This is a genomic window from Actinoplanes sp. NPDC051851 (genome assembly GCF_040681165.1).
Classification (GTDB): Bacteria; Actinomycetota; Actinomycetes; order Mycobacteriales; family Micromonosporaceae; genus Actinoplanes.
This window is the reverse complement of sequence record NZ_JBFAYF010000050.1, coordinates 1-57,671: the sequence shown is the minus strand read 5'-3', so window position 1 is coordinate 57,671 and position 57,671 is coordinate 1. Positions and strand designations below refer to the sequence as shown.

The 57,671-nt window shown below is 73.2% G+C and carries 33 protein-coding genes (1 of these 33 running past the window's edge); 14 read left to right on the top strand and 19 right to left on the bottom strand.

Annotated features, from left to right (window positions below; translation table 11 throughout):
* Nucleotides 1-309 carry the 5' portion of a DUF4937 domain-containing protein gene (locus AB0M08_RS35505; RefSeq protein WP_364503235.1) on the bottom strand. It extends 276 nt beyond the left edge of the window, so only the first 309 of its 585 coding nucleotides appear in the window; it begins with the start codon at nucleotides 307-309; the stop codon falls past the left edge of the window.
* 143 nt (nucleotides 310-452) lie between these two features.
* On the bottom strand, nucleotides 453-1,415 hold the full coding sequence (locus tag AB0M08_RS35500) for a helix-turn-helix domain-containing protein (protein ID WP_364503232.1): 963 nt from the start codon (nucleotides 1,413-1,415) through the stop codon (nucleotides 453-455).
* A 53-nt stretch (nucleotides 1,416-1,468) separates the two neighbouring features.
* Between AB0M08_RS35500 and AB0M08_RS35495 the strand changes: the two genes are divergently transcribed.
* The 3 genes from AB0M08_RS35495 (at nucleotide 1,469) to AB0M08_RS35485 (ending at nucleotide 4,309) form a co-directional block, all read left to right on the top strand.
* Entirely contained in the window at nucleotides 1,469-2,716 is a 1,248-nt protein-coding gene (locus tag AB0M08_RS35495) for an amino acid permease (protein WP_364503229.1), read from the top strand.
* 260 nt (nucleotides 2,717-2,976) lie between these two features.
* Nucleotides 2,977-3,396 (top strand): hypothetical protein, encoded by a 420-nt coding sequence (locus AB0M08_RS35490; RefSeq protein WP_364503226.1) that lies wholly within the window; start codon nucleotides 2,977-2,979, stop codon nucleotides 3,394-3,396.
* Nucleotides 3,397-3,400: 4 nt separating this feature from the next.
* Entirely contained in the window at nucleotides 3,401-4,309 is a 909-nt protein-coding gene (locus AB0M08_RS35485) for an alpha/beta hydrolase (protein WP_364503223.1), read from the top strand.
* A gap of 154 nt (nucleotides 4,310-4,463) precedes the next feature.
* Here AB0M08_RS35485 and AB0M08_RS35480 read toward each other — a convergent pair whose 3' ends face one another.
* Complete coding sequence (locus AB0M08_RS35480) at nucleotides 4,464-4,889, bottom strand: SRPBCC domain-containing protein (RefSeq protein WP_364503220.1); 426 nt, start codon at nucleotides 4,887-4,889, stop codon at nucleotides 4,464-4,466.
* 61 nt (nucleotides 4,890-4,950) lie between these two features.
* On the opposite strand from AB0M08_RS35480, the gene AB0M08_RS35475 reads away from it, so the two are divergent.
* Nucleotides 4,951-5,544: a TetR/AcrR family transcriptional regulator gene (locus tag AB0M08_RS35475; protein ID WP_364503217.1), complete on the top strand. Its 594-nt coding sequence runs from the start codon at nucleotides 4,951-4,953 to the stop codon at nucleotides 5,542-5,544.
* Nucleotides 5,545-5,666: 122 nt separating this feature from the next.
* Here the strand turns inward: AB0M08_RS35475 and AB0M08_RS35470 are convergent, their stop codons facing one another.
* Both AB0M08_RS35470 and AB0M08_RS35465 read right to left on the bottom strand, forming a co-directional pair.
* Nucleotides 5,667-9,047, bottom strand: coding sequence for a PAS domain S-box protein (locus AB0M08_RS35470; protein WP_364503214.1), 3,381 nt, complete (start codon nucleotides 9,045-9,047; stop codon nucleotides 5,667-5,669).
* A 92-nt stretch (nucleotides 9,048-9,139) separates the two neighbouring features.
* A complete protein-coding gene (locus tag AB0M08_RS35465; RefSeq protein WP_364503211.1) occupies nucleotides 9,140-9,961 on the bottom strand; it encodes a class I SAM-dependent methyltransferase in 822 nt (273 codons plus the stop codon).
* 91 nt (nucleotides 9,962-10,052) lie between these two features.
* Between AB0M08_RS35465 and AB0M08_RS35460 the strand changes: the two genes are divergently transcribed.
* Nucleotides 10,053-12,884: an AAA family ATPase gene (locus tag AB0M08_RS35460; RefSeq protein WP_364503208.1), complete on the top strand. Its 2,832-nt coding sequence runs from the start codon at nucleotides 10,053-10,055 to the stop codon at nucleotides 12,882-12,884.
* A 314-nt stretch (nucleotides 12,885-13,198) separates the two neighbouring features.
* On the opposite strand, the gene AB0M08_RS35455 is transcribed toward AB0M08_RS35460, so the two are convergent.
* Nucleotides 13,199-14,062, bottom strand: coding sequence for a helix-turn-helix transcriptional regulator (locus tag AB0M08_RS35455; protein ID WP_364503205.1), 864 nt, complete (start codon nucleotides 14,060-14,062; stop codon nucleotides 13,199-13,201).
* A gap of 103 nt (nucleotides 14,063-14,165) precedes the next feature.
* On the opposite strand from AB0M08_RS35455, the gene AB0M08_RS35450 reads away from it, so the two are divergent.
* Nucleotides 14,166-15,161 (top strand): aldo/keto reductase, encoded by a 996-nt coding sequence (locus tag AB0M08_RS35450; protein ID WP_364503202.1) that lies wholly within the window; start codon nucleotides 14,166-14,168, stop codon nucleotides 15,159-15,161.
* Nucleotides 15,162-15,167: 6 nt separating this feature from the next.
* Here AB0M08_RS35450 and AB0M08_RS35445 read toward each other — a convergent pair whose 3' ends face one another.
* The 3 genes from AB0M08_RS35445 to AB0M08_RS35435 all read right to left on the bottom strand — a co-directional run bounded on the left by AB0M08_RS35445 (nucleotide 15,168) and on the right by AB0M08_RS35435 (nucleotide 18,236).
* Nucleotides 15,168-15,527: a hypothetical protein gene (locus AB0M08_RS35445; protein ID WP_364503199.1), complete on the bottom strand. Its 360-nt coding sequence runs from the start codon at nucleotides 15,525-15,527 to the stop codon at nucleotides 15,168-15,170.
* A 19-nt stretch (nucleotides 15,528-15,546) separates the two neighbouring features.
* Nucleotides 15,547-16,845 carry a hypothetical protein gene (locus AB0M08_RS35440; protein ID WP_364503196.1) on the bottom strand — a complete coding sequence of 433 codons (1,299 nt, stop codon included), beginning with the start codon at nucleotides 16,843-16,845 and terminating at the stop codon, nucleotides 15,547-15,549.
* Nucleotides 16,846-16,934: 89 nt separating this feature from the next.
* Nucleotides 16,935-18,236, bottom strand: coding sequence for an AI-2E family transporter (locus AB0M08_RS35435; protein WP_364503193.1), 1,302 nt, complete (start codon nucleotides 18,234-18,236; stop codon nucleotides 16,935-16,937).
* 96 nt (nucleotides 18,237-18,332) lie between these two features.
* On the opposite strand from AB0M08_RS35435, the gene AB0M08_RS35430 reads away from it, so the two are divergent.
* From AB0M08_RS35430 to AB0M08_RS35420, 3 genes are all read left to right on the top strand, one after another.
* The gene (locus AB0M08_RS35430) at nucleotides 18,333-18,908 is read left to right on the top strand and encodes a helix-turn-helix domain-containing protein (RefSeq protein WP_364503190.1); all 576 of its coding nucleotides are present in this window, start codon (nucleotides 18,333-18,335) and stop codon (nucleotides 18,906-18,908) included.
* Nucleotides 18,908-20,122 carry an MFS transporter gene (locus AB0M08_RS35425; RefSeq protein ID WP_364503187.1) on the top strand — a complete coding sequence of 405 codons (1,215 nt, stop codon included), beginning with the start codon at nucleotides 18,908-18,910 and terminating at the stop codon, nucleotides 20,120-20,122. The genes AB0M08_RS35430 and AB0M08_RS35425 overlap by 1 nt, the downstream gene beginning before the upstream one ends.
* Before the next feature lie 232 nt (nucleotides 20,123-20,354).
* Nucleotides 20,355-21,122, top strand: coding sequence for a BTAD domain-containing putative transcriptional regulator (locus tag AB0M08_RS35420; RefSeq protein ID WP_364503184.1), 768 nt, complete (start codon nucleotides 20,355-20,357; stop codon nucleotides 21,120-21,122).
* A 180-nt stretch (nucleotides 21,123-21,302) separates the two neighbouring features.
* Here AB0M08_RS35420 and AB0M08_RS35415 read toward each other — a convergent pair whose 3' ends face one another.
* The 4 genes from AB0M08_RS35415 to AB0M08_RS35400 all read right to left on the bottom strand — a co-directional run bounded on the left by AB0M08_RS35415 (nucleotide 21,303) and on the right by AB0M08_RS35400 (nucleotide 44,258).
* Nucleotides 21,303-39,389 carry a hypothetical protein gene (locus AB0M08_RS35415; protein WP_364503181.1) on the bottom strand — a complete coding sequence of 6,029 codons (18,087 nt, stop codon included), beginning with the start codon at nucleotides 39,387-39,389 and terminating at the stop codon, nucleotides 21,303-21,305.
* Nucleotides 39,389-43,339: a type VII secretion protein EccCa gene (gene eccCa / locus AB0M08_RS35410; RefSeq protein WP_364503178.1), complete on the bottom strand. Its 3,951-nt coding sequence runs from the start codon at nucleotides 43,337-43,339 to the stop codon at nucleotides 39,389-39,391. Before eccCa ends, AB0M08_RS35415 begins: the two co-directional genes overlap by 1 nt.
* 174 nt (nucleotides 43,340-43,513) lie before the next feature.
* Nucleotides 43,514-43,975 (bottom strand): WXG100 family type VII secretion target, encoded by a 462-nt coding sequence (locus tag AB0M08_RS35405; protein WP_364503175.1) that lies wholly within the window; start codon nucleotides 43,973-43,975, stop codon nucleotides 43,514-43,516.
* Nucleotides 43,965-44,258: a WXG100 family type VII secretion target gene (locus tag AB0M08_RS35400; protein ID WP_364503172.1), complete on the bottom strand. Its 294-nt coding sequence runs from the start codon at nucleotides 44,256-44,258 to the stop codon at nucleotides 43,965-43,967. The genes AB0M08_RS35405 and AB0M08_RS35400 overlap by 11 nt, the downstream gene beginning before the upstream one ends.
* Before the next feature lie 110 nt (nucleotides 44,259-44,368).
* Between AB0M08_RS35400 and AB0M08_RS35395 the strand changes: the two genes are divergently transcribed.
* Nucleotides 44,369-44,983 carry a hypothetical protein gene (locus AB0M08_RS35395; protein WP_364503169.1) on the top strand — a complete coding sequence of 205 codons (615 nt, stop codon included), beginning with the start codon at nucleotides 44,369-44,371 and terminating at the stop codon, nucleotides 44,981-44,983.
* Here AB0M08_RS35395 and AB0M08_RS35390 read toward each other — a convergent pair.
* Genes AB0M08_RS35390 through AB0M08_RS35375 form a run of 4 tightly spaced genes read right to left on the bottom strand, consistent with a single transcriptional unit; the run spans nucleotide 44,980 to nucleotide 49,677 of the window.
* Nucleotides 44,980-47,547, bottom strand: a complete 2,568-nt coding sequence (locus tag AB0M08_RS35390) for a right-handed parallel beta-helix repeat-containing protein (RefSeq protein ID WP_364503166.1) — start codon at nucleotides 47,545-47,547, stop codon at nucleotides 44,980-44,982. The two genes, AB0M08_RS35395 and AB0M08_RS35390, sit on opposite strands and share 4 nt — an antisense overlap.
* Entirely contained in the window at nucleotides 47,547-47,891 is a 345-nt protein-coding gene (locus AB0M08_RS35385) for a WXG100 family type VII secretion target (protein ID WP_364503163.1), read from the bottom strand. The genes AB0M08_RS35390 and AB0M08_RS35385 overlap by 1 nt, the downstream gene beginning before the upstream one ends.
* A gap of 28 nt (nucleotides 47,892-47,919) precedes the next feature.
* Entirely contained in the window at nucleotides 47,920-49,326 is a 1,407-nt protein-coding gene (locus tag AB0M08_RS35380; protein WP_364503160.1) for an EsaB/YukD family protein, read from the bottom strand.
* Nucleotides 49,327-49,359: 33 nt separating this feature from the next.
* A complete protein-coding gene (locus tag AB0M08_RS35375) occupies nucleotides 49,360-49,677 on the bottom strand; it encodes a hypothetical protein (protein WP_364503157.1) in 318 nt (105 codons plus the stop codon).
* Between the two features lie 221 nt (nucleotides 49,678-49,898).
* Here AB0M08_RS35375 and AB0M08_RS35370 point away from each other — a divergent pair, with 221 nt between their 5' ends.
* Nucleotides 49,899-50,777, top strand: coding sequence for an RICIN domain-containing protein (locus AB0M08_RS35370; RefSeq protein ID WP_364503155.1), 879 nt, complete (start codon nucleotides 49,899-49,901; stop codon nucleotides 50,775-50,777).
* A gap of 241 nt (nucleotides 50,778-51,018) precedes the next feature.
* On the opposite strand, the gene AB0M08_RS35365 is transcribed toward AB0M08_RS35370, so the two are convergent.
* Entirely contained in the window at nucleotides 51,019-53,817 is a 2,799-nt protein-coding gene (locus AB0M08_RS35365) for a hypothetical protein (RefSeq protein ID WP_364503153.1), read from the bottom strand.
* A gap of 128 nt (nucleotides 53,818-53,945) precedes the next feature.
* On the opposite strand from AB0M08_RS35365, the gene AB0M08_RS35360 reads away from it, so the two are divergent.
* Nucleotides 53,946-54,701 (top strand): AfsR/SARP family transcriptional regulator, encoded by a 756-nt coding sequence (locus AB0M08_RS35360; RefSeq protein WP_364503151.1) that lies wholly within the window; start codon nucleotides 53,946-53,948, stop codon nucleotides 54,699-54,701.
* Between the two features lie 133 nt (nucleotides 54,702-54,834).
* Here AB0M08_RS35360 and AB0M08_RS35355 read toward each other — a convergent pair whose 3' ends face one another.
* Entirely contained in the window at nucleotides 54,835-55,260 is a 426-nt protein-coding gene (locus tag AB0M08_RS35355; protein ID WP_364503148.1) for a MarR family winged helix-turn-helix transcriptional regulator, read from the bottom strand.
* Nucleotides 55,261-55,337: 77 nt separating this feature from the next.
* Between AB0M08_RS35355 and AB0M08_RS35350 the strand changes: the two genes are divergently transcribed.
* A complete protein-coding gene (locus tag AB0M08_RS35350) occupies nucleotides 55,338-55,820 on the top strand; it encodes a hypothetical protein (protein WP_364503145.1) in 483 nt (160 codons plus the stop codon).
* A complete protein-coding gene (locus AB0M08_RS35345; RefSeq protein ID WP_364503142.1) occupies nucleotides 55,817-57,370 on the top strand; it encodes a multicopper oxidase family protein in 1,554 nt (517 codons plus the stop codon). The genes AB0M08_RS35350 and AB0M08_RS35345 overlap by 4 nt, the downstream gene beginning before the upstream one ends.
* Nucleotides 57,371-57,671 lie beyond the last annotated feature (301 nt).

Genomic DNA, 57,671 nt, shown 5'->3' with positions numbered 1-57,671 from the left:
GTGACAGTGCGCCAGCCGGATCAGCTCCCCGTCGCCACGGCCGAGGTCGAGGACGCTGTCGAAGAGACGTACGTCGATAGCGCCGAAGGTGCCGCTCTGTGCCTTGGCGAGGTGATCGTGGGCGCCCTCCATGAACGCCCGGTACGCGCCCTCGTCAGCCCAGAACCCGAAGACGTGCGCCCGCTGCCGCCCCCACCCGCCGCACTGCCCGAGAAACCCGGGCAGTCCGCGGAGCGCGGCCCACTCCAGCTGGCCCCGGCCGAACGCCGCCCGGTCGACGACATCGCAGGTCACCCATTTGATGAGCATCCACCGACGGTAAGCCCTCCCACCCGCAACGGCTCGCCGCGCGCGACTCCCACCCTCTCGATCTCGGCAACTTTGGTCGATACACGGGCATGGTTCGCCAAGATCGAGGCGGTGCCGAGCGGCGAGCGGTGTCAGTGGGGGTGTCAGTGGGCGGACCACGTGGCACGGTAGTCGCTCGGGGAGATGTGCAGGTGCTTTGCGAAGGCGGCGCGCAGGCCCGCGGCCGTGCCGAAGCCGCAGGAACCCGCGACCGCCTCGATGGTCAGCTCCGTCGTCTCCAGGAGTGCCTGTGCGTGGCGAAGCCGTTCGGCGGTCAGCCAGGCTCCGGGCGTACGGCCGAAGACGCTCAGGAAGCGGCGCGTCAGCTGGCGCTCGCTCAGGTGGGCTCGCGCCGCCATGTCGCGCAGGCGGATCGGCTCGCCGAGGCGGCGCAGCGCCCACTGGGTGACCTCGGCGAGCGGCGGGCTGCCGGCCGGTGAGACCGGGGCGATCATGAACTGGGCCTGGTCGGCGGGGCGATGGGGTGGGGTGACCATGCGGCGGGCCAGGGCGTTCGCGATCATCGTGCCGTGGTCGCGGCGGACCAGTTCAAGGCAGAGGTCGATGCCGGCGGCGGTGCCCGCGGAGGTGAAGATCCCCGCGTCCTCGGCGTAGAGCACGGCCGGGTCGAGGCGGACGAGCGGATGGCGGCGGGCCAGCTCGCCGGCGTGCATCCAGTGTGTCGTGGCGCGCCGGCCGTCGAGCAGACCGGCCTGGGCCAGCACGAACGCGCCCGAGCAGATCGCCGCGATCCGGGCCCCGCGCCCGTGTGCCTCGCGGACCGCGTCGACCAGGTCGGCGGGCTGCGCGGTGTGCACGTCGGCGCAGGCCGGGATCACCACCGTGTCCGCCGTGACCAGATCGTCCAGCCCGGAAGCGCCGGACGAGACGAACCCCCCGCCGATCGCGGTGGCCGGTGACGTGGCGCAGATCCGCAGGTCGTACCACGGGTCGACCAGGTCGGGGCGCGCGATCCCGAACACCTCGCACGGTACCGCGATCTCGAAGATCGGGGCGCCGGGCGTGACGGCGAGGGCCACCCGGTGGATGTCTGTTCTGTTGCGCATGACGACGATGATGACACTGGCCGGTACGCCGCCGATCCTCTGGGATGACAGGGGTGACGATCGGAATCGGGCAGGGTGTGGCCCTCTACGTGTGTGCGATCCTCGGCGCCGGGGTGCTGGTCTTCCCCGGTCAGGCCGCGTCCCTGGCGGGGCCGGCGTCGCTGGTCGCGTGGGGCTTCAGCGCCCTGATCGGACTGCCGCTGGCGTTCACGTTCGCGGCGCTGGCCTCCCGGTTCCCGGACGCGGGCGGCGTGGCGACCTTCGCGTCCCGGGCGTTCGGCCCGGCCGCGGGCGGGGTCACCGGGTGGTGGTACTTCATCGCCGGTTCGGTCGGGCAGACCATCGTGCCGTTGACCGCCGGGTACTACGTCACGGCCGCGCTCGACGTGGACCAGCGATGGGCGCCGGCCGTCGCCGCGGGCGTGCTCGCCGTCGCGGTCGCCGCGAACCTGGCGGGGCTGCGGTTCGGTGCCCGGGTGCAGATCGGCCTGGCAATCGGCGTGGCCGTCATCCTGATCGCGGTGATCCTGGTGGCGCTGCCGCAGATCAGGGCGGCCGCGTTCACGCCGTTCGCCCCGCACGGCGTCGCCGGGATCGGCCGGGCGGTCGTGGTGCTCTTCTTCGCCTTCGCCGGGTGGGAGGCGATCGCGCATCTCTCGGCCGAGTTCCGGGACGTACGCCGTACGCTGCCGATCGCCACCCTGCTCACCGTCCTGATCGTCACCGTGCTCTACCTCGGCGTGGCGTTCGCCGTGGTCGGGACCGGTGCGTACGGCGATCGCACCCTCGACCGCGTCTCCCTCGGCGTCATCATCGAGCGTGGCCCGGGCTTCTCGGCGGTCGGCGCGGTCGCGGTCGCCGCCGTGGTCATCTGTCTCGGCACCACGAACGCCTTCGTCGCCTCGGTCTCCCGGCTCGGTTTCGCGCTGGGCCGCGACGGCTGGGCACCGGACGTGCTGACCCGCCGCAACCGCCACGACACACCGTCCGCCGCGGTCCTCGCCGTCGGCGCGATCGGCGGGGCGGGCCTGGTCGGTGCCGCCCTGTTCGGCTGGGGCACCGACGACATCGTGTTCATCCCGTCGGTACTGGTCCTCGCCACCTACCTGCTCGGCACCACGGCCGCGGTCCGCCTGTTCACCGGCGTCCACCGCGCCGTCGCGGCCGTCGCCCTCACGCTCCTGCTGCTGACGGTCCCGTTCGCCGGCCGGCACCTGCTGATCCCGGCCGTGATCGCGCTGACCGTCGCCCCCATCCACCGTCTACACCACCGCACCATCTCCCGTACGCCATCGCCGTGAACCGCCGATCAGCACATGAAGCAATCTCGGTTTCCGTACGCATTAAGGAATCCGATTCATATTCGGCACTTCTCCTCAAAAGGCTGGATGAGTCAGCCTCGATCCCGCTGGACCCGCCGACTTCTATCGACGAGGCGTCGAGAAGCAGGCCCGCAATCGTGCGCCAGCACGATAAACAGGGCAGCGAGTCGACCGGCGAGGAGGTTCCGGGCACCCCGGCCTGATATCGCTGCTCTCCGCGACAACCGGGCAGCGCGATCGTGCGTACGGGAAGAAGGGTCGATATTGAGCGTGCGCCCGGCAGCCTCGGCTCGACCGCCGACCTCTTCAGACTTCCGAGCTTCTTCCAGTACGGGATCGGCTCGGCGGGTTTCGGCGTCTGGCGTGAGGTGGCGGCGCACACCATGACCACGCGCTGGGTCCTCGACCGGCAGTACTCGGGATTCCCGCTGCTCCACCACTGGCGGCAACTGCCGCAGACGTGGCTGGCCACCGGGCCGGGCGACGCGGCGTACGAATTCCTCGACCGGGCGCTCCGGGAGGGCTCGGTCTTCATGTGGTCACGGGGAATGGTCCACTTCGACGCGCACGTCCGCAACCTGCTCACCGACGGTCACCGCGTCTACTTCGCCGACTGCGGCCTGGCCGCCCACACCGGTTTCGCCCGTGTACTCTCCTGACCCGATGAGAGCCGCCACACTGGACGAGGTCACCGCCGATGGTGCCGTCGTCCGGCTCAACGACGTCGACCTGTTCGTCCGCCGCCTCGGGGATCGCGATCTGCCGCCGCTCGTGGTGATCCACGGCGGGCCGAGCTGGGATCACAGCTACCTGTTGCCGGTCATCGCCGACCTGACCGATACGGCCCATGTCGTCCTGTTCGACCTGCGCGGGTGCGGGCGCAGTCACCGTACGCCGCCGCTCGGGGACCTCCCGGAGAGCCTGTTACGACCGCGATTGCTGGCCGACGACGTCGCGGCGCTCATCCGGGCGCTGGGTACCGGGCCCGCCGACGTGCTCGGCTTCTCCTACGGCGGCCGGATCGCGATGCGCCTGGTGCAGCAGCACCCCGACGTCACAGGCCGCCTGATCCTGGCGTCGACCACGGCGTACACCGAATTCGGCAGTGAATTGACGGGGTCCGCGGACTACCGCCGGCGCCGCGACATGTGCACCGAGATCGACGTCGGCGACCCGCTGCTGACCGGCCGGACGGCGCCGGACGGCGCGCTGAGCAGGGCGATGGCCGAGGCGGAGGCGCCCTTGCAGGTGTGGCGCCTCGACCGGCTGGACGCGTGGCGCGAGATCCTGGACCGGGTCCGCTTCAGCAGCGACTACGACCGGCCCTACGCCAGCGGGTCGCTGCCGCCGGGAGGACCCGAGAACGCCCATGAAGTGCTCCTGGACTGGGGCGGACCGGTCTTGATCCTGCACGGCGCGAAGGAGATGAGCTTCCCCATCGGTACGGCCAGACGCCTGCACGCCGCGCTGCCGGCCAGCACCCTCGCCGAGATCCCCGACGCGGCCCACATGGCCCATTTCGACAATCCGATCCCGTGGCTGACCGCCATCCGCCGTTTCCTGACGCCGTAATCGCCACGAAGGAGAGCGGGACGGGCGCAGACGATTTCAGCATCCGGCACACGTCACCATGCCGCCTCGCGCGGTCGCACTCGGGCCCCGGCGCCGGCGCCGGCCGGGACGATCGCGCCGGCGACCGTCGAGGCACGGCTCTCGGACCAACCCGTCAGCGACGGCTCGCGAGCACCGGCGGAAGACCTTCGACGAGCATCTTCCGCCGTACGGATCCCAGCAGCCTCGCCATCACGAACCCGCCGGGACCGGTGAACCCGGTGTGCCGCCAGGTGAACCGGGTGCCGCCGGGGATCTCCTCGAGCAGGTAGGTCACGTCGGTCACCGCGCCGCTCTCCCAGGTGTAGTGCATCGCCCTCGGCGCGTCCACCGAGACCACTTCGCAGTCGACGACACCGGACCATCCGACCGTCGGCTTGCCCACGAACCGGAACCTCGTCCCCGGCACGGCGGCGAACCCCTCGGGCCGCCCGCCCCGCCCGGTGGCGGTCCACCGGGCGACCTGTTCCGGATCGGTCAGCACATGCCAGACCTCCTCCACGGGGTACGGATACTCCCGGACCACGGTGTATTCGCTCATGGCGGCGAATCTACCTAACGGCCGGTAGGCCAGTCAACCGGCCGTTAGGTAGGCTGCTCGCATGGCCACCCCGACCCGCCCCCGCCGCGACGGAGCGGAGACCCGCCTCCTCGCCCGCCGCACCGCCCTGCGCCTCTTCGCCGAGCAGGGCTACGAGGCGACGTCACTGCGCCAGATCGCCGACGAGCTCGGCATCAACAAGGCGTCGCTCTACTACCACTTTGCCAACAAGGAGGCGATCCTGCTCTCCCTGCTCGACGAGCGGGGAGAGGAGGCCGGCCACCTGCTGACCTGGCTCCGCGACCAGCCCCGCACCCCGGCCCTGCTCACCGAGGCGGTGCTGCGCTGGGTCGACTCCTTCACCCCCGACAAGCTCCAGGGCATCCGCTTCATGTCCGCCAACCCGGTGATCGTCCGCACCCTGGTCGCCAGGCCCGGCACCGACCGCGTCGGCCCCACCCTGACCGACGTCGTCGCCGAGCTGACCACCCTGCTCCCGGACCCGTCCCCGCCGAACGTCCTGCTGCTGCGGATGGCCCTGCTCAGCGTCAACGCCGCCGTCCAGGCCGCCGACCCGGCCCTCACTCCGGACGAGGTCATCATCGCCGCCGCCCGACAGTCCGCCCGCGCCGTCCTGGGCGACCTGACGAGATGACCCGAGCACCGACCCCACCGATCGAAGAACGCGAATCGCCGGCCGACCGGAGTGAGCCGGCGTGTACGAGCGGAACCGCTGCGGCTTTACGCACCTGCGGCCGTACGGGAGAGGCGGCGAGCTCAACCGGCGGTCTGCAGGGTGAGGATGAACCGGGATCCGCCGGTGGGGTTGGGCTCGTAGTGGATGTCGCCGTGGTTGGCGCGGGCCAGGCCCCGGACGATGTAGAGCCCCAGCCCGGTCCCCTTCGCCGACGCGGCGTCGCGCTGTGCCCGGGTCAACCGGTCGAAGAGGCGGCCGCGGAACTCCTCCGGGACGCCGGGGCCGCTGTCCTCCACCGTGATGCAGGCGGTATGCGGGTCGGGCCCGGTGGCGAGGTGGATGGCCGTCGCGCCGCCGCCGTACTTGCCCGCGTTGGAGAGGAGGTTGACCAGGATCTGCTGGAGGTGGCCGGCGTGGAAGAGCACCTCGACGTCCTCGCCGGTGACCGGGACCTCCTCCCGTTCGACGGCCGACAGGGCGTGCCCGATCTCCTCGCGCGCCCGCAGGTGGGCGGGTTCGGCGGTCAGCGCGCCGGACTCGATGGTGACCATGGCCAGGACCTCGCGGACGATCTCGTCGAGGCGGCCGGCCTGACGGGCGATCGCCGTGATGGCGCGGCCGCGCCGTTCGTCGGTGAGGTGCGGCCAGTCGTCGGTGAGGATCTCGGCGTTGCCCTGGATGGCGGTGAGCGGGTTGCCGATCTCGTGGCCGAGCATCCCGATGATGTCGAGTTTCAGCTGGTTGGCGGCCTCCAGCTCGGTGTTGCGCTCGGCCAGGGCGCGTTCCGCGGTGCGCGCGGCGGTGACGTCTGTGTTGATCTCCAGGACCTGGGTGGTGGCGCCCTCGTCGATGCTGTCGGGGTGGTGCAGGACCTGGCGGCTGAGGACCGTGAGGGCGTCGCCGTGGGCGCTGCGGTGGTCGAGCTGGCCCTCCCAGCGCCCGTCGCGTTCCAGGGCGGCCCGCTGCTGGGCGACGGTGCCGCCGCCCGGGAAGCCGGTGCCGAAGAGCTGGTGGGTGATCTGGTGCTGGACGGCGGCGAGCGGCCAGCCGTAGAGCGTGGTCGCGCCGGAGTTCCACCAGCGGATGGTGCCGTCCAGGTCGCGGACGATCACCGCGGCCGGGATCAGCTCCAGCAGGCGGGCCTGGCGGCGCAGCTCGGCGTCGGCGGTGCGGCGGGCGGTGATGTCCTCGACCTGGTTGACCGCGTAGCGGGCGGTGCCCTCCGGGTCGCGGATCACCGCGGTACGGATCGCCACCCAGACGGTGTGGCCGTCCCGGTGGCGGTACCGGCGCTCGGTGGCGACCGTGTCGGCCTCCCCGGTGACCAGGCGCTCGATGTGCGCGGCGGTGGACGCGACGTCGCCGGGGTGCTGCAGGTCGGCGTAGTTCATCCGGGTCAGCTCGTCGGCGGTGTACCCGGTGATCGCGGTCATCGCCGGGTTGGCGTGCAGGTAGTCGCCCCGGGTCCCGGGTTCCATGCTGGAGAGGGTGAGCCCGAGCGGCGAGTTGTCGAAGGTGAGCCGGAACCGGTTCTCGCTGGCGGCCAGTTCGGAGAGCGCCTGGGTACGCTCGGCCAGCAGCGCCGCCGCGTGGGCGGTGTCGTCGGCGTGCCGCAGCGCGGAGCTGAGGCTCTCGGCGAGCAGGGCCAGCTGCTGCTCGTCGGCCTCGTCGAAGGCGCCGGGGCGGTGCGCGGAGACCTTGAGTACGCCGGTGACACCCCGTTCGGCGTGCAGCGGGGCGACCACCATCGACCCGATGCCGAGCCGGCACGCGGTCTCCCCGTCGACGCGCGGGTCGTCGGCGGTGTCCCGGCAGTGTCCGGCGGTGTCGGCCAGCAGGGCGTACCCGGAGAGTGATCCGGTCGCCGGGATCCGGATGCCCTCGAACGGGGTGAGCGTGCCGGCCGTCGCGGTGTAGATCAGCTCGGCACCGTCGACCAGCTCGACCACCGCGCCGTCGGCGGCCGGGAAGAGGTCGACCGCGCGGTGGGCGACGACGCGCAGGGTGGCGTTCCGGTCCGCGGCCGCGGCGATCACCTCGCGCTGCACGGTCAGCGTGGCCCGCAGCCGGGTGAGCTCGCGGGCCGCGGCGTCGGCGGCGGCCCGCTCGGCGGTGATGTCCTGGAGCTGGACCAGGAACCACGGCCGGTCCGCGGGACCCGGGATCGTCGCCGCGATGATCCGGACCCAGACGCTCGCGCCGTCCGGCCGGATCATCCGCTTGCGGTAGTCGACGGTGCCGCCGGTGTCCCAGAGTCGCCGCTGGGCGTCCCGGGTGACGGGCAGGTCGTCGGGGTGGGTGATGTCGGCCGGTCCGAGACCGATCAGCGCGGTGACGGTCCGGCCGGTCAGTGCGGCGACGGCCTGGTTGGCCTCGTGGATGCGGCCGTTCTCGTCGGTGAGGAGCAGGCCGATCGGGCTGCCCGCGAAGGCGGTGCGGAACTGCTGCTCGCTGCGGGCGAGGGCGGCCTGGGCGGCGCGCTCGGCGGTGATGTCGAGCAGCTGGATGACGACCGAGACCGGGCCCTCGTCGTCGGCGATCGCCGAGGTGCGGGAGACCGCGGCGAGCAGCCGCCCGTCCCGGCGGATCAGCGTCGACTCGCGCATCCCGCGGGACTGGACGCCGGTGGCCAGCAGGTCCAGGCTCTCCTCCAGCTCGCCGGGCGGCCGGGTGGTCAGGTCGGCCAGGGTCAGCGTGAGCGCCTCCACCGAGGTGTAGCCGAGCAGCTGGCAGAAGGCCGGGTTGGCGAGCACCACCCGGCCCCGGTCGGTGCCGCGGAGCCCGACCACCACCTTCGCGATCGGGCTGTTGTCGAAGACCTCGGCGAACCGGCGCTCGCTGCGGGCCAGGGTGGCGCGTTCCCGCTCCAGGGCCCGTACCGCCGCGTTGGCGCGCTGTAGCAACTCCTGCCGGTCGGCGGCGTCCTCGGCGTGCCGCAGTGCGCTGCCCAGGGCGTCGGCGAGCAGGGTCAGCTGCTGCTCGTCGGCGTCGGTGAACGCGTACGTCCGCTCGCTCGCCACCAGCAGCGCGCCGAGCGGCTCGCCGCCCGGTCCGCGCAGCGGCGCCACCACCAGCGACCCGGTCCCGGTGCTACGGGTGAGCTTCGCGTTGCGCCGGGGGTCGTTGGCCGTGTCGTCGCAGCGCACGGTGAGCCCGGAGACCACCGCGAGCCCGGAGAGCGTGCCGTTCATCGGGATCGGCGGCAGGTCCCGGGCGACGAGCCGCCCGACACCGGCCACCACCCGCATCACGCCCGCGCCGTGGTCGATCATCTGCACGGTCGCGCTGTCCCCGGTGGGCAGCACGGTCAGCGCCCGCTCGGCCATCAGCCGCAGCACCGCGTCCCGGTCGCCGGCCACCGCGGTGATCTCCCGCTGCACGGCGATCGTGGTCCGCAGCCGGTCCGCCTCCTCGCGCAGTTGCCGCTGGTCACGGTCCCCGCCGGTGACGATCTCGGTCATCAGGTCTCACCGCCTTCGGCACGGCGCTGCGCGCGAAGGCGGCCGCGAGGAACCCCGACACCCACCTCGTTCCGTTCGACCGGGTTCGGGTTTTATTGAGCCGGACGCTTCTTCCAGGCTCCGCCGAGCAGCGGAAGCCGGACGTATCGGCCCGGATCCGCGGCGGTCTCCCGGTGCAGGGCGGCCAGCGACGCCTCCGCGCGGTCGAGCGAGGTGAGGCCGTGGGCGTACGCGACCGGCAGCAGGCTGCGGTACACGCTCTCCAGGATCGGCGCGGCCGCGGTGATCGGCAGCAGCCGCCCGGCCACGTCGGTGCCGTCCGGCGCGCCGGCCCCGGCCTCGATCATCAGATGCGGCAGCCGGGTACCGGCGTGCACATCGCACCCGGCGGCCCCGAACGCCTCCAGCACCACCCCGATCATCTCGTCGAGCAGGGCGAGCGGCGGCTGGGCGGCGACCGCGCCGACGTCGTAGTCCTGTAGCAGCAGGTGCCCGCCGGGGGCGACGGAGGCCCACAGCCGGCGCAGCACCTCGACCCGCTGCGGCAGGTGGAACAGGAGCAGGCGGGCGTAGACCAGGTCGTACGGCCCGTCCGGGATCGGCAGCGCGCCGGTCAGGTCGTGCACCCGCGCCCGGCAGGTCCGGTAGCCCTGCTCGTGCAGCGCGGACTCGGTGACCGCGCAGGTGACCGGGTCGATGTCGAGGCCGGTGACGGTGCCGGTGGGCCCGGTCCGCTCGGCCATCAGGCGCATGGTCTCGCCGGGCCCGCATCCGGCGTCGAGGCAGCGGGCGCCCGGCGCGAGGCCGAGCCGGTCCAGCAGGCGTGCGGTGTCGGTCTCCCAGAGCCGGGCCTGCGCCCGCACCCGGTCGAACTCCTCGGGCGTACGCCCCAGTGCGTAGTCGATGGTCTGCATGCCGTCGATGCTCGGCCCGCGCGTGCCGGGTTGAATCGTGGATCCGACCACGAGGTTTCGCGCGGCGCCGCATCGACGTACCTTCGGCATCATGCCGCGCCTGCTGCTCCAGCGCGATGCGGAACTGGCGGCCCTCGACCACCGCCTCGATCGGGTGCGCGCGGGTTCCGGCGGCGTGATCGTCGTGGAGGGCCCGGCGGGCATCGGCAAGTCGAGCCTGCTGTCGGCCGCCGGGTCCGCCTGCCGTGGCCTGCGCGTGCTGCGGGCGTGGGGCGGCCCGCTGGAGCGCGACGCGGGCTGGGGCATCGCCCGCCAGCTCGTCGCCCCGCTCCGCTCGTCCCCCGAGTGGCCCGCCCTGGCGGTCGGTGCGGCCGCCCTGGCTCTGCGGGCTCTCGACGGAGAAGATCAAGACCGGTTCACCGTACGTCCGGAGCCGGGCATCCCCTCGACCGACGCCATGCACGCGGCGGCGCACGGTCTGACCTGGCTGCTCTGCGGCCTCGCCGAACGTGAGGCGACCCTGCTGCTCGTCGACGACGTGCACTGGGCCGATCCGCCGTCGCTGCGCTGGCTCGGGCAGCTCACCCGCCGCCTCGACGACCTCCCGCTCGGCATCCTCTGCGCGGTCCGGTCCGGCGAGCCGCCCGCCGACCCGGAGCTGCTCGCCGAGCTCCTGGCCGCCGCCGGTTCCCCGGTCCGCCCCGCTCCCCTGGAGCCCGCCGCGGTGACCGCTTTCGTCCAGCAGCGCCTGCCGGCCGCGGGCCCGGCGTTCGCGCGGGCGTGCCACCAGGCGACGGCCGGCAACCCGTTCCTGCTGGGCGCCCTCCTCGACCACCTGAGCGCCGAGCGACTGGAGCCGAGCGACCGGGTCGCCGCGGATCTCAGCGCCTTCGGCCCGGAGCAGGTGAGCCGCGCCGTCGACCGCCAGCTGTCCCGCCTCCCGTCCGGCACCGCCGATCTGGCCCGCGCCTTCGCCGTCCTGGGCCGCGGCACTCCCCTGCGCCACGCCCGTACCCTGGCCGGAATCGACCACCCGCAGGCCTGCCTCCTGATGGACCACCTCCGCGCCGCGGGCCTCCTGCGCACCTGCTCCGCCCCCTCTGTTGACGGCTCCGCCCCCGGAGACGGCTATGAGCTGGTCCATCCGCTGGTGGCCGCCGCCCTCTACGGGGGCCTGCCGCCCGGGGAGCGCGCCCTCTGGCACGCCCGGGCCGCCCGGATGCTGGAGCGCGACCACGCCGGCCCGGAGACCGTCGCCCTCCACCTGCTGCACACCGAGCCCGCCGCCGACACCGCCACCGTGACGACGCTGAGCCTCGCCGCCACCCTCGCCATCCGGCGCGGCGCACCCCCGAGCGCCGCGGCCTTCCTGCGCCGCGCCCTCGCCGAGCCCCCGCCCGACCACCGCACCGAGGCGGATCTGCTCGGCCGCCTGGGCCTGCTCGCCGCCGAACAGGTCCAGCCGGAGGCCTACCCCCTGCTCGACCGGGCGACGACCCTGGAGACCGATACCGCCCAGCGTGCCCGGATCGCTCTCTCCGGTGCCCGGGCGCTGGCCCTGGCCGGCTACTTCGAGGAGACCGCACGCCTGTGCCACCGCATCCTGGACGACCCGGGCGACACCGCCGCCGACCTGCTCGACCGCCTGGAGTCCGAGCTGGTCTGCGTCTCCTGGCTGGACACGGCGGGCGTCGCCGACGCCCGTTCCCGCGTCCTCCACCACCGTCCCGGTCCCGGCTGGGAGATCCATCGCGCTCACCTGACCGCGTCGGACGCCGCACCCACCGGCGAGACGTCGGCGATCCTGCGGGCCGCGCCGGAACCCGAGCCCGACTCGCTGCTCGCGACGTTCCACAAGTTCACGCTGATCGCCGACGACGACCTGGACACCGCCCGCGCGCTCTGCGACACCCTGATCGACACGGCCCGCCCCCGCGGCTGGATGACCGCTCTCGCCCACGGCAGCTTCATCCGCGCCGTCGTCCTGGTTCGCGCCGGCCGGATCAGCGAGGCGGTGACCGACGGACGGTGCGCGTACGATTTCAAACTCTCCTGCGGCCTCGCCCCGGGCCTGATCTGGGCCCTGTTCCCACTGCTCGACGCCTTGATCGAGGCCGGCGACCTGCCCGGCGCCGAGGCCGCGCTGACCGCCGCCGCCCCGTTCGGCCCGCTCCCACCGACCCGTTTCAGCACCGCGATGCTGCTGGAACGCCGCGCCCGCCTCCACCTGGCCCGGCACCGTCCCGCCGACGCCCACCGCGACCTGACCTCCGCGGCGACGATCTGGCGCGCCCTCGGCATGCACCACCCGGGCCTCACCGCGTGGCGGGTGGACGACTGCCTCGCGCTGACCGCTCTCGGCGATCCGGCCGCCGCCCGCGCCGTGGCCGAGGACCACCTGCGGCTCGCCGACCGGGTCGGCCTGCCCGGCCCTCGCGGCGCCGGCCTGCGCGCGCTGGCCACCACGCTCTCCCCCGCCGAAGCGGTCCCGGTGCTCACCGCGGCGACCACCCTGCTCGCCACCTCACCGGCCCGCCTGGAACACACCCGCACCCTGGTCGACCTCGGCGCCGCCCTGCGCCGCGCGAACCGGCGCACCGCCGCACGCACCCCACTCGGCCAGGCCCTGGACATGGCCGAGCGCGGCGGCATGCGCCTGCTGGCCACCCGCGCCCACCGCGAACTGATCGCGGCCGGCGCCCGCCCCCGCCGCCCGATGCTCTCCGGCCCGGCCGCCCTCACCCCGGCCGAACACCGGGTCGCCGAGCTGGCCGCCCGCGGCCACAGCAACACGGAGATCGCCCACGAGCTCTACATCACCCGCCGCACGGTCGAGACCCACCTGACCCACATCTTCCAGAAACTCCAGGTGACCCGCCGCTCCGCCCTAGCCACCCACTTGCACACCCCTACCGCGGGGTAGCGCATCCGGACCCCCACCGGAAGTCGGTGATCCGACCGCGACATCACCTTGTCAGCGCCGATCCCCCGCTTGCCGCTTGCCGCGGTCTCGCCAGGCGCGCCGGTTCCGCTTTTGGCTGGCCGTGAGCGGTGCCTCCAGCCCTTCGAGGCACCCCTCACGGCCAGCCGGAGACCGGACGAGCTGGCGCTGAAGGGTCCCTCAGGGCGGCTGAGACACCCCTGAACGCTGCCGGAAAGATCCACCGCGCTCCGAGCGGAACACCCGGCCGACCAGGCGGCGCTTCACGTGGTCCAGGAAGCCGGCGAAGGGTGCGGTCACCGGGGGTGCGCGGCGTCGGCGGGCGGGCGCGGGAACTCCTCGGTGCCGAGCACGCGCAGCAGGTCCAGGCGCTCGCGGTCGCCGGCCTCCGCGGGCGTCAGGACCAGGAGCTGCTGGCCCAGGTCCGGCGTGAGCAGGGTCTCGCAGTCGAGGGTGACCGGGCCGACGCGCGGGTGCACGATGGTCTTGCGGTCCGAACGGCGTACCGCGACCTCGTGCTCGTCCCACAGCCGCCGGAAGTCGGCGCTCGCGGCGGTGAGGCGGGAGACCAGGGCGGTCACCTCCGGGTCGCCGCTGCGGCGGCCGGCCACCGCGCGCAGGTCCGCGACCATCTGCCGGGCGTGCTGGTCCCGCTCGCCGTCGGGGTGGGTCACCCGCATCGACGGGTCGGTGAACCAGCGGAAGATCAGGTAGCGGTCGTCGCCGGAGCGGCCGGTGTGGTCGCCGGTGAGCAGCGTGGACATCCGGTTCTGGGCGAGCACCTCGCCGAGGTCGGAGACGACCATGGCGGGGGTGTCGCCGAGCAGGGTCAGCATCCGGAGCAGGCCGGCGCGGGCCAGGCGGGCGGTGCCCTCGGCGAGCGGCGGGTGGTGGCCGGCCAGGCGGAACAGGTGGTCGCGCTCGTCGTCGGAGAGGCGCAGGGCGCGGGCCAGGGCGGCGAGCAGCTGCGTGGAGGGCTGGCTGCTGCGGGCCTGCTCGAGGCGTACCACATAATCCACCGACATGCCCGCCAGCATCGCGACCTCCTCGCGCCGCAGGCCCGTCGTGCGACGGCGCGGACCGGCCGCGATGCCGACCTCGGCGGGACGGATCGCCTCACGGCGGCGCCTCAGGAAATCGGCGAGTTGCTCACGCTGCATGCCATCCATACTGCTTTCAGGGTACGCCCGGAGCCAGGGAGAGCCGCTCCCACGATAAGCGCTCCGCTCCCGCCGTGACCGCATCCGGCGCACCGTGGTGGACATGCAGAAACGAACTCTGGGCACGAACGGGCCGGCCGTCTCCGCACTCGGGCTGGGCACCATGGGGATGTCGAACGGGGCGTACGGGGACGCGGACCGGACCGAGGCGATCGCGACGGTGCACGCGGCGCTCGACGCGGGGATCACGCTGATCGACACCAGCGACCACTACGGTTCCGGGCACAACGAGATGCTGCTCGCCGAGGCGCTGCGCGGGCGGAACCGGGACGACTACCTGCTGAGCGTCAAGTTCGGCGCGCTGCAGAAGCCCGGCGGCGGGTTCGGCGGCCAGGACGGGCGGCCCGCCTCGGTGAGGAACTTCCTGGTCCACTCGCTGGTCCGGCTGGGCGTGGACCACGTGGACGTCTACCGCCCGGCGCGCCTCGACCCGGAGGTGCCGATCGAGGAGACGGTCGGGGCGATCAAGGAGATGATCGACGGCGGGTACGTCCGGTATCTCGGGCTCTCCGAGGTCGGCGCGGACACGATCCGCCGGGCGCACGCCGTGCACCCGGTCACCGACCTGCAGATCGAGTACTCGCTGATCTCCCGCGGGGTGGAGGCCGAGGTGCTGCCCACGCTCCGCGAACTGGGCATCGGGATGACCGCGTACGGCGTGCTGAGCCGGGGCCTGATCTCCGGGCACTGGAGCGCGGACGCCGTCCGCCCCGGTGACCACCGGACCATGATGCCCCGGTTCGCCGGCGAGAACGCCGCGCACAACCTGGCGCTGGTCGAGGCGCTGCGCCGGGTGGCGACGGCGAAGGGCTGCACGGTGGCCCAGCTCGCGATCGCCTGGGTCGCCTCCCGGGGCACCGACATCGTTCCGGTGGTCGGCGCCCGTACCCGGGAACGCCTCTCCGAAGCGCTCCCCGCCGCCGGCCTGGACCTGACCGACAATGATCTCGCCGAGATCGAGCGGGCCGTGCCGGCTGGATCGGCGCGGGGCGACCGCTACCCGACCGCCCTGATGTCCACGGTCGCGGTCGGCAACTGATCCGGATCAGCCGGTGTCGAGGGCGCCGAGGGCGTCGATGCTCCCCGACACCGGCCCGCTGTTGCCGCAGTTCCCGCAGGTGAACCGAGGGTCGGCGGACTTCCAGCAGCCGAGCTGACGGCAGGATCCGCAGCGGACGTACGAGTCGCCGCCGCACCCCGGGCAGCCCGGGTAGCCGGGCGCGAACCCGAACCGTCCGGCGACCGGAAGCCCGCCCCCGGTGACGACCTCGGGCGCGGCCTCCGGTTCGCCGACCACGGCCAGCTGCCACTCGCCCGCCGCCAGACGGAACGTGGCGACGCGCATCCGGCGGTCGGCGGAGCAGTACATCCGCACCCACGCGGTCCTCGCCCCCGGTGCATCCATAGTGGCCAGTCTATGCGGGTCAGGCCGTGGTGGTGAGGCGGTGCAGGGCCCACCAGGTGAGCGGGGTGCTGACGTCACTGTGGCCGCCGATCGCGGGATGCCCGGCCAGCTCGCCGGTGCCGTCCAGGGCGAGCACCCGGTGGCTGCCCGTCAGCCGGTAGCCCTGGGTGCCCGCCGCGATCGCCGGGTCGGTCAGTGCCAGGGGGCCCAGGCCGCTGGGGCCGTAGCCGCCGAGAGCGCCGTACAGGTCCGGGTCGCCGAACGCGGCGAACCCCTGTTCGCCGAGGTTGCGGCCGCGCAGGGCGAGGTGGAAGAAGTCGTGCAGCGGCTCGTCGTGCGCGGAGAACGTGGTCATGATCGGGCGCTCCACCCGGTCCAGGACGGCCTGGTATCCGCCGGCCCGTCCGGTGCCGGCCACGTTCGCGGCGAAGCACCAGCGGTTGACGGCCGCCTGGAGCAGCAGCACCGAGTGGGCCTTGCGGGGAACCGTGCCGGCGGCGAGCGCGGAGAGCACCAGCTTGGCGCCGAACGAGTGGCCGATCAGGTGCAGGCGGGCGGAGCTGTTCGCCAGGACGTGCCGGGCCAGCGGGCCGAGCCCGGCGGCGCCGACCTTGCCCGCTCGGGCCTTCATCTTCCAGACGGTGGCGGCACGCAGCAGGTCCCGCGGGTTCAGCCCCTGGAGATCGCCCGCCGTCAGCGATTCCCGGCGCGCGCCGGGCCCGGCCGGCGCGGGGTCCATCCGGGACCAGGCGTCCAGCCACTCGTCGAGAGTCGGCGGGGGTGAGCCGTCGTCCGGGTCGGGCTCCGGGCGCAGGGCGGCGAGCAGGATCTGCGCGGCGCGGCGGGCTTCGGTACGGTCCAGCGCGTCCCGCCCGTCCAGCAGCTCGGTGAGCTCGGCGTTCGCCGGCCGGTCGAGTCCCGCGGTGACGAAGGAGAGCATCTCCTCGACGTCGCGGCCCGGCACCCCGGCGAAGACCGGGATCTCCGGCCCCTCCTCCCACGGCATCACGAAGCTGGTCGACGGCCAGATCACCCCGATCAGCAGCGGCCGGTACCCGTCCGGAATCGGCACACCGAACTTCCGCCGCTCGTCGATGTACCCGGTGATGAAGTTCCGGTAGCGCTCGACGGCGTTGCGGAAAATGGAGTTCCAGCCGTGCGAGAAGACGAAGACGTCGCTGATCCCGGCCAGGCTCGCCTTGAGCTGCCGCTCGGTCTGCGGGCTACGCGACCTGCCGTTCTCGTCGTAGCGCAGCAGATAGAGATCCGCTTTCGTCCCCCCGGCGACGGTGAACTGCTGGAACGGGCCGACGACCATGACGGACCTCCCTGGGAACGACGAAGTGCGACCAGGTTAGGCCCGTTTCCCAGGGAGTACCGGTGCGGCGTTGTCCGTCAGCGGTGAATTCAGGCGCTCGGGTGACTGGGCACCGGTTCCGTCTCGGCGGGCGGGCCGCTCCCCTCGCGTTCGGCCTGATCATCGGGGTCCAGTGGTGACTCGGTCACCTCGGTGCCCGGTGGCTCGCGGTCCGGCGTCGGCTCGCCGCCGGGGTGGTGGGACAGGTAGCGGATGGCGGTGTTCAGCACGGCCAGCAGCGGGACGGCGACCAGACCACCCACGATGCCCGCGAGGACCACACCGGCCGCGATGGCGAGGATGACCGAGAGCGGGTGCAGGGCCACCGCACGGCCCATGATCAGGGGCTGCAGGACGTGGCCCTCCAGCTGCTGGACGGCGATCACCACGGCCAGCACGCTGATCGCGGTGACCGGCCCGTTGGCGACCAGCGCGATCAGGACCGCGACGGCGCCGCTGACCGTGGCGCCGACGACCGGGATGAAGGCGCCGAGGAAGACCAGGGCGGCGAGCGGCAGGGCCATCGGCACCCGCAGGACGACCAGGCCGATGCCGATGCCGACCGCGTCGACGAACGCGACCAGGACCGTGGCCCGGACGTACGACACCAGGGTGTGCCAGGAGTAGTGCCCGGCGCGCGCCATCGGGACCCGGGCGTCGCGGGGCAGCAGGCGGCAGAGGAACGACCAGATCTGGGCGCCGTCGCGCAGGAAGAAGAAGAGCGTGAAGAGCACCAGGAAGAAGCCGGTGACCACCTCGCCGACCGTGGTCGCGGTGCTCAGCGCGCCGCTGGTGAACGAGCCCTGGCTGGCGGTGAACGACTCGCGGGCCTTGGTCACGTACTCGCTGAGCTGGGCGTCGGTGACGTGCAGCGGGCTGCTGGCGAGCCAGCGCTCGATCTCGGTGATGCCGTCGCCGACCTGCGCGGAGAGGTTGTCGAGCTGGGCGATGAAGGTCCGCACGATCAGCCCGAGCCCGCCGAAGACCAGGACCAGCGCGGCGATCTCCACGACGCCGGCGGCGAGCGAGCGTTTGGCGCCGCGGCGGACCATCGCACCGGCGAGCGGCTGGAAGAGCGCGGCCAGCAGTAGGGCCACCAGCACCGGGATGATCACCACGCGGAGCATGCCGACGATCCGCAGGAACAGGTACGCCGCGATCACGAAGAGGATGAACCGCCAGGCCCAGGCCCCCGCGGTACGCACACCCCGGGGCAGCAGGTCGTCGCCGGCCGGCTGCTGGTTCACCACCACCACGTCCGGGCCACCGGTGAACGGCGGCGGCGCGTTGCGGCTCTCCGCGGTGGCCAGTGTCGTCCGCGCGCGATCCCGGACAGCTTGCGCCCAACTCATCGAATGTCCCCCTCGGTTGCTGCGGGGATGCCCCGGCGCGGGCGATTTCATGCCTCGGCGATTGCCAACGTTTCTTGGCCAACATATCTTGGCTACATGGTGTCCCCGAACCCGAAGCAGATCACCGACCCCGAAGCCCTGCGCGCCCTCGCCCATCCGGTCCGGCTCACGGTGCTCGAGCTCCTGACCGTGGACGGCCCGGCGACGGGCCGGAAGCTGGCCGACCTGACCGGCGAATCCACGGCATCCGTCAGCTATCACGTCGGTCAGCTGGTCAAATGGGGCCTCGTCGAGCCGGCCCACGATCTGGCGCGTGGCCGGGAGCGACCGTGGCGGGCCACCAGCCGGGGAATCACCTGGACCGCGGCCGGCGACGGATCGCCGGAGTTCGCCGCCGCCTCCCGGGCACTGCGGGAGCAGTTCATCGCCCGGCGACTCGCCGCGCTCGACGACTTCCAGCGCCACGAGGCCGGGTTCGACATCGCGTGGCGCGAGGCGGCCTGGGTGGGCGAGGACATGGGCTATCTCGATCCCACCGAGCTCACCGAGGCGACCGAACGGATCAAGGCGATCATCGCCGAATACACCGACCCCGCCCGGCCACGCCAGGAGGGCGCCCGCCGGGTCGCGTTCTTCGGGTACGCCGTACCGGCACCCGACGGTCCGCGCTGATGCTGCGCACCCCCGGCCTGCTCGCCCTGTTCGCCGCGAAGCTGCTGTCCACCGCCGGATCCTGGCTGACCCTGCTGGCCTTACCGTGGTTCGTGCTGGTCACCACGGGTTCACCGGTGACGATGAGTCTCGTCCTGACCGCGGAGTTCCTAGGCGTGGTGACCGTGGGACTGTTCAGCGGCAAGCTGATCGCCAGACTCGGCACCCGGCGCACCATGCTGATCGGCGACGCGGCCCGGGTGCCGTTGATGGCCTGGATTCCGGTGCAGCACCTGGCCGGCGGCGTGAACCTGCCGACCCTGCTCGCGGTGTCGTTCGGGCTCGGCGCGTTCACCACCCCGTACGTCTCGTCCCAGCGGTTGATCGTTCCGCAACTGCTCGGCCCCGTACACGGCAACGACGAGAAGCTCGTCGGACGCGCCAACAGCCTCATCGACGCCGCGACCCGCATCGCCGCGCTGGCCGGGCCCGCCGTCGGTGGGATCCTCATCGCGCTGCTCGGCCCGGCACAGGTCCTCTGGATCGACGCCGGGACGTACCTCGTCTCGTTCTCGATCGTCTTCGCCCTCGTGCGACCGCCCACGGACCGTCCCGTGACCGGCTCCGACGAGTATCACGCGAACGGCAGCGGCTACCGCCACGTGCTGGGTGATCCACCGCTGCGGCGGTTCGGCGCCGCGCTGATCCTGGTCACCCTCGCGATCCCCGCGATCTTCCTCTGTCTCCCGGTCCTGGTCCTGCACGACCTCGGCGGCGACCCGCGCACGCTGGGACTCCTCACCGCGGCCAACGGAGCCGGCCTGGCTCTAGGCAGCCTGGTCGCGGTCACCGCGCTGAGCCGGATGGGCACCACCGCCCTGACTGCAGCCGCGGCACTCCTGTGCGTACCGCTGTGGCTGCTCCTCGCCGAACAGCCGGCCGTCGTGGCCATCGGGCTGTTCCTCACCGGACTGGCCACACCGATGTTCACCGCAACCCTCATCACACGTTTCACCCTGCGCACCCCACCCGGCCACAGAGCACACGTCCTGGCCGCGGTGACCACCACCGAGAACCTCGCCGGGTTCATCGGCTTCACCGCCGCCGGGCCGGCCCTCCAGTTCGCCGGCCCACGCCCGGTCTTCGCCGCCATCGCCGTCCTGGCCGCAGGGGGCGCCACCATGTTCGTCCTCGGGCTGAGGGTGACACCGGACGTCTCTTACGCCGCCGCGTGACGACCGCCGCCGCGTGACGACCGCACGTCCGATCCGATGTGAACGTTCACACGCACGCGGGAGGTAAGGCGTGATCCGCGCCATAGGTGCAGGTTGCGGCACCCGCTGCGACCTTGGACTCTTTCCACCGGCCCCGGCGCTGTTGCGAGTGTTTACATTGCTGGTGGGAATTGTTCAGCTGATCCCTCCTAGCCTGGGAGCGCTATCACGGGGTTTGGGCCGGGGAGAAACATTGAAGGACATCCGTGACGATCAGGAGTTTCGGCTGCTCGGGCCGATCCGCGCGCTGCGGGACGGCGCCGAGGTCGCGCTCGGGTCGCCGCAGCAGCGATCCACGCTGGCGGTGCTGCTGCTGCGCCGCCGGGAACTGGCCACACTCGAGGAGTTGATCGACGCGGTCTGGGGCGACGAGCCACCGAGGGCTGCGGTCAACACCATTCGGACGTACGTGTCCCGGCTGCGCCGCCTGCTCGGGGCGGACGTGATCACCTCGGCCGCCGGCGGCTACCAGCTGCGGGTACCCGCCGAGACGATCGACGTGGTCCGCTTCCAGCAGCACATCGAGCGGGCCCGGACGGCACGGCACCGCGGGGAGGCGGACCTCGCGGCGACCGAACTGCACGGCGCACTACGGCTGCGGCGCGGACTCGCGCTGGCGGGCGGGGTCGGCCCGTACCTGGCGGGCCAGCGCCTGCGGCTGGAGCACCTCGTGGCGGGCGCGGTCGAGGACCAGCTCGCGGTGGAGCTGGAGCGCGGCCGGTACGCGGAGGCGATCGCCGGGCTGACCGCCCTGGTCGCCGAGCATCCGCTCCGCGAACGGCTGCACGAGATGCTGATGGTCGCGCTCTACCAGGCGGGCCGGCAGGCCGAGGCGCTCGCCCAGTACCGCACGGCCCACGACCTGCTCGGCGGCCAGCTGGGCATCCGCCCGGGCGCCGGCCTGCGCCGCATCCACCAGCAGATCCTGCACGGCGACGCGGAGTTGCAACTCGCCAGCTGACGGCACCGGCCGGCCGCGGCGACGGACACAGCCCGGGCCGCACCGCACCGGCCCGATCCGGTGCGACCCGGTGCGGTACGGCCCGGTGCGGTACGGCCCGGTGCGGTACGGCCCGGTGCGTGCGTGGGCACTTCGGTTGCGGGACCGGGCGGGGTCCCGCAGCCGAAGTACGGCGGACGCTCATCGGGGCGGGTTCTGTTCGCAGTTGAGGTCCGGGTAGTAGGTCGCCAGTACCTCCAGCAGGAGTTCGCCGACCTGCTCCCGGATCCCGTCGGCCAGCGACATCCGATCCGGGATCAGGATCTCCCGTCGCTGGTCGTTCTCGGTCACCCAGGCCCGGATCACCCGCCCGTCCGGCCGCCCGCCCTCGCGCTCGACGGTGAGCTCGGGACCGGGCGCGCGCCGCACCCGCGGTGTCCGGAACGCGGCGAGCGCCGCCGGGTCCAGGGGCAGTTGCGGCGCGGTGTGATGCATCAGGTCCGGGCTCGGTGCTGGTTCCAGATCGAAGAACGCTTGCGGTACGCCCGAAACCGCGTCATTCTCAGCGCGCCGAGCCGCCGACGGCGGAACGGCGGCACCGGGCGGTGGCACGGCCGGGTGCGGCGGGAGAAGCGTGCCGAGGGCGTCCGGGGTGTGCCAGTGGGTCCGCCACTGCTGATCGTCGTCGGTCTCGAGGTGCCGGAGCGCGGTGGCGAGGGCCGTCTGAAGGCGGACGGTGGCGATCGGGCCGCCGTCCGGGCCGCGCAGTCCGGCGAGCGCGTCGGCGAAACCGGCGGGCAGCACCTCGCCGCCGAGGCTGAGCAGGGTGAGCCGGGTCGTGTCCGGCACCCCGTTGGCCCGCAGCACCGCGAGCAGCCGCCCGGGGCTGTAACCGGTGAGACGATCCTGCTCCGCGACGAGAACCGACTGCTCGCCCTGGTCGGTGATCGTGTAGCCGTTGACCAGGACCACGGTCCGGTGTGGGCTCACGACGGCCCGGGCGTCCAGCTTGTCCCAGGCCCGGGGCGAGACCAGAGCGACCAGCTCCGGCGGCCCGTCGGCACGCCGCCGCACGTTCACGACGGCGTGCACCTGCTCCGAGGGCGCCGGAGGCAGCACGGACGCGAGGGGCACCAGCGGCTGGACGGCAGGCGGAAGCACCGGCCTCGCGGCCGGGCGCGGCGGCAGGGCGCGCGCCTTCACGGTCACGGTCGGCGACTGCGGGGGCGGGGCGGGTGGCTGCGCGGGCTCGGCAGGCGGCCGCACCCGCGCAGCGGGCGGGTGCCCGGGTCGGGTGGGTGGCTGACCGGGCGGGGTGGGTAGCTGACCGGGCGGGGTGGGTGGTTGCGCGGCGCGCGGGCCGCCGCGCTGACCGGCGACGATCAGCGGGATGTGGACCGTCCGGGGCATCGGCTGGCCCATCGGGGCCGGGAACATCGTGTCCATCGCGCGCAGCGTCGCGCTGAATCCGCGGGCCATCCCCGCGTTGACCTGTTCCCACACCGACGGCGGGCGCCGCGACGGCGTCATCACCGTGGCCCCGGCGGCCTGGTTGCCCGGTACCGCGCTGAGTGCCAGCAACGCCCCTGGCAGATACTGCGCGAGCGTCCCCGCGGGCCCGGTCAGGTAGACGGTCAGCCCGTACCGGTCCGGGTGGTAGTCCCGCTTCTTCTCCACGTTGCGTTCGGCGACCGCGCTGGAGCTGATCTCCAGCGAGCTCTCGTGCTCGACGCCGCCGCCCGGCCCACCGGCGAACTCGGGTTTGTCGTCGACCCCGTACCGGCGGTTGTCGCCGCCGGCCAGGCCGCCCTTCGCCCCGACGCCCCAGCCGCCGCTCGCCGTGCCGCTCGCCGCGTCCTCGGCCTGCTGGTAGCTGCGGCCCTTCATCTTCTGGTGGAGCGCCGCGCCGTCGCTGGTCTGCCAGTACTCCCCGTCCTCCACGTCCACCCGGAGGACCAGGCCGGTGCCGGGGATCGGGTACCCGGCGGCGCCGAGCATCCGCTGCAGGCGGGTACGCAGCATCGAGTCGTCCGCCCCGCCCTTGACCAGTGTCCAGAGCGCGGAGCCGATCCCGGTGCCGGGTACCGCCCCGGTCGGCGTCTCGGGGCGGCTCGGCGCGGGCAGGCTGACCGTTCCGGCCCACCGTTCGACGAACCGGGCGACCGGCAGCAGGCTCAGCGGGTGCAGCGTGGTGTCGTCGAGCAGCGCCTGGTTGCGCGGCGACCGTACGCCCGGAACCCCCACCCACCCGGGCCCGAACGCCGCGGGCGCGACCGACCCCGGCATCGGCTCCCAGTGCCCGGCCGACCGTGCGTCCTGGACCAGGAACCGCGGGACGAGCAGCCGGACCGAGCCCGCCAGCCGGGGATCCCGGGTGACGTCCAGCCGCCGCGCCCAGTCGAAGTGCACCAGCCGCCGCGCGCCGGCCCCGGCCCCGAAGAGCTCGCCGCCCTGCACGACGAGTTCCCGGGCCAGCCCCGCGGCCAGCTCGAACGCCTCCGGCCCCTGCCGGGTCAGCGCCATCTCCACGCTGAACGCGAGCGGCAGCTCGAACTCGTGGGCGGCGTCCAGCCCCTTGCGGTAGATGTCCTTGACCGCCGCCTCGGTGCCGTGTTCCCGGTGCCGCCCGTAGCTCGCCTCGACGGCCGCCTGCCCACCGCCGAACTCGGGGTGCACGTGAGGGGTCTGCACCTCGCGCCGTTCGGGTGCGCCGCCGGGCACCTCGGTGTGGCCCCGGTCGCTCCGGGCGTGCTCCAGCCGGCGTGCTCCCCCGGCCAGTCCCGCCTCGGCCTGCCAGCCGTGCTCGTCGCTCTCCGACCTGCCGGTGGTGCCCTCGGCGCGCAGGGTCAGCCCGACCCGGTCCCGCGGCCGGCCGGGTTCCGCGGCGCCCTCGGTGGCCCGCACGTTGAGGTAGAGGAACCTGGTGCCGAAGCGGGTGATGACCGGTACGAGGCCGCTGACCCCGGACCCGGTGAGCGCGAAGTACCGGTTCTCCAGGGCCCAGCCGGTGAACCGCCGGATCAGGTTGCGCTGCAGCGTGCCGGCCGCGGGATCGAGCCCCTGCTCGCGCAGCGCGTCGAGGATCGCCTCGACCAGCCGCTCGGCCCGCAGCCGCTCGGGGTGCCCGGTCGCCCGGAACAGCGCCGGGTCGATGATCGTCCGGTGCCGGTCGGCCGCGGCGGGTGCCGGCACTCCGGGAAGTCCCAGGTCGGCGGCGCGCCGCTCGGGCAGCACGACGTCGAGCGCGGTCCGGATCCGCACCCGCTCCACCTCGGGCTCGGCCCGCCCGTCCTCCTCGACGGCCACCTCGACGATCGGTGTGACCCGGTAGCCGACGACCGGCTCGTTGTAGGTCGCCCGGCTGATGTCGATGCTGCCCGCCTCGGCGCCCGTCTCACCGCCCCGGGCCCACTCGAACCCGACGTGACCGCCGAGCATGCCCAGGAAGCCGGCGTCCTCCTCGGCCGGGAACCCGCCCTTGACCGCGATCGATCCGCTGACCCTGTGGCCGGTGCCGGTGGAGAGCTCCACCGACGGGTTCGCCATCGCGTACTGCTCGATCTCGATCCGGTCGGTCGCACCGATCACCTGCTCGACCCGGTGGTTCGGGATCCGCAACCGCAACCGCAGGCTCTGGGTACGCCCGTGACGCGCCGGCAGCGGAACGACCCAGCCGTGCGCGTCGGTCGCCTCGGCGAAATGGGCGCTCCACTCGCTCGGCACGGCCGCCCGCCACAGCTCGACCGGCCACGCCATCGGATCGTTCAGCCAGGTGTCGCCGAGCCCGTTGAGCCGGGCGTACATCCGGGCCGCGGTGGCCACCAGCTCCGGCATCACCAGGAAGCTGGGCAGCACGCCGCCGCTGCCCCCGGCACCGAACGGGACGTGCGCCGCGTCCCACTCGTCCCGGTCCACGGTGATGGCGCGCGCCGCCCGGTCCACCTGCTCCGGGGTGAGCGGGACCGTCGGGCGGTACTCCTCCGGGTGGGCGAAGACGCCGACCACCGCGTCCGGGCCGACCGCGTTCTCGGCGACCGGCCCGGCGCCCTGGGGTGTCTCGCCAATCAGGTAGCGCGTGGTCACGCCGCGGGAGGCGACCACCGCCTCGAAGGTGAGCAGGTAGATCAGTTCGTCGACCTTGCCCGTGGTCTCGGTACGCCGGTACGTCTGCACGGTGTCGCCGACCGCCCGGCCGCTCTCCCGGGAGTAGGTGTACCCGCCCTCCAGAGCGGGTGCGGTGATCCGCCGCCGGTCCGGGGTACGCACCACGAGCGCGCCCTCCAACCCGGCCCCCGCGGTCAGCTCGGTGGCGGTGGACGCCTCGCTCGACGCGCCGACCAGCGAGCGGGTGTTGACGTCCATGTCGTACCGGGAGTGGGCGTCGACCCGCTGTTCCAGCCGTCCGGTGAGCAGGATCCGGTAGGTGTTCACCCCGATCCGTACGTCGAACCGCAGCCCGGCGAGTGACCGGGTGAGGTCGGCTTCCAGGGCCGGGCGGCTGACGTGCGCGCGGACCTGCTCGGCCACGTCGGCGGGGAGCCGGGTGACGCCCGCCCGGGTCCGGAGCGCGGCCAGGATCGTCGTGGCCACCCGCTCCGAACCGGACAGCTGCAGCGTCGTCGCGGCGCCGAGTCCCCGCCGCGCGGCGAGCGGCAGCGGTTCGAACGGCGCGGGCCGGCCACGGAGCCAGGACCGGGCCTGCGGAACCCCGGCGGCCGGCGCGGTCCGCCCGTCCGGCGCGTCGAACCGGTTCACCCCGGGTGCGCCGAACGTGTCGTCGAGTCCCGCCGTCGGGGTGGCCCCCGTCGGCGTGGCCCGCTCCGGCAGGGTCAGGGCGGGAACGCCCCGGGTCAGGGTCGCCCCGGTCATCGCCCGCTCGAACCGGTCCCGCTCGGTCACCGGCACCCCGAGCTCGGCGGTCAGCGGCAGGTGGAACGCGCCGATCGCCGGGTCGCCGTGGGTGCGCACGTCCGCGCGTACCCGAACGCGGTATCGGGCTTGGTCCGCCTTTCGCTTGAGAACCGTGTGGTTGGAGACCTTCTCGCTGAGCGCCGCGCCGGTCGACCGGGAGTGACCGATCTCGACACTGCCCTCGATCGAGCCCTGGACGTGCGTGCCCCCGGTGGACGGCCGGTGATCGCGGAGCCCGCTCGCCCCGCCCGAGATCTCGAGGCCGGCACCGCTGGTCCCGGAGCGGCTCTGCGCCCCGCCCGCACCGATCCCCTGGTCGTCGCGGATCGCCACGTCCGCGGTGTCGCCGAGGTACTCGACCAGCTCGGGGTGCAGGGACAGCTCCACCCGCTGGCCGCCGACCTCGCCGGTGAGGTCGCCGCCGGTGAACAGCCGCCGGTTCCGGTTGAGCACGCCGCGCTCGTTGAGCAGCTCCCGAACGGCACCCCGGACGATCGTCGCGGCCCGCTCGGCACCGGTGGCCTGGTACGCCCGCCGGGCCAGGACCAGCACGAGCGGCCGCATGTCGATCGCGTTGAGCACCTCGTGCGCCCAGGACGGGCCGCGCTCCCCCGCGGCGGCCGGCGGTGCGGTGACGGTCGCCGGCGCGGGCTCGGGCCGGATCGTGGTGGCCGCGGTGTACTGGGTCGGGAACTGCGCGGTCAGCGTGAACCGGTCGAGCGGGATGTCGTAGTGCGCCCGTGGCCGATTCTGACCGTTGATGGCCACCTGCACCCGGATGCCGCCCCGGAACCGGGTGTTGCCGGTGACGAACATCTGCCGCCCGGCGACCACCTGCCACTCGGCCTTGCCGGTGTCCTTCAGGCCCGCCGAGAACGTCACCGGCACCCCGAGCACGCCCCGCGAGACCCGCTCGGCGAAGCGCAGGAAGAGCACCTCCGCGCCGAGCCCGAGGCTGCCGGACGTCCCACCGGACTGCTCCGCCGCGACCTTGGTGGACCCGAAGTTCACCTTGAAGACGGCCGGCTCGTTCGCCCCCGGCGCCCCGAGCGGCTGCTCACCGTGGAGCGCGAAGTGCAGCGAGACCAGCTGCCCGTCCGCGGCGAAGTGCAGCCCCTCGTTGAGCGCCCGGTCCCACCGCTCCAGGAAGTCGTCCCGCGCCTGATCGTGCCGCGCGCCCGTCGGCGGCACCTCCCGGAGCAGTTCACCGAGCTCACGGGCGACCGCGTCCTGGAACGCGGTCACCTCCCGAGCCTGCATGGCCGCCGCGACATCCACGGCGACGGTGTTCCCGTTCGGCGCGGCGTTCGCCGACGTGTCCCGCACCGCGAACTGCCCCTTCGCCCCTTCCCGCACATACCAGGGCAGCCGCTCCGGCACAGGCACAGGCGCAGGCACAGGCGCAGGCGCAGGCGCAGGCGCAGGCGCAGGCGACATGAGCGGATCAGCGATCGGCAGGTTCGGAATCGGCGGGTTGTGACGTGACGGGTTGTGACGTGACGGGTTTTGGACCGACGGCGCACCCAGTCGCCGCAGGATTCGTCCCACCGCCGCTTTGACCGATTCCGGCGGCGCCACCTCCGGCGTCCCGACCACCACGGAGACACCCGGCTCGACCAGCACATCGGTCCCCGGCGGCACATCCCGCGGCCGCGCCCAGATCAGCCCGGGCCGGAACTCCAGCACCCAGTTCTCCGGAAGCCGCACCAGCCCCGGCTCGTCCTCAACCCCGTCGTGCTCCCGCTCAGCGGTCGCCTCCGGGCCGTCCTTTTCCGGTACGCCCGATCGCGCCACCCCCGTGCCGTGCGAAGCCGCCGCCGGGGCCGGGCTGTCCTGGCCCGTCCCGGTGCCGCCGCGGCCGAGCACGACGCCGTCCTCGGTCTCCTCCTCGCTCTCCGCGGTGAACCCGTCGAACGGCACCGCCCGTGACGGCTCGCCGTCCCGCGCACCGATCACCGGGAGGTTGACGACGTCCCAGCCCTCGGCGTCCTCGCCGTCCGCCGCGTAGTGGTAGACCGACCAGCTCCGCCCGTTGACCGTGACCACGTGCAGTTGCCCCTGATCGGTGGCGACCGCCCGGATGCTGCTCGGCGGGGCGACGATGCCGCCGCTGCCCGGTCCTCGCCGCTGTGCCAGCTCCCGGGCGAACTCCCCGGGCAACTGTTCGTCGTCGCAGCTCAGCAGCGTGAGATCGGCGGTCTCCGGCACGCCGAGGTCGTCACGGAGGAGTTCCGCGAAGTCCGCCGCGCGATAGGGCACCCACCGCACCGCCCCGGTCCCGTCCACCATCGGCAGGTCGACGGCCGGGTCCTCCCGGGTCGAGCTCTCCGACCGGTGCACGACGACCCGGGTCCGCCCGGGCTGCCCGGCGGCACCGCGCAGGTCCCCCATCACGGCGAGTTCCGCGGGCGCGAGCAGCATCACCAGCGTCGGCGCCGTGCTCGCCCGGTCCACCCGCGCCGGCCAGCGCCGCCGAACCGAGACATCCCAGACCTCCGGCGCGGCTTCCGGTTCGACCGCGACGGCCTTCGCCGCACTCGGCACCGCTTCCGACGCGCTCGGCAACGCTTCCGGCTCGACCGCAGCGGCTTCCGGCTCGACCGCAGCGGCTTCCGGCGCGGTCGGTGCCGCCTTCGGCACGGGCGGCGCGGCCTTCGACGCGCTCGATGCGGCCTTCGACGCGCGCGGCGGGGCTTTCGGCGTGTTCGAAGGGGACGGACGGAGAACGAGCGCCATCGACGGCTCGGGCGCCGGGCGGATCCCCGCTGGTGGTGTGGCACTCAGCGCCACGATCGCGCCGTCCTCGTCGAAGACCAGGGTGCCGGCCGGGCCGCTCAGGTAGACGGTGGTGTCGAGCTGGTAGACGTAGTACCGCTGGCCCAGCTCGACGTTGCGCTCGGCGACCGAACCGGCGGCGATCTCCAGCGAGCTCTCCGCCGAGCCACCCATGCTGACCGCGCCGCCCAGGTCGGGCTTGAACACGCCGTCCCGCCAGCCGACGCGGCCACCGCCGCCGCTGAGCGTCACGCCGCCGCTGGAGCCGGACGCGCTCTCCCCCGACGGCGACGTCTTGACCTGCTGGTAGTTCCGGCCCTTGTGGAAGTAGCCGAGCGGCTCCCCGTCGGCCTGACGCCAGTAGCGGCCACCGCGGACGTCGACGCGCACGGTCAGATCGGTGCCCGGAATCCGGTAGCCCTGCTCGCCGAACATCCGGGGCAGCCGGGTCCGCAGCATCGACTCGCTGGCGCCACCCTGGATCCGGGTCCGCAGTTCGCTGCCGAAGCCGCCACCGGCCTGGCCCGACGCACCACGCGCACCCGGATCGGGCACCCTGCCGCGCGCCGGCACGGAGACCACGCCCGCCCAGGTCTCGATCAACTCGGCGATCGGCAGCACCGAGAACGGATGCAGCGTCGGATTGTCGAGCATCACCTCGGTGAGCTCGGCCCGCTGAGCGGGCACCTCACCCCAGACCGGCCCACCCCGACCGCCCGCCTCACTCCGACCGCCCGCCTCACCCCGGCCGTCGCCGAGCGGGCCGCGCGCGGTCGTCGACTGTGGCGCGCCGGGCAGCCGGGTCCAGCCCTCGAGGGGTGGCGCCGGTGCCCGGTCGGCCCGGTGCCGCCGGGTCAGGTAGCTCGGCACCAGCAGCCGGACCGAGCCCCGCGGCACGTCGGCGCCGCCGATCGTGGTGGCCCAGCTGAAGCCCCACATCCGCCAGCCCGACCACGCCCGGCGGGCCCAGGCGCCGGCTCCGGCCTGGTCGGCGAGCGAACGCAGGACCCACCCGATCCCGGCGAGCGGTGCCCGGAGCACCTCGGGGCTCTGCCGGGTCGCGCCGATCGTGATCGTGTACTCGATCTCCTGCTCGAACTCGTGGGAGACCTTCACCCCGGCCCGGTAGATGTCCTTCTCCAGCGTGGCCATCGTCTGGCTGCTGGACGACTCGGACGTGCCGTGCCCGGCCAGCGACAGCGCCCCGAACTCGGCGGCACCCCGGTCCGCGCCGGCGGGCACGGTCTGCTGATCGAGGTGCCGACCGGAGACACCGATCATCCCGCCCTTGGCGATCGACGCGGAAGTGCCGGCCGAGCTGCCCTCCTGTGCCTCGCCGCGCAGGGTCAGCGAGACGTTCGGGCGGGCCCGGTCCCCGGTGATCGCCCGCGGCGTGCCGGTGACGCTGACGAAGACGAACCGGGTGCCCCTCGCGGTCAGCACCGGGATCCAGGCGTTGACCCCGGACCCGGTCAGCGCGAAGTACCTGTTCTCCAGCGCCCAGCTCGAGAACCGCCGGGTCAGCGCCCGCTGCAGCCGATCGGGGACGTCCTCGCCCCGCCCGATCAGCCCGCGGCGGATCAGCTCGTCGCGGATGGCCGGCAGCACGCCGCTCGCGTCGAGCCGCTCGGGATGGCCGGTGGAGCGCAGCAGCCGCTCGTCGATCGGATCCCGCCGTCGCGGCAGCGCGGAGGCGGGCGGCGCCTGGGTGAGCTTGAGGTCGGTGGCCCGCCGTACGGGGAGGATGAAGTCCAGCCCGTTCTCGACGGTGAGATGCCGCTCCACCCGTTCGACGCGCCGGTTCGCCCAGCCGGGGAGCCCGCTCCGCTGGTTCTCCAGGTCGGCCGGCTCGCCGTCGGCCGGGAACGCGCCGGGCATGGGTGGCGGCTCGGCACCCTCCGCGCCGTTGTTGCTCCAGCGGAACGCGGTGATCCGGAGGGACGGCGATCCCCGGTAGAACGCCACCTCCTCGTTGTAGGTGATCCGGGTGATGTCGATCGTCCCGGACTCGGTGGCCCGGCTGCTCCCGGGCGCGTACTCGATGGTGCCCTTGACGTCCGGCCCGATCAGCACGTGCGTCGCGTGGCTCTCGGCGGCGGCCTCCCGGCGGGCGAGCTCGCGCTCGTGGTGCCCGCTGCCGGTGGGTGCCGGGGCATGGGCGGTCTCGGTCGCGTGGGCACTCTCGGTCGCATGGCCGGATTCGGTCGGGTGGCCCGGTTCCTCGGTGGCGTGGCCCTCGGTGCCGAACGTGGCCAGGGCGGAGTAGCCGCCGCCGACCTTGAGCGCGTACGTGGTGCCGGTGCCCTCGCTCAGCGTCATGGTGGGGGCGGACATCGCGTACTGCTCGATCTCCACCCCGGGCGGCGTGCCGAGATACGCCGTACCGTGCCGGGGCAGGCGCATCCGGATCCGGACCGCCTGCTGGAAGCCGTTCGCGTCGGGCAGCGCGACGACCCAGCCGTCCTCGCCGGTCAGCTCGGCGAACCGGGCCGCCAGCTCGCTCGGCACGCCCAGCGCCCAGACCTCGGCGGGCCAGTTCAGCGGATCGTCCAGCCAGGCGTCGTCCCTGCCGTTCAGCTCCGCATACGCCCGGGCGACGGCCGCCACCAGCTCGGGCAGCGCGGTGAAGGCCGGGAAGACACCGCCGGCGCCCGCCTCCGCGAACGGCACCGGGATCATCCGGTCGAACCGCGCCCGGTCGGCACTGGTCGCACCCACCGCGTCCGCGTCGGCCTGGGACACCGGCGCGGACGGCGCGTACTCCGTCGGCAGCGCGAGGACGGCGACGATCGCGTCGGGCCGTGCCTCCACGATGCCCGGAGCCACCGGCCCGACGTGCACCTGAGCACCATCGGAAGCCATGGAACCAGCGTGGCCCCGCGTGTCGTCGGGCACCAGCCTGCCGGCCGGGCCTTGCCCGCCTCCGGACAGCACCGGGCCGGCACCGCCCGGCGTACCGGAAAGCGCTGTTGACCTGGCTTCCAGGGGCGGGGTCCAGCCGATGGAGAGGCGGTCGGTGCGGTCGCCGTGGCGGATGGCGGCCTCGAAGTTCAGCAGGTAGAGCAGTTCGTTGACGTCGCCGGTGGTCTCGGTACGGCGGTACAGCTGCATCGCGTCGCTGACCGTGAGCGCGTTCTCCCAGCTCCGGCCGTACTCGAGATCGATGTCCGGAAAGGTGCCCCGGTGCCCCTCGGAGCGCCGCAGCGCCAGACCGCCGCCGAGACCGCCGCCCAGGATCCGTTCGGAGCCCACCGAGGCCGACCCGCCCGCCCCGGCGAGCGACCGCTGGTTGACGTCCATGCCGTAGGTGACGGTGGTGTCGATCCGGTTCTCGATCCGCCCGGTGAGCAGGATCGGGTACGCCCGGCCGCGAATCGTGACGTCGAACCGCACCCCGACCAGCGCCCGGGTCAGGTCCGCCTCCAGCGCCGACCGCCCGATCCTGGCGTTGACCTGCTCGATCACGTCGAGTTCGGCGGCGGCCGGGCCCGCGAGCGTGCGCAGCCGGGCCAGCACCGCCACGGCGACCCGCTCGGCACCGGGCAGGTGTAGCGTGGTGGCCTGCCCGAGGCCACGCCGCCCCGCCAGCGGCAACGGTTCCCCCATTCCGGGTGCGGCTCTCAGCGCGTGCCGGGCCTGTGGCACCAGCGTGGTCGGCGCCTTCCGCCCGGGGACGGCCCCACCGGCACCGGCGATGCCGCCCCGTCGTGGCGCGGTCCCGGGTGCCGTGTCCGTGGTGGCGCGCGGGCCGAACAGCGCGTCCAGGGCCGCCCGGCTCGTCGTGGCGCCGTTCGGTGGCCGCGGCGGCGGGAGCACCGGGGCCGGGCGGTGGCGAGTCAGATCGGTTCCGGTCAGGGCCCGCTCGAAGCGCCCGCGTTCGGCGGCCGGTACCGCGATCTCGGCGGTCAGGTTCTCCGGGATCGCCGGGATGCCGGGGCGGCCGTGGGTGCGGAGTTCGGCGTGGACGATCACGCGGTACCGGGACTGCGGGGCCCGACGCTTGAGGATGGTGTGGTTGAACGTGGACGCGTCCAGGCCGCCGGACGTGGTGCGCTCCTGGCCGGCGCCGCCCGTGACCTCGATCGCGCCGCGCGGGTGGACGCCGTCCGGGAGCCGTGGGTCGCGGAGGCCGGACGGGCCGCCGCTCAGCTCGGCCTCGACGCCGCTGGCGCCCTTCTGCTCGTCGGAGGCGCCGGTGCCGATGCCGTGGTCGTCGCGGACCGCGACCCCGTCGGTGTCGCCGAGGTACTCGACCTCGGTCGGGCGCAGGCTCAGCCCCAGGCGCAGCTCGTGCTCCCGGAACGGCAGCGCCCGGCCGACGAGGTGCCGTTCGGCGCGCAGTTCGCCGGAGATGTCGCCGCCCGCGAAGAGCCGCCGGTTCCGGTTGAGGGCCGCACGCTCGTTGAGCAGCTGCTTCACGCCCTCCTTGGCGATCGCGGCGGCCGCCTCCGCCCCGAGGTCGCGCACCAGCTCCCGCTGCCAGGCCGTGATCAGCGGTTCGAGGGCGATCGCGTTGAGCACCTCATGGGCCCACGACGGCACCGAGAACGCCCGCCCCGCCACCGGCGGAACGCCGGATGAAGCCGCAGCGGGAACGCCGGGCGAGGCCGTGGGGGGAACGCCGGGTGAAGCCGCGGTGGGAACGCTGGACGAGGCCGCGGCGGGAGCGCCGGACGAGGCCGCCGGCGGGGCGGGAGCGACCGCCTCGGCCTCCGGGAGCACGTACTGCTCCGGGAGCTGCGCCGTGATCCGGAACTCGGCGGCCGGAACGACCGCGTGGGTCTGGTGGACGCCGTCCAGGTAGACGTCGAAGCGGATGCCGGAGGCGAAACGGCGGCGGGCGCCCACGAACATCTGCCGCCCCGCCACCAGCCGCCAGTCGGCGGAGCGGGACGACTCCAGGGACGACGAGGTGCCCACCGGGATGCCGAACCGCGCCCGGGCGATCCGCTCGGCGAAGAACAGGAACGCGAAGTCCGGCTCGAAGCCCAGTCCCCCGTCGGCGCCGCCCCCGGTACCGGACGAGATCTCCGACGACGAAAAGTTGACCTTGAACACCGACGGGTCGCCCTTCGCGGGCCTGCGCAGCGAGCGCGGGTCGTCCAGCGAGGCGCGGACCCAGACCAGCCGGCCGCCGGCGGCCACGTGCACGCCCTGGGCGAGCGCGTCGTCCCACCGGTCGAGGAACGCGTTGTACTCGGTCTCCCGCCGGGCGCTGGTCCGCTCCGGTACGTCGAAGAGCGGCGCGAACTCCGCGGCCAGCGCATCCCGGATCCGCCCGAGCACGTCCGGCGCGAGCCGTTCCCGGGGCGGGTACACGGCCGTCCCGGCGGGCGGCGGCGTCGCGAGACGGGTCCGGATCCGATCAGCGACCGCGTCGGCGAGCGCACCCGGAGTCGCGAACGCGGCCCCACGCCGCCCGTCGGAGATGCCGATCTGGCCGAGCGCGCCCTCGGCGACGTACCAGGGAAGGACCTGTGGCGTCGCACCCTCCTCGGCGCCCGCCAGCGGAGCGCGCGGCGCGGTGCCCTGGATCGGAATCGGACGGTCGACGCCGTGGTACTGCCCGTCCGCCCCGGGCTCCCCGATCAGGGCTTCGAGCAACTGCACGTGCCGTGTACGCAGGCCGCGCCACGGCAACACCTCCGACGGCGGCTGCTCGTCGTAGCGCCCCAGCAGGCTGCCCGGCACGTCGGCACGCTGGAGGGCGCCCGCCGCCGTGGACTCGTCCCGCAACCCCAGCTGATGGGTCAGCTCGTGCGCCGCGTCGACCGCCCGGATGCCCACCGGCCAGTGGTAAAGGTCGGTCAGCGACCCCGGCTCCCCCACCGTGATCGGCAGGTGTGCGTGCTCCGGATCGTCCACCCACTCGACGGCGACGTGCAGCAGACCGCCGTGCACCTGATAGCCGGGCCCGTTGAGGAACTCCTCGACACCCGCCTCGGCCGCCGCCCGCACGCCCGGTTCGTCCCGGTCCAGATGCGCGCGAATCGTCACCGCACTGACCCATCGCCCCTGGTACCGAACGCGGCGTACGGCGAAATAGGACCGCACCACGTACGGCGCCCCCGCCGGAGCCGACACCGGGTCCTGCCACAGGTGCGAACGGACCGCCTCCTCCGCCGCGCCGAAGGCCTCGGTCCACGCCGGATCCCCCCGATCCACCCGGAACGGCGGCACGTCCCCGATGAGCCCGACGCTCTGCCACCCCCGCGATTCCAACGGCAGGGAACCGACGAACAGAACCACCGCTTCGAGTACGGCCACCGGAAGCTCCCGATCGGGCTCCCCGACCGCGATGGTGCCCCGCTCGGCGACCGGCATCCCCCGGACACGCTCGGCACTCCCCTCGGCGGGGCGCACCGGCCGCACCCAGACACCACCCGGGACATCCTCGATCACCCAGCCGTCGATGAGACCGGTGACACCCGCCGTCCCCGCCTCCTCCAGCCGCCGCTCCGCGTCACCGCGCCGTTCCCCGGCCAGACCATGGGCCTGTTCCGCGTCGAGGACCCGCTGCCGCGCACCGCCGAGCGCCTCCCCGGCCACCGCAATCGCGTCCCGGTCGAAGGGAAGCGCCCGCTCCACGGCCGCGGCGACCCGCCGTTCCCGCGGCGACGGCACCTCGCGCCGGCGCAGGTCGGCGAGCTCCCGCTCGTGACGCGCCAGCCGCTCGACCGCGACCCGCACCTGCCGGACGGCCTCCCGCTCCGCGCCACGGGCCCGCTCCAGCTCCCGCCGTGCCACGACGACATCGCGCCGGGCAGCGGCGACGGCCTGCTCCTGCGCGTTCCTGACCCGCACCGACTGCGGCTCCCCGCGCCGAACCCCCGTACCCGTGCCACCCGTGCCACCCGTGCCACCCGTGCCACCCGTGCCGGCGCCCCCGCCGATGCCCGATGCGGCGCCCGCGCCCGAGCCGACGCCCGTGCCCGGACCGGTGGCGGGCTCACTCTCCGATGGCGCCGGCTTGATCGTCGCCGCCGCCCTCGCCTGCTCGACCCGCTGTTCCGCAGCCACGACCGCGGCCCGCGCCGTCTCCACACGCTGCGCGGCGGCGGGTCGCTGCTGCTCAGCCCCGTCGATGTCGCGACGGAGAGCCGCGCGCTCGGCCAGCTGCGGCCGTGTCAGTTCCCCGTGCAGCTCGGTGAGGCGCTGGACGTTCCGCTCGATCCGCTGATCCAGATCGGCCACGTGCCGCTCGGCGCGCTCGACACCCCGGCTCGCGGTCCGCAGGTCGCCGGCGGCCCGCCGCAGCGCGATCTCCTCCGGAGTCGGCGACACGCTCACCACTGCGCCGGACTCCGGGGCAGGTCCGCCGGGCTTCGCCTGCCCGCTCTCGGCACGTGGCGGTTTCGGTGCGCTGCGGGACGGCGGCGTGTGCAACTGCTCCAGGACGTGGTCCGGAACCGCCTCGAACGGCCGCCCCGCCGCGAAGTCGTCCAGCGACCGCAAGGCCGCCGCCCGGTCCTCCGCCGCCCGCGCGGCCTCCGCCGCGTCCAGCCGTCTCCGCACCTCGGCGGCATCGCGATCGGCCCGGCGCCGGCTGAGATCCTGTTCCGCGCTACGCGACCTCTCCCGCGCCACGTCCACCCTGCCGCGCAGGTCGGTCACGCGCTGCTCGGCGGCGGTGAGCCGCTCCGGGAACGTCTCCAGACTCCGGCCCGCCGCCGCGCGAACCGCCAGCTCCCGCGGCGTCAGATCGGTCCGCCCCGCCAGCTCGGCGACGGTCCGCCGATCGGACTCGGCCTGCCCCGGGAGCCTTTCCAGGTTCCGCTCCGCCCGATTCAGATCAGCCTGGAGCGCCCGCACCTCCTCGCCGGCCCGATGCACCGCCCGCTCCTCGGCAGACATCGGCGACACCGAGGTCTTCGTCGGCCCCACGGCAGGCTTGGCGACCGTCGAAGAAGGCTCCCCGGAGGGCTTCGCGACCGTCGAAAGAGGCTCCCCGGAGGGTTTCGCCACGGTCGAAGACGGCTCACCGGAGGGCTTCGTAACAGCGGCGGCCGGAGCCGTCTCCGAGGAGGACGTGGTCGGTCCGTAGGCGTGCGCCTGCTGCTGGCGTTCGTTCGCCAGCTGACGGTTCACGGCGGCGGCCGCCGCGTCCCGCCGCATCTGATCACGCGTCGGCTGGTTCGGGTCCCCGGCGGCGTGGCGCGCGGTGTCCACCGGCGCCTCCTGAACCTCGGCGCGCTCCTCGCTGAACCGAATCGTCCTGGTCTGCGCCGTGCCGGTCCGCGACCCGTCACTGTGCTCCGACCGGCTGAGCCCCAGCCCACCGCCACCGCCGGGCCGCTCGCCGCCCGAGGGCCCGCCGGGCCGATCGCCGCCCGAAAGGCCCCCGGGCCGATCACCGCCGGAGAGACCGCCGCGGCCGCCGGAGCCGCCAGGGCCGCCGGAACCACCGGGGCGGGTGCCGCCGATCGGCGTGCCCGGCGGGTCCATGTCGGCCGTGCGCAGGGTGATCTCCCCGGACCGGGTGTTGAAGCGCAGGCTGTCCACGTCGATGCGGCCCGGCACCTCGTTGACCAGGTTGCCGTCCTCGCCGAGCGTGAGTCTCGGTCGGTCGTCGCCGCTGGCCGCGAAGCGCACCGTGCCCGCCTCGCCGGTACTCGCGTCGATCTTGACGACGGTGAGCTTCTCGCCGCCGCGGACCGGCAGCGGCGTCGCGTCGTGGCCGGACTCGCCGAACCGGAAGTACCGGGATCCGCCGAACGAGGCCGGATCGCCCGGTGCCGTGCCGGTCGACGTATGTTCGGCCGGATCGTTGCGGACCGGGGCCCACCGGCCGTCCACCGGATCCCGGACCACCACGTTGGTGCCGACCCGCTCCACCCGTGGGCTGCCCAGCGGATCGCCGCCGCGCCACTCGGTGATCCCGTCACCGGTGAGGCGCGAGTACCCGGCCTCGCCCCGTCCGGGCGCGGTCACCCCCATCCCGGGTGGCTCGTGCTCGAAGGTGAGCAGGTCCACGTTGCCGTCACCGTCGCGGCGCAGGAACTGGATCGGCTCCTTGGTGACCTCGCCGATCGAGGAACGTGCGGAGCCTGAGGAACGCGCCGGGCCGGAGACGTGCCGCCCCGCACCGGAACCGGCGGCGTCGTGGACGGTGACGGTACCGACCTCCCAGCGGCCCTTGCCCACGTCGTAGGTGAGGACCCGCTCGCTCCGGGTGCCGTACCCGTGGACCGTCCCGTCCGGCCCGGAGAAGTGGTTGCTGTAGGTGCTGGTCCCGAACGACGTCGCGTCCCGCACGGTCTCGTGCGGCTGCCGGGTGGTCGGCGTGGCCCGCCCGGTGACGTTGTCGATCTCGAAGTACTGCACGTCGCGCGAGGTGGCGCGCCCGGTGTTCGGGGCGGAGACCCGGGCCGGGTCGAGCGGGACGTCCTTCCCGCCGAGCCGGTTGCCGGTCCCGGGAAAGGACGAATTCCGGTCCGGCGCCAGCGTGACGAGTTCCCGGTTCCCGCCGCTGACCTGCACGACCTGGCGCCCGGTGGCCGGGGTCGGGGTGATGTCCGGCCCCGACGGGGTACGCCGGGAGAGGACGGCCTCCCTGATCTGCGTATTGGCCGCCCGGTAGTCGACCACATCGGGCGTGGCGGACGTGGTGCGGCCGGCCACCGTGCGCGACGGCGTGACCGGGGCGCCGTCGATCCCCCGTGCCGTGACGTGAGGCAGCTCCACCTGGAACTTCGACCCCACCGTGATCGGGGTGATCGAGCGGCCGATCTCGGTCTTCGGCACGTCGGTCCCGAAGCGTACGTCGATCTCCGGCAGCCGGATGCCACGGAAGGCCGCGCCGACCTGGGTGATCACCCGGTCGTTGAACTCGCCGATCTGCCGGGACGTGCCGGGCGTCTCGTGCATGCCCATCACGCCGCCGTACAGCGCGCCGAAGGTGGCCGCGAACGCCGCGTCGGTGCCGGTGTAGTGCATGTCGACGTGCTCGATCGACGCGCCGATCTGCCGTGCCCCGACGTCCATCCCGACGCCGACTCCGGCCCCGATGGCGGCGTTCCTACCGAAGTTGACCGCGTCCTGGACGAGCGGCGGCAGCGTCCGGTAGCTGGTCACCACCGTGTTGATCACCTGGTTGAAGCGGACCGGCACGAACGTGCTGATCCGGCTCACGAAACTGCTCAGCGCGCTGAGGCGGAGCCCGACGTTCTCGATCGCCGCCGCGATGCGCGGGAAGATGGTGGCGAGGCGGGCGAGCAGCGAGGCGAGGGCGGCCCCGATGGCGAAGGTGGAGAGCACCATGGTGCCCACGCCGAAGAGGGTCAGCAACGCCACCGCGATCGCCATCGCGCGCTCCTGCCGGCGCATCTCCTCGAGGGCGTCGTCCACCTGCTTGGCGTAGTCCTGCAGCGCGTACCCGATCAGCGCCAGGTTCTGCGCCGAGTCGATCATCATCCGGCGCACGCCGTGCAGCTCGTCGTTGAGCACGAGGTTCGCGGCCTGCGCGGCCTGCCCGGTCCAGATCCCGAAGAGCAGCGTGCCGTCGGTGCCGTACGTCAGCTGCACCTCGTAGAGCTCGTCGGCGGCCGCGATGAACGCGTTGCCCAGCTCGACGATGGGCCCGGTGTCGAATTCGGCGCCCATCAGGAAGCAGCCTCGGGAGAGGGGCAGACCGCCTGCATCACCTGGGTACCGGCGGAACGGCTGACCAGCACGCCCCGGCCCGGATCACGGCGGGCCGCGCGCTGATCGGCGAGCAGCACCCCTTCGCGCGGGTCGCCGGAGAGGATCAGCCCGGTCGCGCCGTACTCCTTCAGGCGGCTGAGCAGCGGATCCGAGAGCAGCGCCCGCGTCGATCCGGCGACCCGCCGGGCGACCACGAGGTGCAGCCCGACGTCCCCGGCCTGACCGAGCGCGTCGGCGAGCGGACTGAGCGGTCCGCGCGCCCCGCTGCCGGCGGCCAGGTCGTAGTCGTCGACCACGACGTACAGCTCCGGCCCGGTCCACCAGTTACGGGCGCGCAGCCCGGCGGCGGTGATGTCGGCCGGCGGGCGGCGTTTCGCGAGCGTGTCGAGCAGCTGTTTCACGTACGCGGCGCTGTGGTCGGCGTTGCCGGCCCGCGCGCCGATGTACTCGTCCGGCACCGCCCCGAGCAGGCTCCCCCGGTAGTCGATCACGAAGAACCGCACCTCGCGAGCGCTGTGCCGGGCGGCCATCCCCGACATCCAGGCGCGCAGCAGCGACGTCTTGCCGGATCCGGAGTCCCCGAAGATCACGAAGTGCGGATCCGAGGGGGAGAGATCAAGACCGACAGGCGAAAGATCGGTCTCCCGTACGCCGATCGGCACGCCCGACGCCACGCCCGGCAACCCGGCCAGCTCTTCCGGGGTGATCAGCGTGGGCAGCGTACGGATGACCGGAGCGACGGCCCCGCGCCAGCCCGCCGTGATCGAGGTGATCGCGGCCTGCTGGGCCTTGGCCAGGTTCTCGGTGCCCGGCTCGCCGTCCAGGCGGGGCAGCGCGGCCTGGAAGATCTCGCCGGGCGGGCAGACGCCGCGCCCGGGCAGCGGCAGGGTCAGCGACCGGGCCGCCGCGCGCGAGACCTCGGACTCGGCGGGCTCGTTGAGGCGCAGTTCGAGGCGCCCGCCGATGTTGTCGCGCAGGCTGATCCGGATCTCGGTCCACCGGTTCGCGGTGAGCAGCAGGTGCACGCCGACGTTGAGGCCGCGGGTGGAGATCTCGGTGACGGTCCGCTCGGCGGTGTCCACGCCGGTGCGCAGCGCGGCCCAGTTGTCCACCACGAGCACCCAGTCCGCGGCGTTGGTCCCCTCCGGCAACTCCCCCGCGTCCCGGCGGCGCCGGAATTCGGCCACCGAGTCGATGCCGTACTCCTGGAAGAGCTTCTCCCTCGTGACCATCATCTGGTGGGCGACGGCGAGGGTGCGCCGGACCCGCTCCTCGTCGGTGCGCCCGGCCACCCCGGCGATGTGCGGGGCACCGGCGAACGGGGCGAGCGACCCGCCACCGAAGTCGATCACGGCGAACTGCAGCTCGGCCGGGGTGTGCGTGACCATCGCGCTGAGCAGCATCGTCCGCAGCAGGGTGCTCTTGCCGGACTGGGGTGCCCCGATCAGGCCGACGTGCCCACCGGCGTCGTCGAGGCGCAGGTGCAGCACGCGCTGCTCCTGGACCGCGGGCAGGTCGACCACGCCGATCGGGAAGGAGAGGGTCCCGCCGGGCAGGTCCGTGGCGTGGTAGCCGCGTTCCGGGTCGTCGGCGAGCTCGCCGAGGATCGGCTCCAGGTCCAGGTAGTGCGGCAGCGGCGGCAGCCACACCTGGTGGACCGGGGTGCCGCTCGGCTTGATCCGGTCCACGATCACCTGCAGCGCGGTAGGGCCGCCGACCGGAACCGGCCCAGTGACGGGGGCCGGCCCGGCGACGGTCTCCGTTTCCTCCGGAAGGTGGGCGTCCTCGGCGGTGCGCAGCCCGTACTCGATGACCGGGGCGAAGGCCGCCACCGGCACGTCCGGGCTCGGCGGCAGGTACGGCGCGGAGGCGTGCGCGACCCGGAACCGCTCGTAGATCGTCTCGCCGACCGTGAAGTACGCCGACCCGGGGATCGGCGGCAGCCGGTACGCGTCCACGGTCCCGATCACCGCCCGGCTCTCCGCCGCGCTGAACGTGCGCAGGCAGAGCCGGTACGACAGGTGCGATTCGAGCCCGCGCAGCCGCCCCTCGTCGAGGCGCTGGCTGGCCAGCAGCAGGTGCATGCCGAGGCTGCGGCCGAGGCGCCCGATCTGCACGAAGAGGTGGATGAAGTCCGGCTGCTGGCTGAGCAGTTCGGCGAACTCGTCCACGAAGATCATCAGGTACGGCAGCGGCTCCAGGTTCGCCCCGGCCGCCCGCCGCAGCTGGTACTCCCGGACGTTGTCCAGGTTCCCGGCGTCGCGGAGCAGCTGCTGGCGGCGCTGCTGCTCGCCGTGCAGGGCGACCCGCATCCGCTCGATCATCGTCAGGTCGTCGGCGAGGTTGGTGATCAGCCCGGCGACGTGCGGTAGCTCGGTCACCCCGGCGAACGTCGCCCCGCCCTTGAAGTCGACCAGGACCATGCCCATCTCGTCGGGCGAGTGCGTGAGGGCGAGCGAGGCGACGAGCGTACGCAATAATTCGCTCTTGCCGGAGCCGGTGGCACCCACCAGGAGGCCGTGCGGTCCGACCCCGCCCTGCGCCGACTCCTTGAGGTCGAGGACCAGGTCGGCGCCCTCGCCGGTGATGCCGATCGGGACTCTCAGCAGGTTCGGGTCGCCGGGGCGGCGCCACATCGCGGGCGGGTCGAGCGCGGCCAGGTCACCGGTGCCGACCAGTTCGGGCAGGCCGAAGGTGCGGGTGAGCACCTCCTCGCGCTCGGCGGTGAGCAGCAGCGGGGCGAGCGCGCGGGCGATCTGCTCGCCGAGCACCGTGTCGGCCGGGTCCTGGACCGCGTCGGTGACCGCGCTGACCGCACCGTTCTGCCGGCTCTCCACGGTCAGCGCGGTCCCGGCGCCGAGCCGGATCCGGGCGTCCACCCGGGACGGCTCCTCGGACTCCCGGGCCACCAGGCAGACCACGTGCACGCCGCTGGTCTTCCCGGACGCGTCGATCAGCGCCTCGATCAGCGGCAGCCGGGGGCGGTAGCCGTCCAGGACCACGACGAGGTGCCGGTCCGGGCTCTTCACCCGGGCGGCGGCTTCGATCCAGCGTTCCAGCAGGTCGACGAGGCCGTCGAGGTGTTCGGCGACCATCGGCGCGGTGCCGTCCGGATCGCCGGTGTGCGGCAGCCACTTGGCCCAGTCCCAGGCGCCGCTCTCCGCCAAGATCATTACCCGGACGTCCTCCGGGCCGTGCAGCACCGCGAGCTGGGTGACCAGGTTGTACGCCGTGTCGCGGGCGCGCCGCGGATCGCCGAGCACGCTGAGCACGCCGATCCGGCCGAGCGCGACCCAGGCGGGCTGGCCGCCGACGACCGCGTACTCCTCCATCAGCCGGGCGGCGGCGCGCTGCGAGACCCTGTCGTACTCCGCGGTCGGGTCCTGACGGGGTGCCGCCTGCATGTGCAGGGCGGCCCCGGCACGTCCCTGCCCGACCCGCAGCTGCAGGAAGTCCGGATCGGTCATCCGGCGCTCCCAGATCCGGCGGCGGTTCTGGGTGATCCCCCAGAGCCGCTCGATCGACGGGTGCTGGAACGCCGCGGCGAGTCGCTGGGCGCGCGCCGAGGCCCGGGCCTGTCCGCGCAGGTCCCGCAGGTAGTCGCGGTACCGGGCACGCTGGCGGGCGGCGGCGCGCCGGGCGGCACGGCTGTTCTGCCGGCGGACCATGAAGGTGATCGCGGTGGAGGCGACCACGAAGACCACGCCGAGCACGATCATCCACATCCGGCCGAAGGTGACCAGGTAGGCGCCCATGCTGACGCTGCTGAGCAGCGGCAGCAGCAGGTAGAGCCACTGCTGGGCGGAGGACTCCCCGGTGCGCGCGGGCGGCGTCGCCAGCGTCACCTTCTCCTCGGGTACGACCGGAGGGTGGGTCCGCGCCGGTCGGTGGAATGCCGTGTTCGCCATGTCTCGCCTTTAGGTCGTGTCTCGTGGATCGCGCGAGTGCGAGGCGCGGTCCAGGTGGTGTCTGGCGTCGGCCGGTTAAAGGCCGCATACCGGTGTTGTATGTGGCCTTTAACCGGACGCCGTCAGGCGCCGGCTGGGCCACGCCGCAGCCCCGCGGGATCCACGAGACACGACCTAGCCAGTGGTGGTGATGACCGGGTCGGAGCCCGGGTCGGCCGTGGAGGTGCCGCCGCCGATCGGGTCGTCGCCGGTGGCCGGGGTGAGGCCCGCGTAGAGGTTCCGGAAATTGCGGGTGATCTCGGATTCGGCCTTGTTGAAGCCGTCGAGGACCGCCTCGAGGCCGCCCGCGAGCACGTTGAGCACCCCGTCGGCGTCGTTGAACTCCTCGTCCTCGTTCGACTCCTCGGTGCCGAAGAGCGCGACCGCCGTCGCGTTCCAGCGGTCGATGAAGTCGGAGGCCTCGCTCGCCGACGCGCCGGCCCAGCCGAGTTTGAGGCTGTCCAAGGCGTTGTTGATCGCCGTGATGCCGTCCGCGACATTGGTCGCCTGCGTTTTCAGCGCGGTCGCGGCGGTCTGCATCGCGGCACCCTGCACCTCGATGCGGGTGACGATGTCGTAATCCGGGCTACTGGACATTCTCGAGCGCCGCCCGTTCCATCTCCTGGTACGTCTCGTACGCCGCGTTCAGCCGGCTGATCATGTCGGCCAGCACGCTCTTCACCTCGTCCTGCGTGGTGGTGAACCAGTGCGCCAGGTCGTCGAAGGTCAGGCTGGACGGGCTGATCCAGGCCGTCTCCACCGCGGTGAACTGGCGCGCGATCTCCGCCATCGCCGTCTCGATCCCGGCGGCCTCGCCCTTGACCCGCCCGATCACCCCGGCCATCTGCGCGAGATCGACCCGGAATTCCTCGAAAGACATTTGTTCAGCCATTTTTCGGGCACCCCGATCTCATTTGTTCCCGGCTTGTCGAAATCGATTTCTCATGCCACCATGGCACCACCCATGCAATTCTCTGGAGGTGTCCCACAATGGTCGAGCCGATTTCTTCGCGCTATTTCCCGCACCCGGCCGACGGGTCCGGCGGCGAGGACGGCGGGAGCGACCCGAGCTTCACGGACGGCCAGGTGCCGACGGTCACGATGGGCTGGAACGGAGCCGGCATCCCGTCGTACAACCTGGACCCGACCGGCTCCGGCGCGGAGACCGGGCACCAGGGCGAGGACACGCCGCTCAACCAGACCGCGCTGGTCGCCAACCCGCTGAGCATGCGCTCCGTCGAGCGGGACATGCTGGCCGCGACCGAGCGCGGGGTGAACGTGTACACCGATCTGAAGGCCAAGGTCGCGACCGCGATCGCCGGCGGCGCCATCTACGGCCAGATCGACACCGACGAGACCTGGGTGGACACCACCACGGTGGGCGCGCCGCCCGGGCAGGGGTACTGGCGCACCGACGACAGCCCGCTGCAGGAGACCGCGCGGGAGTTCGCCGACAAGATGGACGACTTCCAGCGGGGCGCGCTGATCGGGGTGGCGAACGCCCTGGACACCGCGGGCGCCTTCATCGCGGCGGTCAACATCGCGGGCACCACCTACTCCTACGTCGACCGCAACGCGAAGTTCCCCGAGCCGCCCGCCGCTTAGACGTCCCATGGCAGATCCTCCCGGCTCAGGAGGGTCAGGTCGTCGGTGGTCGGCTCGGCCAGCCCGGCGACCCGGCCCGCCTGCAGCTCGGTCATCCGCTGGAACATCTGCCGCGCGGTCCGCCCGTTGCCGAAGTGCTCCGTCCGCTCCACCTGATCGAAATACGTCAGCAGCGCCGCCTCGGTCTCCGGCCCGAGCCGGTACTGGTGCTGCTCGGCGTGCGCCGCGACGATCGCCACCAGCTCGGCCGAGGTGTAGTCCTCGAAGCTGAGCACCCGGGTGAACCGCGAGGAGAGCCCCGGGTTCGACTCGATCAGCCGTCCCATGTCCTGCGGGTAGCCGGCCGCGATCACCACCACCTCGTCGCGGTGCTCCTCCATCAGCTTCACCAGCGTGGCGATCGCCTCGTGACCGAAATCGCCCGGCTGCCCGGCCGGCACCAGCGAGTAGGCCTCGTCGATGAAGAGCACGCCGCCGAGCGCCCGCTTGAAGATCGCCTGGGTGCGCGGCCCGGTGTGCCCGACGTACTCGCCGACCAGCGCCGCCCGGTCCGCCTCGACCAGGTGTCCGCTCGTGAGCAGCCCCAGCGTGGCCAGGATGCGCCCGTACAGCTTGGCCACGGTCGTCTTGCCGGTGCCCGGATTGCCGGCGAAGACCAGGTGGCGGCTGACCGGCGGGGCCGCGAGTCCGGCTTCGAGACGCCGCCGGACCATCCGCGACAGGTCGATCATCGCGGTGACGTCCCGCTTCACCCCGTCGAGACCGATCAGGCCGTTGAGCTGCGCCAGCAGGGCGGGCAACTCACTCTCCGCGTCCTTTTCCCGTACGTCCGGAGCCTTCTCCACCGCCCGCGTGGGAAGCGAGCTCGTGGCGACCCCGTCGACGTGGCACTCGGTGATGACCGGTTCTGCCCCCACCGCGAGGGAGATGTCCTCGGCGCTGTCCCTCAGCAGACAACCGGTGATCGCCGGGGTGGCCCCGGCCCCGACGTGCAGCGCCGCGATCCCGCTCCCGGCGATCTCCGAACCGGCCAGCCGCCCGCCCGCACCCTCCCCGAAGTGCACGCCGTGCTTCCCGGCCCCGGTGACCGTGAGACCCTGCAACAGCGGCCGCGCACCGGCCCCGACCACGACTCCCCCACCGCGGGCGCCGTCGACCCGCAGCCCGTCGACCCACGCCTCGCTCCCGGCGTCGAGCAGCACCCCGTTCTCCCCGGCCGCGGTGACCTCGCCGTCCCGGACCAGCACCCCGGTACCCGCCCCGACCTCGACACCGTTCCCGGTGACCGGCCCGATCCGCACCCCGGCGAGCAGCGGCCGGTGCGACGTGACCACGCGCACCCCGGTCCGGGCCGCCTCGATCACGCAGTCCCGCAGCGTCCCGTCCCCGCCGTCGATCTCCACCCCGGTCAGCCGCGCGTCGTGCACGCTCACCCCGACCGCCGCCACGCTCGCGCCGTCGGCCACGCGCACCCCGGACTCCGCGCTCTCCCGGATCCGGCTACCCCGCAGCTCCCCCCGGGCGTGCCCGCCGAGGAAGACCGCGGCGAACCCGGTGCCGGTCAGATCGCAATCGGTCAGCGTCACCACGCTGTCGTCGATGGCGTGCACGCCGTTGCCCCGCACTCGGGCGATCGTGGTGCCGGTCGCGGTCACCCGGGCACCGCCGAGCGCCGCGATCGCGCTGTCCTCGACGTCCACGAGGCGCCCGCGGTCCACGGTCACCTCGGCGGCACCGGCGGCGAGCAGGGCGGCGGCACCGGTCTCCCGGACCTGGCAGTCGGTCAGCACGGCGATCGCGCCGTCCACGCGTACCCCGGCGGTCTCGATCGTGAAGATGTCGGAACTCTCCAGCCTGGTCGGTTCGGCGGATCGCTCCTCGATCACCACCCCCAGACGGCTGTCGTGCAGGCGGCAGCCGCGCAGGGTCGACTCGGCCGACGAGCTGAGCGCCACCGCCGCCTCACCGCAGCCGGACACGTCCGCGTTCACCACCAGCGCGGACGCGGCGCCGGTGAGCAGCAGCCCACAGCCGTCGACGGTGCGGATCCGGGTCTGGCGTACGGTCGCCCGCGCACCGTCCGCGACGATCAGGCCGTGCCCGCCGATCCGCTCGACCACGCAGTCGGTCGCCGTGACGGTGGCCGTCCCGGTGGCGTGCAGCGCCGCCTTGCCGATGTCGCGCAGCACGGTCCCGCGCAGGCTCACCGCGGCGTCGTGGGTAGCCTCCACCCGGCCGGAACCGATCACGCAGTCGTCCAGGGTGAGCTTCCCGGCGCGGGCCAGCACCGCGACCTGCCCGGCGTGGGGCCCGGACACGGTGATCTCTTTCAGTCCCACCGCACCACCGGTGACCAGGACCGCGGGACCGGCGACGCCGCGCAGCTCGACGGTGCCCGCGCCCTTCTCGGCCACCAGCGTGACGTCCCGGTCCAGCACCAGGGACTCGGTGTACGTGCCGGGCCGGATCGACACCACGCCACCGGCCGGGGCGATCCGCAGCGCGGCACCGATGGTCCGGTGCGTGCCCCAGCCCTTCTCGGCGACCCGTAACGCGGTGCTCATCAATCGAACAGCGCGGGCGGGGTGCCGAGGTCGACCACCTCGAGCTCGTTGAGGTTCGCGATCTCGGTGTCGCGGTAGTTGAGGTAGGTGCCCTCCAGGCCGCTGGCGATGCCGTCGAGCGCGTTCTGCAGCATCCGCGCGAACGTGTCGTAGTCCGACATCAGCATCTGGAACTGCTCGGACGCCACGCCCGCCCAGATCTCCTCCAGGCTGACCACGTAGGACCGGAGGTCCGCGATGATCTCGGCCATCTCGCTCGCGGTGGTCCGGGTACTGGCCGCGGCGGTGTTCACCACGTCCAGGGTGACGTGGTAGGTGACGCCGCCGACAACGGTCTCACTCATGGGGATGCCTCTCAGCGGGAGTACGGGGTCACAGGCCGGCGCCGGCGTCGAAGAGCGCCCCGACGACGCCGAAGACACCGAGGGCCAGGGGTACGCAGAGGGTGCTGAGCAGACCGGCGACGGTGCCGGTCCAGCCGGGCGGCTCATCCGCCGGATCGTCGTCGAGCGCCGCGTCACCCGCCGCCCGGAACGCGCCGGTCATCCCGGATGCCGCCAGTGCGACCGCCACCACGACCACCACGAGCGGTCCGAACGCGGCCGCCGCGGCGCCGGGCAGCCGCAGCCAGCCGGCCAGGTCGCGCCCGGCCAGCAGCAGCACCGCGGTCAGCCCGACGGCACCGGCCACGGTGACCGCGAGCCGGGCGGGCACCACGGTGATCCGGACCGCGCGCAGCAGCAGGATGGCACCGAGTGCGGCGGCGAGCGCCACCGCGAACGGCCCACCCGACGCGGCCAGCAGCACCGCGCAGGCGACCAGCACCGCGCCGCAGAGGACGGTGAGCCCGGCGAGCACCCGGCGGCCACGCCCGACCAGCGCGTCGACCTCCTCCGCCGGAGTGGCCGGGGTCGCCGGGGCCGCGCCGGACCACGGCTCCGCCGCGGCGGACAGGTATCCGGAGAGCAGCGGGACGAACTCCAGCAGCGCGAGCACGACCAGCGCGACGGCGGCGGCCGCCTCGGCGGGCCCGGCGTGCACGAGGACCAGGCCGACCGTGACGGTCAGCGTGGCCAGGCAGAGCGCGACGGTGAGCGTGGTGATCAGGCGGGGCAGCACCAGCCGGGCGGTGATCGCGCCGAGGACCGCACCGCAGCCGAGCCCGATCAGCAGGGTGCCCGGCGCGACCCGGGTGGCCGGCAGGAACGCCGGGGCCAGGGCGAGCAGCGGGACGGCGGCCAGTGCCAGGGCGGTGATCGCCGGCCCGGGCAGCGGCCAGTCCCGCGCGGTCGCCCGGCGGGCCAGCAGCGCCGACGCGATCGCGGCGGCCAGCGCGAACGGGGCCAGCACCGGCGGCGGGCCGGCGATCGCGGCGTACCCGGCCAGCCCCGCGACCAGCGTGGCCAGCCCGGCGATCAGCAGGACGGCGGCGCCGAGCCGGGCGGTCCACGCCGGGCGGGCCCGGGTCGCGGTCTCGACCAGCTCGACGATGTCGGTCACGGTCGGCTCGTCCAGGTCCCCGGCGGCGAAGTCCCGCAGGTAGAGCACCGCGCCGTCGCCCACCCCGGCGTCCATCAGCGAGGCGGACGGCGGGTAGGGGCGTACCCCGGCCGGCGCGAGCGACCAGACCGGCGGGAGCGCACCGTCGGTCTCCTCGGTACCGCAGAGGTCGAGCAGCCGCGCGGTGTACTCGGCGATCGCCGCGCGGGCGGGCACCGCCAGGTCGGCCCGGCGGCGCGCGCCGATCACGGTGACCCGGAGCCGTTCGTCAGTGGGCACGGTGGACCCTGGCGTCGAGCGGAGTCGGCACGGTCAGTGTCGCCAGGTGTCGATGTTGGCGGTCTCGCCCTCGAAGTAGTTGTGCCAGGCGACGTTCATCTTCTGCGAGATGATGCCGAGCACCCCGTCCGGGCCGAACAGGCCGACCGCGGAGAGGTTCCACTCGTCCTGCATGTCCTCGTAGTACTCGGACGCCACGCTCTCCCGCCAGTCCGCGCGCAGCGGCTCCAGCAGGGTGGCGAGCGCGTGCAGCTTCTCGGCGGCGAGCTCCGCCTGACTGTTCAGGAACGAGCCGGCGGCCTCCAGGCCCTCGCCGACGTAAATCGGGTGTCCGTCCACCTCAACGGGCATGTCGTGCCTCCGCTTGTGCGCTCGTTCCGGCCCTCCCGGCACCACGGCGTGCGGAGGTCCACACGACCCTGGTACGCCGTACTCAATAGGGGGTTGAAGGTTTCTTGTCGTGCCCTTGTCGTCTTCTTGGCGGCGTGAAAACGCTCTCTGGCCCGCCCGGACGGCACGTTGTACGGTCCGACGCATCATCCGGCCGCCGGTGCGAAAGAGACCATCCATTCGTGAGCGACACACCGAGCACCACCCGCCTGACCGGCTTCGCGACCACGTTCGCCGCCACCACCCGGCTCGGCTCCGGCTCCTCCGGTTCTGTCGGCTCCCCGTCCGGCTCCCCGTCGGGTTCCCCCGACGGCGACCAGCCGGGAGTGGTCCGCCGTCTGCTGGTGGTCGGCGCGGTCACCGGTCTGGTCGCGGTGGGCGTGCTCGGCGCCGGCTTCCTGATCAGCCGGAGTACGACATCGGCCACCGCGCAGCCGTCCGCTTCGGCGGCGCCCAGTGCCGGACCGAGTTCCGCCGTGTCCGCCGCCGCACCCGCCGCCGTCGCCGCGACCACCGGCGGGGGTGGCCGGGTGGAGGCACCCGCACCGGTCTACGTCGCGCCGAACGGCACCGCGCCCGCCGCGGTACCCGCCACCACGGCCGCGACCAGGGCGGCCACCACGACCACCACTACCACCACCGCGACCAAGGCGGCCGCCGCGGCCACCACCACGGCCGCCACGACGACATACTGGATCCAGAGCCACTCCTCCGGCCGCTGCGTCGACGTCAAGGACTCCGGCGACGACGGCAGCCCGCTGCAGGTCTGGGACTGCGCCACCAGCAACAATCAGAAGTGGACGGTCACCGGCGGCACGCTGCGCTCGCTCGGCCTCTGCATGGACATCGCGAACGCCAGCACCAGCAACGGCGCCCAGATCCAGGTCGCCACGTGCAACGGCGGCTGGGCCCAGAAGTGGATCGTGAACAAGTCCCACGACCTGGTCAACACCGCGACGGGCAAGTGCGCCGACCTCAAGGACGAGGCCACCGCGAACGGCACCCGCCTGCAGCTCTGGACCTGCGAGGGCACCAACAACCAGAAGTTCTCCAAGAAATAGGGATGGACGGCCCGGACCGCGCCGCACCGGCTCCCGGCGCACCCGGACCACCCTGCACCCGGACCGCGCCGCACCGGCTCCCGGCGGCCGCCTCGACACCCGGCCGGCGCTCGATGCGGACGGAGTGCTGCGCCAGCCACGAGAAGGTCGGCTGGCGCGTACGGGTGTCACCGGGGGCGGGGCACCGAGGCCGCGTACTCGATCGACCGCGGCACCCACCGGGGCAATGCATCAGCGTGGATCAATCGGCGCGTGGGCAACCGTTGCTCGTCTGGGGCGTGGCGTCCTCCCCGCCGTACAGCTCGCCGATCAAGAACAGACACCGTGGCACCGCCGCGGCCGCCGCCTCGGCGTTCTCCGGAGTGGGCAGGCTCAACACCGCGACATTGCGCCTCTCCCCGACCCGGGACGCCGCGAACGAGATCCGCCCGCTGGCGCCGACGTACGCGAACTGCTCGTCCCGGAACAACTGGGCCAGCCAGGCGCGATTCCACGGCGCCGGCCCCGCCTGACGAGCCGCCGTGATCACCAGGTCCGCCGCGTCGTACGCGACCCCGGTGCGCTCGGCCGGATAGGCGGGCACTCCCCACTCCTCGCCGGACAGCTCGGACGACGTGTCGTGGATCAGGTCGTAGTACCCGGCGCAGAACTCGATCAGCCGGCTCTTGTGGTCCAGCGGCGGAGCGGGCGTCCGCTGGTGAGTGCAGCTGTTCCCGGCCAGGACGACCAGGCTGCCGAGCGCCACGTAGTCCAGGTCCATCCCGGCCACGTAGCTCTGCTGGCGGAACGCGGGCTGGGCGACCATCCGGGTGATCGCGTCATCCGCGACGATCAGCGGCAGCTCGCCGACCGCACAATCCTCCTTGATCGTACGCAGGAAACTCGCGTACCCGGTCTCCCGTCCGGCGTAGAAGTACATCCGTCCGGTGCCCCGGGCGGCCGGCGCGGGACTGGTGCACGGCTTCAGGGCCGCCTCGGCGGGCAGCGTCACCACCTCGACCGGCACGACCTCGCGCGCCGCCCGGGTCACCTCGTCGACCAGCGTCTCCACGTAGTCGTCGCGCTGGGCCGCCGGTGCCGGACGGACGATGGTGAGCCGCTTGACCGTCGTCAGGTACCGGAGATAGCCCGCGATCAGGTCGCCCTGCTGCGGATTCCCGGCGACCATCTGGAAGTAGAACTTGGACGCGTCGGCCAGGCCGGAACCGGTCAGCGTGGTGGCGATCGTCGGGATCGCGGCCCGGCCCAGATCGGCGATCGCCTGCCGGGTCTGCTGGACGGTACGGTCCATCCCGACCACCGCCTTGATGCTCGGGTCCCGGCCGGCGAGCGGGATCAGCATGTCCCGGGTGACGCTGTCGGCGGCGGCCATCCCGCGGCCGCCGTTCGCGATGATCACCCGGAGCAGCGGCTCGTTCTCGCCGATCACCGAGAGGTTCTGCTGGCGCTGAACGATGGCGAGACCGATCAGCTCCTCGGCGATGGCGCTGTCGGTCTCCAGGTCCGCGCCCGCGTGGGTGAGACCGGCGAAGTAGACGACGCTGATCAGCGGACGGGTCGGCTGCCCGTCGTGCAGGCCGGCGGCCTGGGCGTTCAGCCGGAAGATCTCCCGTTGCGCGGCGGTCAGCCGGTCGTCCGTACCGAAGATCTGGCCGTCGTTGTCGCTGTAGCCCACGCACTGCTCGTCACCGGCGATGGTGGCCAGGCGCACGGCGATACCGGGTGCGGCCTTGGCGGTCAGGTAGGAGCAGCCCGCCTGCCAGTAGTCGCGCAGGCGCAGGGCCGGCGGCGCGGCGACCACCACCAGGCAGGCCACCAGGATCAGCTCCAGCACACCCCGCCGGGCCAGCGGGGACGGCCGGCCCGGGTCCAGGTCCAGGTCGGCCCAGGCGTCCGGGTCGTCGCCGGAGGTGGTGGCGATCTGCGCCGGGGTCATCGGCTCGGGCAGGTGGATGGTGAGGAACCGGGCGTCGGCGGCGAGCTTCTGCCGCTGGACGGGCAGCTCCCGCCGCCAGGTGTTGTAGGCGGTGCTGCTCGCCGCGGCGTAGGGCGGCACCTCGGCCGGATCGGCGACGGCGTCCCAGCAGCCCGCCACCACGAGCAGAGGATCGAGCGTGCCGGTCTCGTTGCGTACGTCGTTGATCAGCCGCAGCAGCGCGAGCCCACCGTTCCCCTCGGTGGCGTGGTCGATCAGCACCGGGATGTACGCGGTCCGCCGCCAGCCCCGCCGCCGGGGCAGCACCGAGAGCCGCCGTCGCCGGTACGCCTCCCGCAGATCCTCCAGGAACGCGTGGACCAGGAGTTTGTGCAGCTGACCGGTGTTCTGCTCGTCGAGGCGCCCGGCGGTGAGCCGCTCCGCGAACCCGAAGAAGTCCGACGAGTGCTGCGGCACCATGTACGTCTGCCGCCGCATGAACCAGCGGGCCTCCGGGACGATCCCGTACGACCGGCGCCCGAACCACTTGAGGAGCAGCAGCCGGAACAGCCAGAGCAGACCGGAGAGCCCGAGCGTGGCCAGGGTGCCGTTGCTCTGCGCCGAGACCGGGGTCTGCGCTGCCTCCAGCGTCGACGGTGACTCGCCGCGCCACTGCCGCAGCCGCCCGACGATCTCCGCCTGCGGATCGCGTTTGCCGGACTCGGTGAGCGTCTGCCGGGTGAGCCACTTGGCCAGCCGGTACCGCCGGAAGCTGTTCGGCCGGTTGGCGAACCGGTCCTGCTGCAACCGCCGGCAGAGCTGTTCGAGCAGCTCCAGCCGGGGTGGCTCGGTCGAGACGGGTGCGGCGGCGTCCACCGCCTCGGCGTCCAGGAGCACATAGGGCGTACGCGGTTCCGCCGTCTCGAGCACGCCGCCCAGCCCGCGCAGGAAGCCGTGCACGGACGCCGTCGGCCCGGCCAGCCGGATCAGCGGCAGCGGGATGTCGCCGTGCACCGCCATGTCGGAGACGCGGGGCAGGAACGGCGGCCGCCTCCGGAGCGTGAGCACCAGCTTGAGCAATTCGTGGACACCGGGGAAGACCGGTGGTTTGAACTCCGCTGCCATGGCGCCCCGTTCCACGCAGACCGATCACTTCCGTGACCGATGATGATAGCCAGTCCTCGATATCGACCGGCCCGTTGATGCGGTGTTGATGTGATGTTGATAGGTGGGCTGTTCGATCATCCTGTGTGATGGGAGAACTGGAGTTCGACGCTTTAGGACCTCTTCGGGTACGCCGTGGGGACGCGACGATCGAACTCGGACCGCCGCAGCGACGGCTGGTCCTGGTGCGGCTGCTGGTCGCCGGGGGCGTGCCGGTGTGCCGGGATCGCCTGCTCGCCGACCTCTGGGGTGCCGACGCGCCGGGCGGGGCGACCTCGGCGCTGCACGCACACATCTCCCGGCTACGCGCGGTGCTCGGCGGGCGGGCCACGCTGGTCCGGGACGGTTCGGGGTACACGCTTCTGGCCGAGCCGGAGGCGTGCACGACCGTACGGTTCGAGACGGCCGCGCGGCGGGCACGGCGGCTCGCGGCGGAGGGCGACCATGCCCGGGCCCGGGGCGTACTGGAACCCGCTCTTGATCTGTGGCGGGGTAAGCCCTTCGAGGACGCGGCGGCTCTCGGTTTCGCGCGCGCGGCGGCGGCGCGGCTGCAGGAGTGCCGGGTGGCGGCGGCCGAGCTGCACGTGGAGATCCTGCTGGCGCTCGGGGAGCCGCAGGCCGCGACGGCCGAGGCGCGCGAGTTGACCGTCGACCATCCGCTGCGCGAGTCTGCGTGGGAGTTGCTGATCCGGGCTCTTTACCGCTCCGGGCGGTCGGCCGAGGCCCTACAACAGTACGGCCGGATCCGGAATCGCCTGGCGGAGATGTTCGGCGCCGAGCCCGGTCCCGCACTGCGCCGCCTGCACCTCTCGGTACTGCGTCAGGACCCGTCCCTGGCCGCCTGAAGAGCCACGGTCACGCCGCACGTCCGGGGTCAAGTCCCCGGAGGGCTCGCGGTCGCGCTCCGCTCGGTGACTGCCGCGTGTTCTCCTATCCGTCAGGTGAGGACGAAGCCCTTCAGGGCGTCGCACAACACGGTCAGGTGAGGACGAAACCCTTCAGGGCGTCGCGCAGCACGGTCAACTGTGCCGGGTCCATGTCGCCGAACAGGTGCCCGGCGACCTCGCGCGCCACCGTCTGCGCCGTGGCCAGGCACTCCTGGCCCGCCGGGGTCAGGGCGATCGTCCGCGCCCGGCGGTCGCCCGGCACCGCCCGGCGTTCGACGAAGCCGCGCCGTTCCAGCTCGTCGACCGTGCGCAGCATGTTCGACTTGTCCGCCCCGAGCTCGGCGGAGAGCCGGGCCTGCGTCGACGGCCCGAGCCGATCCACCGTGGACAGCACGCCGAAGATCCGCCCGTCGATCCCGATCGGCACCAGGGCCTCGGCGAAGGCGCGGGCCGCACGGTGGTGGGCACGGGCCAGCAGCGGACCGATCTGCAACCCCAGGGTCACGGCATCACTCACGTACCCGATTCTAGAACCAAACAAGATCCTCTCATTCGAGACTTTCTCATCAGAGAACTTCTTGCTAACCTCCTGACGTGATCGCTTGCCGCCGCCGGCCGTTCCGCGCCGGTATGACCGCTCGCCGCCTCCTCTGGCTCTTCCGCCTCGTGATGAGCACCGCCGCCGTCCTCCTCTTCGATCAGGCGGTCTTCGCCGGCCAGTTCCTCGCCGGTAGCTATCCCGCCCTGCACACTCACCGCGCGAACGCCACCGTCGCCGGGATCACGGTGCTGGCAGCGGCCCTGTCCGGGCTGCTGCTCTGGCGTCCCGGCCGCGGGCCGCTCTGGCCGCTGGCCGGATCACTCGTGCTCTTCGCCCTGATCGCGGCCCAGATCGCGATCGGCTTCGCCCGCCTGCTCACCCTGCACATCCCCCTCGGGGTCGCCATCATCGGCCTGTCGATCGGCTTGGCCATCCGCGCGTGGCGCCTCGACCCAGCCGCCGGTCCCGTCGCCACCCACGCCGCGGGCATCGACCCCTCGCCCGCCCGTTCTCAGGACTCGGCGGGCGTGCCATGAATCGTCGTTCCTTTCTTCGGGTGCTCGGTGGCACCGGCGCCGCGGCAGCGATCGGGGTACCCCTGCTGACCGGTATCCGGGGCTCCGAGTCCACCGGCGTACTCCTGCCGAGCCGCCGCCGGCTCCCCGACCCGTTCATCCGGCCGCTGCCGATCCCACCGATCCTCACTCCGGTCCGCAGCGACGCCACCGGCGACCACTACGAGATCACCCAACGCCCCGGCACCGCCGAGATCCTTCCCGGGATCGCAACCCCGATCTGGGGGTACGACGGCATGTTCCCGGGCCCGACCATCGTGGCCACCAGCGGGCGCCCCGTCGTCGTCCGGCACCGCAACGAGCTGCCGGTCCCGGTCGCCGTCCACCTGCACGGCGGCCTGACCCCGGCCGAATCGGACGGCTTCCCCACCGACCTGCTCTACCCGCCCGGCGGCCGGGCCCTCCCACCATCCGGGCCGGTTTCGTCGTCGCCCGGCCACGTCCACGACGCGGGTGGGCACAGTGCGGGTGCCGTCGCCGTCGGCACGCGCGACTACACGTACCCGATGAACCAGCCCGCCGCGACACTCTGGTACCACGACCACCGGATGGACTTCACCGCACCGGCGGTCTGGCGCGGCCTGGCCGGTTTCCACATCGTCCGGGACGCCACCGAGACCGGTCTGCCCACCGGCGACCGGGACATCCCACTGATGATCGCCGACCGCTCCTTCGATGCCGACGGCTCCCTGCTGTACCCGAGCATCGACCCGACGCTGCTGCACACGCCCGGCGTCACCGGCGACTACCACGCCGGCGTCCTCGGTGACGTGATCCTGGTCAACGGCGCCGCGTGGCCAACTGCGACCATACCCCGGGCCCGTCATCGGCTTCGCCTGCTCAACGCCTCGAACGCCCGCCGGTACCGTCTGGCGCTCGACCCCGCCAGGCCGCTCCTCCAGATCGGCACCGACGGCGGTCTCCTCCCCACTCCGACACCACACGACCACATCGACCTCGCTCCCGGCCAGCGCTGCGACGTGATCGTCGACTTCGCCCACTACCCCGACGGCCAGCATGTGTTCCTCCACAACCTCTTCGACTCCGGACCCACGTCGCAGGTCATGCGTTTCGAGGTGGCCACCCGGATCGCCGACACGACCCGCGTTCCCGACCACTTCCCCACCGCGTCACCCCCGGCCACGCCGACGGCCGTCACGCGTACGTTCCACTTCCAGCGCGACAACGGCTCGTGGAACATCAACGGCCTGCCCTTCTCCCCCGGCACCCCGATCGCCTCCCCACGCCATGGCACCACCGAGACCTGGCGCCTGATGTCCGATTTTCACCACCCGATCCATGTCCACGCGGCCCAGTTCGAGGTCGTCTCCCGCGGCCTCGGCGCGCCCTCACCCTTAGATCTCGGCCCCCGGGACACCATCGACCTGCGCCCCGCCGAGGAGGTCACGACTCGCGTCCACTTCGGCCCCTACCCGGGCCGCTATGTCCTGCACTGTCACAACCTGGAACACGAGGACATGGCCATGATGGCCGCGTTCACCCTCACCTGATCCCGGACGTCGGCCCTCCCGTCATCACCGCCCGCCTGACCGCCGCGGTGGAACGGCGGGTTGCCGCCTGGACCGGCTCGCCCGACCGGACCAGCTCGCCTTGCTGAACCAGCTCGCCTTGCTCGACCAGCTCGCCCCGTTGGACCGGCTCGCCCGGCTCATCCGGATCACCCGGATCACCCGGTGATGCCGGTTGAGCGAGATCCGGGAGTGTCAAGAAAACGGTGTAACTCGATTTTTTGAAGGTCAGTTACGGCCTGTGGTGAGGCGTCCTTCGAAGGCAAGGTCGAAGGCGTTGAGG

What these genes read in the sequence shown, in the direction of transcription:
- AB0M08_RS35375 (WP_364503157.1), bottom strand. Translation starts at nt 49,677, where the DNA reads ATGCCCGTTGAGGTGGACGGACACCCGATTTACGTCGGCGAGGGCCTG.
- AB0M08_RS35385 (WP_364503163.1), bottom strand. Translation starts at nt 47,891, where the DNA reads ATGAGTGAGACCGTTGTCGGCGGCGTCACCTACCACGTCACCCTGGAC.
- AB0M08_RS35360 (WP_364503151.1), top strand. Translation starts at nt 53,946, where the DNA reads ATGGGAGAACTGGAGTTCGACGCTTTAGGACCTCTTCGGGTACGCCGT.
- AB0M08_RS35455 (WP_364503205.1), bottom strand. Translation starts at nt 14,062, where the DNA reads ATGCAGCGTGAGCAACTCGCCGATTTCCTGAGGCGCCGCCGTGAGGCG.
- AB0M08_RS35470 (WP_364503214.1), bottom strand. Translation starts at nt 9,047, where the DNA reads ATGACCGAGATCGTCACCGGCGGGGACCGTGACCAGCGGCAACTGCGC.
- AB0M08_RS35365 (WP_364503153.1), bottom strand. Translation starts at nt 53,817, where the DNA reads ATGGCAGCGGAGTTCAAACCACCGGTCTTCCCCGGTGTCCACGAATTG.
- AB0M08_RS35465 (WP_364503211.1), bottom strand. Translation starts at nt 9,961, where the DNA reads ATGCAGACCATCGACTACGCACTGGGGCGTACGCCCGAGGAGTTCGAC.
- AB0M08_RS35450 (WP_364503202.1), top strand. Translation starts at nt 14,166, where the DNA reads ATGCAGAAACGAACTCTGGGCACGAACGGGCCGGCCGTCTCCGCACTC.
- AB0M08_RS35425 (WP_364503187.1), top strand. Translation starts at nt 18,908, where the DNA reads ATGCTGCGCACCCCCGGCCTGCTCGCCCTGTTCGCCGCGAAGCTGCTG.
- AB0M08_RS35395 (WP_364503169.1), top strand. Translation starts at nt 44,369, where the DNA reads ATGGTCGAGCCGATTTCTTCGCGCTATTTCCCGCACCCGGCCGACGGG.
- eccCa (WP_364503178.1), bottom strand. Translation starts at nt 43,339, where the DNA reads ATGGCGAACACGGCATTCCACCGACCGGCGCGGACCCACCCTCCGGTC.
- AB0M08_RS35460 (WP_364503208.1), top strand. Translation starts at nt 10,053, where the DNA reads ATGCCGCGCCTGCTGCTCCAGCGCGATGCGGAACTGGCGGCCCTCGAC.
- AB0M08_RS35485 (WP_364503223.1), top strand. Translation starts at nt 3,401, where the DNA reads ATGAGAGCCGCCACACTGGACGAGGTCACCGCCGATGGTGCCGTCGTC.
- AB0M08_RS35440 (WP_364503196.1), bottom strand. Translation starts at nt 16,845, where the DNA reads ATGGTCGTCGGCCCGTTCCAGCAGTTCACCGTCGCCGGGGGGACGAAA.
- AB0M08_RS35405 (WP_364503175.1), bottom strand. Translation starts at nt 43,975, where the DNA reads ATGTCCAGTAGCCCGGATTACGACATCGTCACCCGCATCGAGGTGCAG.
- AB0M08_RS35500 (WP_364503232.1), bottom strand. Translation starts at nt 1,415, where the DNA reads ATGCGCAACAGAACAGACATCCACCGGGTGGCCCTCGCCGTCACGCCC.
- AB0M08_RS35445 (WP_364503199.1), bottom strand. Translation starts at nt 15,527, where the DNA reads ATGGATGCACCGGGGGCGAGGACCGCGTGGGTGCGGATGTACTGCTCC.
- AB0M08_RS35415 (WP_364503181.1), bottom strand. Translation starts at nt 39,389, where the DNA reads ATGGGCGCCGAATTCGACACCGGGCCCATCGTCGAGCTGGGCAACGCG.
- AB0M08_RS35400 (WP_364503172.1), bottom strand. Translation starts at nt 44,258, where the DNA reads ATGTCTTTCGAGGAATTCCGGGTCGATCTCGCGCAGATGGCCGGGGTG.
- AB0M08_RS35345 (WP_364503142.1), top strand. Translation starts at nt 55,817, where the DNA reads ATGAATCGTCGTTCCTTTCTTCGGGTGCTCGGTGGCACCGGCGCCGCG.
- AB0M08_RS35435 (WP_364503193.1), bottom strand. Translation starts at nt 18,236, where the DNA reads ATGAGTTGGGCGCAAGCTGTCCGGGATCGCGCGCGGACGACACTGGCC.
- AB0M08_RS35430 (WP_364503190.1), top strand. Translation starts at nt 18,333, where the DNA reads ATGGTGTCCCCGAACCCGAAGCAGATCACCGACCCCGAAGCCCTGCGC.
- AB0M08_RS35480 (WP_364503220.1), bottom strand. Translation starts at nt 4,889, where the DNA reads ATGAGCGAATACACCGTGGTCCGGGAGTATCCGTACCCCGTGGAGGAG.
- AB0M08_RS35390 (WP_364503166.1), bottom strand. Translation starts at nt 47,547, where the DNA reads ATGAGCACCGCGTTACGGGTCGCCGAGAAGGGCTGGGGCACGCACCGG.
- AB0M08_RS35475 (WP_364503217.1), top strand. Translation starts at nt 4,951, where the DNA reads ATGGCCACCCCGACCCGCCCCCGCCGCGACGGAGCGGAGACCCGCCTC.